The sequence below is a fragment of the Rhodococcus sp. T7 genome, from assembly GCF_009872365.1.
Lineage (GTDB): Bacteria > Actinomycetota > Actinomycetes > Mycobacteriales > Mycobacteriaceae > Rhodococcus_F.
Genome location: NZ_WXYH01000389.1, coordinates 895,639 through 944,719, shown reverse-complemented (window position 1 = coordinate 944,719; position 49,081 = coordinate 895,639). Strand labels below are relative to the sequence as shown.

The window sequence follows — 49,081 nt, the reverse complement described above, 5'->3', positions numbered from 1 at the left end:
CAGTAGTGATTTTGGTGAGCCGCAGCGTGGAAATCCAGGGAATGTGATCCATGCCATCGCACAATTTTTCGGACTCCTCCGCCGTGTGCTGGGTGGCCTGACTCTTCGTTGCGAGGCCTACGCCCGGATGTGGATCGTTGTGGCTCGGTCGGTGGGGGCGAAAGCGGTGCGCGTGCAGGGTGTTCCGATGCTGGGGGCCGACCTGCTGTGGCCGAGTTGGCTCGGCGCCGAGGTCGTCTGGGCCTCGACAGTCGGGGCAGGACCGTTGTGGGAATGGTGAACTCGGTTCCTCCGCCGAGAGGTATCAGGTAGTGCGGGCTGGTGAGCAGCTGCCGCGGCACGGGGATTCCCCTACCCTCGGTGTCGAGGCGGATGCCGTCATCCCGGCTCGGGGTCGACAGGAAAGGGCACTTCCATCGCTCGTAGAGGTGGGTGCGGCCACCGATTTCCCTGGCCGATCAGTTGGCCCTCGCGCAAAGAACGCGCGCCTGAATGGTCGCGCGGACGGTACGCGCCACCCGTCGGCGTCATGTGTCGGAGGGTGTTGATGCTGGTGCGGTTCAGGTGGGGGAGAGGATGGCGCTGTGGTCGGCGATGATCCGGGCGACGAGGTCGCGGCCGGGGCCGTGGTCGAGGGGCAGCGGGGTCGTGGTGGGGTCGGCGGCCAGGGCGGGGTGGGGCGTGATCGCCGGATCGGACGTCAGGACCCAGGCGAGGGTGTCCTCGTTGTGCCGGGCCCGGTAGGCGAGCCCGTCGATGTCGGGGTCGGCGGCGCGGATGGCGTGCGCCCACCGGCGGGTGGTGACATAGTGCCGGGCTTCGCACTTGGTGAGCCAGAGGTCTTGTCCGACCGCCGAGAGGTGCGGTCCGTGGAGTGCGGCGACGGTGAGGGTGCGGGTGACGGTGAGAGCGGTGAGGGTGCGGCCGGCCACCGCGCTGGCGGGCACGATCCGGGCGATCGAAGGGTCCAACGGGAGGTCCCGGCAGATGCTTTCGGCGACCGCACCGTCGGGGCTGTCGGCGATGTAGAGGTAGGCGTAGCTGCCGTCGAGAGAGTCGAACCGGCCACCGGCGAGCTCGTCGGGCTGCGCGGTTGGGTTCGGGGCATGCGGGGCGCGGCGGCTGCTGTGCACCCGCCACACCACTGTTCCCGCAGCCAGCACGGTCCGGTGCGCCGGCCGGAGTAACCCTCCGGCCGGTGGTTCGATATTCGGCATCAGCCGGGCAGCACCTCGGAGGCGAGCCGCTCGAGCTTCCGGTCGGCTGCGGGGTTCGGGTCGACCGCGAGATCGGCCGGGGTCTGCCCCTCGGGCAGGCGGGTGGAGGGGCTCAGCCACCACGACGCCACCCCCCACGGGTCGGTGGCCGCACCGAGGGCCGTGTTGATCGCGGCGACGGCGCCGCGGACCGAGGCGGTGGGCTCGTCGAACTGGAACGCCGGGTAACGGTAGCCGTTGCCGACGGGGAGGGCGACGACCTTGCCGGTGGTGCGGAGCCTCGAGGCGACGGTGCGATCGGCGGCGGGCCGGTGCAGGACGGCGGCGACCTGGCCGGCGGTGAGCATCGGGTGGTCGAGGATGTGCCGGCGGGCGGCCTGCTCGAGGTCGGCCTGGGTGATGGCGTCGTCGACGAGGTCGGCCCCGATGCGGGCGGCCTGGGTGCGGTCGGTCAGGGTCGGTGCCATCGCCAGCAGCGCGGTGACCTGATTGCGGACCAGGTGCATCTCGGGGCGGGCGGCGAGTTCGGAGGCGACGACGTCGATCAGTTCGGGGGTCGACAGATCCGACAAACGCCGTTCGTCCGGCGACGGTGCGGCGTGCGGGCGGTCGCCGGTGCGGGTGTAGCGGCCGGTGGCGGTGTCTCGGCGCAGCCGGTAGCCGGCGAGCTTGTGGTGCCGCCGCGGAGAGATCGATCGGTGGGTCGACATGAGCACTCCTTGCTACGTTTGCACCGATATCTTACACTGTTGCTTTCGTTGCGGCGAGAAGGCGCGTTGACTCATCCAAAATGCCCGCGTAAACCCCTTCGTTGCCTCACGTGAGAATGCCCGCGTCGCGGCGTGTCGACCAACGTCGGTGTGTGGTCGAGGGTAGGGCCGGAGGATGGGACTGACCATGGCCGAACGCAGAGCCGTCACCACGGCGATCGCGACCCGCTACAAGCGCGCCGATAAGCCGGGCAAGGCGAGGATCCTCGACGAGCTGTGCGCCACGACCGGCTGGCATCGCGACCACGCCCGCAAGGCCTCGCGGGCAGCGTTGACCCCGAAGGTGGTACGTCCCCGGACAGCACGCCCACCGATATACGGACCGAACGTTGTTGCGGCGTTGATCTTCTGCTGGGCGGTGCTGGGAATGCCGGGCCGGCAAGCGGCTGGCACCGGCGCTGCCCGACCTGGTGCCCATCCTGCGGACGTTCGGTGAACTCGACATCGACGACGCCACCGCAGTGTTGCTGGTGGGCATGTCCGCGGCCACCATCGACCGACGGCTGGCGCCCGAACGCAAGAAGCACGTCCTGCGGGGCCGTTCGCACACCAAACCCGGCACCTTGCTCAAGTCGCATATCCCGATCCGCACCTGGGCGCAATGGGACGATGTCGTGCCCGGCAACGCCCGAGATCGACCTGGTCGGACACGAGGGTGGCAACGCGATCGGCGAACACTGGTACACACTGACGGTCACCGACATAGCCACCGGCGCGGCCGTGAACCGTTCGGTGCCCAACAATGCCCGCAAATGGGTGGTCACCGCGCTGGAGGAGATCGCGAGCATCCTGCCGTTCCCACTGCTCGGGGTCGACTCGGACAACGGCAGCGAGTTCATCAATCATCATCTGCTCGACTGGTGCGAGAAACGGCAGATCACCTTCACCCGGTCGCGGCCGGGGAACTCCAACGACGGCGCTCATGTCGAGCAGAAGAACTGGGCGGTCGTGCGCACCATCGTCGGCTACCTCCGGTACGACTCACCCGCAGAATTGGTGTTACTCAACACGATCTGGGTGTTGCAATCGCAGTTGACGAACTACTTAGGCCCGCAGCAGAAATTGATCTCCAAGGTGCGGAACGGCGCGAGGTGATCAAGAAAGACGACATCTCCGTACCACTGAAAACCGGAATCGCCTCCGACCCACCAGGATTGCTTCCCCAGATCGACTACCTCACCCACCAGGACACCGTCGACGACCTGCTCGCCTTCTTCCCCGGCGCCACCCGAGCAGACCTACCCGACGGCGAGGGATGGGCGATCGAACGCGTCTCGATGACCACCCACAGCGGCACCCACCTCGACGCGCCGTACCACTACGCCTCGACGATGAACCGCGGTGAGCGCGCGATCACCATCGACGAAGTTCCCCTGGACTGGTGCCTGCAGCCCGCCGTGAAACTCGACTTCCGCCACCTCGACGACGGCTACGTCGTCACCCCCGACGACATCGACACCGAGCTCGACCGCATCGGTCACACCCTCAGCCCACTCGAGATCGTCGTGGTCAACACCTCCGCCGGCACCCGGTACGGGCACGACGACTACGTGTCGAAAGGCTGCGGCATCGGGCACGACGCCACCGTGCACCTGCTCGAACAAGGCGTACGGCTGACCGGGACCGACGCCTGGAGCTGGGATGCACCCTTCACCTACACCGCCGACCGCTACGCCCGCGAGCATGACAGCTCCGTGATCTGGGAGGGCCACAAGGCCGGACGGCAGATCGGATACTGCCACATCGAAAAACTCCACAATCTCGAAGACTTACCCTCCACCGGGTTCCAGGTGTCCTGCTTCCCCGTGAAAGTCCACGCCGGATCCGCCGGCTGGACCCGGGCCGTCGCCATCATCGACGCCCAAAATCAACCCAACGCCGCCCGTCATGGTGCGCAACTACGCCGCAACTGATGCGCACCGGTGCGCATCGACGTCGCAACTGTGCGCAACACCGCGCAACAGCTCGAATGTCTTGATGTTCATCACCTTTGAAATTCTATGGGACCAATCGTGTGGCTGCCGAATACTTTCACCTGCCTACGTGGCCGATCGTCCACCCATAGCCGGGGAGTCGTGGTACTCGCGTAGCGCACACGGAACATCGGACCACCGCGCCACAACTCGATCCGTTGCCTGCCGACGGCCTCGGCTCGGCGCGAGGTCGCCGTCCGAGTATCAATGGCAACGACCCGTGTCGGGCCCGCACCAACCGAGCATTAACCGGCGAGGGTATCCATCAGCTCGGTGGCCAGCAGCGCGGCATTGATCGACACCTGGGCAGGGTTACCGATGCCCTCTTCGGCCCTGCCGGCCATCTCGGCCCCGGTCGCGGAAGCGTTGCCGAACAGCTCGGGTAACCACGCGAGGGCGTGTTCGGTGGTGGTGGCGCTGATCGGGTCGGCGAGGAGTCGCCGGAACGCGCCGGCCAACTCGTCGGGCTCGGAGGCGACGAGCATCCGGTAGATGTCGTGGGCGTCCTTGTTCTGCAGGCGTCCCGGGGTGCCGAGGCGTTCGTGGATCTTGTGGATTTTGGCGACCAGGAGCGCGGCGGTGCCGGCGACCCGGACGTCGTAGACGCGGTAATCGGCGTTGTCGAGGGCGGTGATGGCCATGACGGTGTTGTCGACGACGCAGCCTTCGAGGCCGGTGGCGATCCGCATCGCGTTCTTGGCGTGCGGGGGCAGCCGCGGTGAGCGACCGGCGGTGCTGGTCCGGTTGGACAGGGCGGAGGGGACCATCAGGTCGACGGGGATGCCCTGCCTGTTGAGCCATGCGCCGGGCTGCCCGTTGGTGTTCAGGTAGAACCCGGCACCGGTCAGGGCGTCCTCGAGGTGCGGGTCGTCTCTCAGGTCGCGGGGGTTGACGGCGAGGTCGCTGTCCTTCGTCGACTCGGCCAACGCGACGACGGCGGCTCCGCTGCGCAGGTACACCGCCTGCGCGCCGATCACGATCAGCGCGTCGCGGTGATCATCGAGGGCGTGCAGGGCGTCGAGGAGTGCGCTGCGGGCTTCGACGAGGAGGTTATCGCCGCCAGGCTGATTCATGGGCCTGCATCCATTCTATGAGTTCTTCGCCTTCGGCCGGGTTGCGTCCGGGACCGGACAGCAGGTCGACGGCGACCTGCTCGATCGCCGCGATCGTGTACCCGTCCCTGGCCTGGGAGGTGTTGTCGAAGACGACCGAGTATTCCGGTTCTCCGAGAATCACGTTCGCCGCTTCCGCGGTGTCGGGGTCGACCGGGTGCAGGCGCCACTTCCTGGCCGCTTCGTCCAGATTCTCGGTGTAGATGAACGCGGCCCGCGCCGGCGCGTACGGTGCCCACTCGGCCGCGGCGACGGATCCGGTGACCGCGTACCGGAAGCTCGGGTTCTGTTCTTTCGCAAGCTTTTTCAGCAGTGATGGGACACCGCGGGGGTCGATGAACTGATACGTCTGGGTGTTGTCGACGAAACTGTAGTCCCGGCTCCACCGGCGGAGCAGCTGCGGCCAGTCGGTGACCTCGAACCTCTTGTCGGCGGTCCTGGTGACCAGCTCCTCTTCCTGCAGGAGTTCCAGGACGCGGTAGGTCGCACCGGTGGAGACCCCCGCCTGTGCGACGAGTTCGCGCGCCGACCACGGCCCGTTTTCTCGGACCAGGGTGCGGACGAGCCTGGCGGCGGGCTCACCCTTGAGCGTCGCCCTAGGCCGGCCCGGACCCCGGAACGGGTCCTGGGCCGCGCCCCGGTCGCGAAGGACCAGCGCCGGCCGCCGTGCGGTGACCATCACGTTGCCCGTCGTATCGATGTACGACAAATTCAGCTCACGCAGGAGTTCTTGCAGGGGAGGGGAGATGTAGCGGGCCATCACCAGTCCCTGGGCGGGGGTGTCGTCGGTGACGGTGCCGAGGCGGCGGGCCACGACGCCGATATCGCGCCGATTCAGTACCTGCTTCACCTCGACCAGGAAGCTGGCGGTATCGCCGTCCGGTGTGGTGATCCAGAGTTGCCCGTCAGCGCTCGGCTCGTTCCGGTTGTGGGCGGTGTTTGCCTCGGACCGGGCATTCCAGTCTTCCGGTGCGAGGCCTTGGAGTAACTGGGTGCATTGGCGGAGGATGGCTCGCTCGTTCGTTGTCGCGGACATCGCAGCACCCCTCTCCTGTGTTCGCTTTAATATAGCATTCCGTTGCAATGCGGACTGCCGTAGTTTTCCGAACAATCGACGCCGAGGACCTCTGACCGCAGTCCCGACGTTCGGGTTATGATCATGTTCCGGTGTTCACCGGAATCTAAGAATTGCGTGATTTCGGAGGCGGTCGATGTCGGACGGATCAGTGCCGGTCAAGAAGTCTGCAAGTCCGTATTCGACTGGCGGTGGCGGTGTCCGGTTGGAACACCGCTTGGGGGCTCACTACCTGACTCGGTTGCTGACCGGTGGCGTCGAAACGGAGTTGGGGGACCGTGCGCCGGTACGGGTGGACTTTCAACAGTCACCTGCGACGACGGTCGACGACCTGGTGTTGACCGCGCCGGCGGCTGATGGTGGCTCGAGTGTCCGACTCGAGATCGCGGTCCGCCGAACACCGAACGGTTGCGTCCATGAAGATGGTGTACGAGCTGGGGATCGAAAGTACCGGCGTGTCGTAACCAGAAGAGCGTCCTGGTGCGGCGGCCGGACCGTGCCGGGAAACCGTGGAAGCGGCAGCCGGGTCTGCATTCCGATAGATCGCCTGAGGTTTACCCGGCGGCCACCCGGAAACCCATGCGATCCACAGCCTCCGACACACGGCGCGGCGACCACTCGACCCGGAAACCACCCACCGAAAATCGAGGTTAACCGGCTAATCGGGACATATGCGCACGTCAGAAGCGACTCGCACACAGGTGTGGTACTTGTACTGCGAGGAGAGTAGGACTACGACTGGTCATATGACGGACCAACTCAAGCTGCGTCCAGATCCGGGCGCAGCGACCGTCGATGTCGGGTAATCGTCTCGGGCACGCCGGCCATGTAAGCAGGCTGGCGAGCAGGTCGACGACTGCTCGTGGGCCCAATACCGCTGATGGGCAGTCTGGTCCGTGTGGGCGTGACGGACCATAGTCGCTTTGGGAACCAGGCGTCCCGGGCAATCCGTTGGGTTCCTCGGCGTTGACCCCGACATGCCTCACCCGAGGACGGTGTGTTGCCAGCCTTTCCGTTCACACATCGCGCGACAACGGACGTCTGGATGGATGCTGTTGTCGGGCATCTTATCTAGACAGTTACTCAGTTTCGGGATGTCGTGATGTTGACGCCCGCGCGTGGCCGGCTGGAGGTGGTTCACTGCAACGGCGATGAACCATTCCGACCTCGAGCGCTGAGAACTGTGCTGCGATTAGCCGGTCAAAGTTACGACAATGCTCTCGCCGAGACGTTCTTCCAAGGCCTCAAGAGGGAATGGCTGCACGGACGCAGCTAGACGTCGAAGTCGCAGGCACGGCTGGAGCTGTTCGACTGGCTCTCGTACTTCAATCGGCGTCGCCGTTCACTCCGCCCTCGGCTACCTCACACCAGCCGAGTTCGAACAACGGCTGATCGCGTCGTCTACGCTGTCAATCGCCGCATGAAATCCGGTGTCCACTCCCGAGGGGCAACCTCAGTCGCGGGATTTACCCGACACCGTGGCCACATGGGGATCGCTGTCATGGACGGAACAACCCGGGTGGCGCTACCACCTCCGGGGGCCACCATTTTGGCCGCGATCCCTGGAGTTTATCGGTATGAATCGCGGGCAGCGATACCCTGAGGACACGTTTTTGAAAGGTCTGGCATGATGTGGTTCCGCTGGTCGTGTCGTCGGGGTTCGCTGCATCGTGGGACGACGGATCCGAGCACTCGATACGATGGCTGAGAATGATCCCTTCGGCACCCAGCGCGACGCGGCTACCGCGGTCGTTGCGGACTTGTGTGCGGCTGGTTTCGAAGATGCCCAGGAGATCGGGCACGGTGGATTCGGGGTGGTCTACCGGTGCACCCAGATTGCGCTGGATCGGATCGTGGCGGTAAAGGTGCTCACCGTTGCACTCGACGAGGAGAACCGGGTCCGGTTCTTCCGGGAACAGAAGACGATGGGCCGGCTGACCGGTCATCCGAACATCGTGAACGTCTTGCATGTCGGCGAAACCGCGGGCGGGCTGCCCTTCATCGTGATGCCGTATCACCCGCAGGACTCCCTCGACACACGGATCCGGCGAGTGGGTCCGCTGTTGTTGGATGAGGCACTGCGGCTGGGGGTGCGGGTGTCCGGTGCGGTCGAGACGGTGCACCGGCTCGGCATCCTGCACCGCGACGTCAAGCCCGGCAACATCCTGCTCACCGACTATGGCGAACCTGCACTGACCGATTTCGGTATCGCGCACATCGCCGGGGGCTTCGAGACCGCCACCGGCACCGTCATCGGGTCACCGGCGTACACCGCCCCGGAGGTGCTCGAGGGCGATCCGCCGACCCCGGCCTCGGATATCTACAGCCTCGGCGCCACGTTGTTCAGTGCCCTGACCGGGCATGCCGCGTTCGAACGGCGCAGTGGTGAGCAGGTGGTGGCGCAGTTCCTGCGGATCACCACCCAGCCGGTGCCCGATCTGCGCGGGCACGGCCTCGACGGCGACGTGTCGGCCGCGATCGCCCGCGCGATGTCCCGCGACCCCGGGGAGCGGCCGGCCACCGCCGCGGACTTCGGTGAGCAGTTGCGCCGGATCCAACGCGAGCGCGGGCTTCCGGTCTCCGAGATGGCCCTGCAAACAGTCCATGGTGCGTCGGAAAGCATGGGGCAGCATTCGTCTGGCGGTCAGCGCCGATCCACAGAACCGTCCCCTCAAGGCGGCGGGGGTGCGAAGGGGAACCTTCCGCTGGAATTGACCAGTTTCGTCGGCCGTCGCCATGAGCTGACCGAGGCGAAGAACATGCTGGCCGGGTCCCGGCTGGGGACGTTGGCCGGGATCGGGGGTGTGGGTAAGACCCGGCTGGCGCTGCGGGTCGCGGAGACTGTGCGTCGCGACTACCCGGACGGGGTGTGGCTGGTCGCGCTGGGTGAGCTGCACGAGGGGTCGTTGCTGGTGGATGCGGTGGCCGGAGCCCTGGGGTTGCGGGACCACGCCGCGACGTCGCTGCGCGCGGTGCTGGTGGAATTCCTGACCGAACGGAAGTTGCTGCTGGTGCTCGACAACTGTGAACAGGTGGTGGACGCGGTCGCGGAGCTGACCGAGACCCTGCTGCGGGCCTGCCCCGGGTTGCGGGTCCTGGCCACCAGCCGCGAACCCCTCGGCATCGGCGGGGAGGCAGTGCTGCGGGTGCCACCGCTGGCCGTCCCCGACCCGGACCGCCGGCCGTCGCTGCGGGGGCTGCCCAGCTACGACGCGGTGACGTTGTTCACCGAACGCGGCGCCGCCGCGGTTCCCGGTTTCGCGCTCACCGAGGACACCAAGGACGCGGTGACGCGGATCTGCCAGCGGCTGGACGGGCTGCCGTTGCCGATCGAGCTCGCAGCAGCCCGATTGCGGGCGATGTCGCCCCAGCAGATCCTTGGGCGGCTCACCGACCGCTACGCCCTGCTCACCCGCGGCAGCCGGGACGCGCCGTCGCGGCAGCAGACCCTCCGGCTGTCGATCGACTGGAGTTTCGAGCTGTGTACCGTCCGGGAACAACTCGTGTGGGGGCGATTGTCGGTGTTCGCGGGCAGCTTCGAACTCGATGCCGCCGAGCAGGTGTGTGGCGCGGATCTGACCGCGGTCGAGCTGGACGACGCGGTGACCTCCCTGGTGGACAAGTCGATCCTGATCCGGGAGGAGTCCGGGGCGGTGGTGCGATTCCGGATGCTCGAGACGGTGCGCGAGTACGGCCGTGAGAAACTCGAGCAGACCGGCGAGTACCTGCCCCTGCGACGCCGGCACCAGGACTGGTACCAGGGGTTGGCGGTCGACGCGGAGGCCGACTGGATCAGCGCCCACCAGCTCGAGTTGATCTCCCGCCTGCGCCGGGAGCAGCCGAACATCCGGGAGGCGCTGGAGTTCTGTGTGTCCGACGACCCTGCAGCGGGGCTGCGCACCGCCGCCGCGCTGTTCCTGTTCTGGCTTTCCCAAGGCCTCTTCAGCGAGGGACGGCGCTGGCTCGGCCGGTTCCTGGTCACCGAGGGCGGCACACCGACCCTCGACAGAGTCAAGGCGTTGTACGCGGCCAGTGTGCTAGCCGAAGTTCAGGGGGATCTTCCGGCGGGTGCCGCGCTGATCGAAGAAGGGCGGATGCTCGCCACGCAGACCGGCGACCCCATGATGGCCGCATTCGTCGACTACGCCGACGCGATCCTGGCTCTCTACGACCGGGATCTCGCGAGAGCGTGCGCGCACTTCGAAGGCGCCCTCCCAGTAGTCGACGCGGGCGATAACCGCGTACTCCAGACCGGTGCTCGCAGCATGCTGGGCGTGGCCTACGAACTGCGCGGCCAGACGCAGCGCGCGATCGAATACCACGAGCAGGTGCTCGCGATCACTGAAGCATGCGGCGAAGCGATGCACCGGTCGTACTCGCTGTGGGCCATGGGCGTTGCCGTGTGGCAGCAGGGTGACACTGCTCGTGCGGTGCGGTTACTCGAACAGGCGCTGCAGCTGACCAGGCAAGCCAACTTCCCGCGCATCGCCGGGTCCTGTCTCGAGGCGCTGGCCTGGGTCGCCTGCGAACTGCGCGACGCGCCCCGGACGGCGGTCCTGCTCGGGTCCGCGGAGGAACTGGGGCGGTCGGTGGGCACCGTCGCGGTCGTGTACCCCACCCTGCTCGACCACCACAACGAATGCGAGCAGAAGGCGCGTCAGGCACTCGGCGAAAAGGCATTCGAGGCGGCCCACCGCCGGGGCCTGCAATTGGATTTTGACGCGGCCATCGCCTACGCCCTCGGTGAGCAACCCCCGCCGGCACCGGCTCCGGCGACCGGTACGGAGGTGAGCCTGACCAAGCGGGAGCGCGAGGTTGCCGGGTTGATCGCCGAGGGCATGACCAACAGGGCGATCGCCGCCAAGCTGGTGATCGCCGAACGGACCGCCCAGGGACACGTGGAGCACATCCTGACCAAGCTCGGGTTCACCTCCCGGGCGCAGGTCGCGGCCTGGGTCGTCGAGCAGACACATGACGCGCCTCACCGGCACAGCTGATCAATATGACACCTCCCCTCTGGCGTGGTGGTGCGGGCGAAGACGCTGGACTTTGCTGTCCCGCAGCATGTTCGGCCGATACTGCCACGGGCACGAGGCCTTCGGCTCCGTACGGCTCGCCGGTGACCGCGACCAAACGGGACCGGCGCGGTCGACGGAACGAACTACGTCGCCCCCTTCCAGGTCTCGGTCCCCGTCCTTTTCGCCAACACCACCCTGGCAACGAAGGCAGGGGTCACCACACCGCCGACGACGACCTCCGAACTCCTGGAAGCGGCCCGACGGGTCAAGGCCTCCACCGGCATGGCATCGGTCAACATGCCCCGTGACGCCGGTTCCGCGGATTGGTACGCCCAAGCGCTGATCCAGAGCAGCGGCGGCACCTTCGTGTACCCGGACGGAACGCCCGGATTCGACACCCCGGAAGGACGGCGCGCCTTGTCGATATGGGAGAACCTCGGCGCCGAAGGACTTCAGGACCCCATCAGCGCCGCAGACGCCTTCACCGCATTCACCTCGGGACGACTCGCCTACTACACCGGCAGCCCGGCCCAGTCGGCCTCGGCGCAGAAGGCTGTGGGTGACGCGTTCGAGTGGACAGTCACCGACCTGCCCATCCCCGACGGCGGGAAGTCATCGCTGTCCGTGGGCGGAAACGACTTCATCGTCCTCTCGGACGACGCCTGCCGCGCCGCATTCGCCAACGAAATGATCTCCGACCTTCTCGACCCGGAGATCATCGCGGCCAGCTCAAAGACCTACAGCTACATCCCCGTCGATACCGAGGCGGCCACACAGCTCGCGACGGACCCGGCCGCAACCACCCAGCTCGGCTACTCGTGGACCTACACCGGAACCCCGACACCCTGGGGCGGCTGGCACGGTGCCGCCACGCCTCGGGTGAACGCCCTGCTGAAAGCGATGGCCGAGCGACTGACCACAGGCGAGGACACCAACACCGTCGTTCCCGAGACCGTCCGACGCATCACCTCGGCGGTGAAATGACATGAGCGCCATCAGCATGCGGGGAGTGTCAAAAAGGTTCGGCGACACCATCGCGGTGCACGACCTCGACCTCGACCTCGCAAGCGGAGAAAGTCTGGTCATCCTCGGACCGTCCGGCTCCAGAAAATCAACCCTGCTCCGAATTCTGGCCGGACTCGAGACCCCGGACACCGGTGAGATCCGGATCGCCGACGTCCTGCAGACGGCCTACCACCGCACCGCCGGGACGTCGCGATCGTGTTTCAGCACTTCGCGCTGTACCCCCATCTGTCCGCCCTGAACAACATCACCCTCGGGCTGCGGCACGGCCTCGGATTGTCCAAAGCGCGGAAGCACACGCGCGCGCCCACGACATCGCCAAGCGGCTCGCAATCCGAGACCTGTTGCCGCGGTTGCCCCGGCAGATGTCAGGCGGTCAACGTCAGCGGGTCGCGCTAGGACGGGCACTGACCCGCCAGGCCGGCGTCGTACTGCTCGACGAGCCGCTGTCCGGATTGGACGCCCAGTTGCGGCTGGCGCTGCGCGCGGAAATTGGAACGATGCTCAGGGCAACCGGGGCGACAACCGTGCACGTCACACACGACCAGGCTGATGCCATGGCCATGGCCGATCGAATCGCACTGGTACACAACGGTATCGTCGAGCAGATCGGCACCCCCGAGGAGCTGTACCGGCGCCCAGCCTCGATCTTCGTCGCCACATTCATAGGTACACCACCGATGACGATGTTCAACCCGAATGACGATGGCGACACACCGTTCGGCCCGCTCGCGCCGACCGCTCGCCTGGTCACCCTCGGCATACGACCCGAGCAGGTCTGCATCGGACGAAATTCCCACCCATGGACGGCCAGGGCCAGGGTTCGCTTGATCGAGCACGAGGGCGCCTCGTCAGTGCTGCACCTGGACTGCTCGGGAGCACCACTGCGTGCGCGCATCGCCGCGGATACCCGCGTAGAAATCGGAGGGGAGATCGTCGTCGGCTGTGACCCAGTACATGTTCACGTGTTCGACCGCGATAACGGGATGCGGTTGGGCTCGGCGGCTGCGTTCCTCGAACCCTCCCGCGGCTGATCGCGGATCGATGCCACACCGCGCGATCGACGACAAGAAATTCACAGCTGCGAAGCGCAATTCCGACCAGGGTGCGCCCCGATCAGCGGCGTGTTCATAGCGGCTCGAGACCAACTGTCAGGTCCCGGTCATCTCCAGCAACTCTCTCCGCGGCGTTCTCCGCCGGATCGCCGACGAGATGCTGCGCGATGTCCTCGACTACGAAGGCAAGTTACCGTTGGCGGTCGCCCACACCCTGCGCACTGGCGGCGCGATCGTGAAATCCAGGTGGAACCGATCACCGGCCAGCGCCTCCACCACGTCCGTGAAATGGTGCCCCGGTGAGTGTTCGGCTTCTTACGTGTCGGGCACGTGGTCCCCGATCGTGACCGAAGCGATTCCGATCCAGCGCCGCACCCTACGGGGGTGCGATCCCGTCGCGTTTCAACATCGATTGCTAGGACCGGGCACATCGAACGACGGACCGGCATCATCGCGCCAGATGATCGATCTCACCGCGTGGGGCCGAGCGGATAGCCGCGATCACCGGTTGCCGCGCTGTCGATCTCTTCCGTCGACATGCCGAGCAGACTCGTGCTGATGTCGCGGCTCTGCTCGCTGGCGAGCGGTGCCTGTCGCATCGGCAAGTGGGGAATGGTGGCGAGTGTCCGACCCGTGCGGTGATCGGCAACGCACTCGGCGAAAAGTCGTGTTCTACGAGGGCAAGCTAGCGCAGCACGTCCCGGGCTTGAAGACGCCGTTGCCGGTAGCAGGCCCAGTTCCCCTTCATGGGCCGCTGCACCGCGTCACCGTCAATTGCCTGCCGGGCACCGCAGAATCGTCGAGCGAGTATTCGTCGGTCGGGCCCCTCACTTGATCACTAAGCCTGCGTCGATCGGCAGCTGAACACCGGTGACGTACCGGGCGGCGTCGCTGACCAGCCACAGGATCGCGTTGCTAATGTCCGTCGGCTCGACCCAGGCGATGGGAAGGGCGTTGAGGGTGGCGAACGAGTCGGCGACCTCTTCCCGCGTCACCTCCGACGGATTCCGGTCCGGGAGGAACACCTTGTAGGTTTCTTCATTCTGGATCATGTCGGTGTCCACCGACGTCGGGTGCACGGAGTTGACCCTGATCATGTGCGGGGCAAGTTCATTGGCCATCGTCTTGACCAGCCCAACCACACCGTGCTTGGCGGCGACATAATGCGAAAGGTTCGCCAGCCCCTTGATTCCCGCTGTGGAGCTGGTCAGCACGATTGCGCCACCGTTGTCGTTGGCCTTCAGATGCGGGACGGTGGCCCGCACGGTCTTGAACACCCCCGACAGATTGATGTCGATCATGTCGTCCCACAACTCATCGGTGAGATCCTCGATCGTTCCGAAGCTGGCGATTCCGGCGTTGGCCAGCACAATGTCGAGCCTGCCCAGCTGCGCCACCCCGTCGTCGACGGCTGCCTTCAGCCCCGCACTGTCGCGAACATCGGCCTCGGTGGCGATGATTTGTCGGTCGAGTGCCTCCACCTGCCGGACGGTCTCTTTTAGATCCTCGGGGGCGGCCAGTGGGTACCCGACCGATCCGACCTGGGCACAGATGTCCGTTGCGATGATGTCGGCGCCCTCCTGCGCCAGTCGGAGCGCGTGGCTGCGCCCCTGACCGCGGGCGGCGCCGGTGATGAAGGCAACCTTGCCGTCGAGCAGACCCATTCGTTCTCCTTCGAAGACGTCGGCGACCGGTGAGGCCGTCGGAACTCATTGACGTGTGACCCAGATGTCAGCAAATGTCTTGTCGCACGAAACACTAGTAGGTGCAGGCAGCGAATGGCTGTCCCAATTTGGGATTTGAACGTCTGTCGCAAATTGTGACACAAGACGATCCGGGCTTCAGCCTGGCGTCAGTGTCGGTGCACTGCCATGTGATTCGCCGCAAAGCAGTGTCAGTCGGAGTTGCCATCGGTGTCGTTCACATTCGTTGACCCCAATGTTTGCGGCGGATGCGACAGACTCAGGGGACGCGGGGCGCATTTCGGCGGAAACTCTGGTGGGCACAAAATCATCGCCACTGAATGCTTCCGCGAGTGTCACTGCAGAGGAACCGCGCCAGCTGGGACTTCGGGTATCGGATCAGCGGGTGACCATGTCCGTCCGATCCCAGATCGCACGCATGCTGGTTATCTTGGCGTCGTCGTCGAACGTCATCACGTCGATGATGGAGAGGTCGATCTTCCTCTCACCCCTGTGTGTGGTGAGCGTGAAATTGAAGGCCGCAGTGTCGGCGGCGATCCGGACGATGCCGAGCTCGACGGTCTGCTCGAGCGGTTCGACGATGCCGTAGAGCGCGCGGATCGACTCCTCAGTGGTCCGGAGGTCGGTGCCGACCGGGTCCTCGACCGTCGCGCCCGGCGCGTACAGCGCCAGCACGTCGTCGACGGTGCCCGAGGCCACCGACTTCACGTACGACTCGATAGTGTTCTGAATGCTTTCGCGTGACGGCGCCATGCCGGTTCCCTTCGGATGGTCGAATGTGATCTGGACGAGGCCGTACCGGCGTGCGAGAGAGTCTGTCGGCGGGAGTCGAGCAACTTGAATCCCGAGTATCGACGGTGAAGTCACGGTCGCCCGATATCGTCCAGGCCGCGACCGCCGGATCAGCCTTCTGCCGAGTGTAATCCACAATCGGCGACTCTGACGCGCGGGCGCCCACCATCTGCGTCCTCGGCATGCCGGATCGGGGTGTCGGACTTACCTATATCCGAGGGCTCACTCCGCGGGTCGATACGCAGCGAGGTGCGGGAAGCGGTATGGCCATCGCAATTTGGTGTGGTCTGTTGCCCGTCCCAAAGTGACACATCAAGTATCGGACCGACTCGATACGGTTGACGATGGCTTCGGTCTTCGTCGTCGAGCGCAGCGACGGGCGCGTCAGGAGATGGCTTCACCAGAGCGAATCCAGTTGTCAATACGAGAGAGGGCTCGGCAGTAGATGTATCCTAATGAGTCGGTCATGGCGAAGCCCGAACGACCAGCGGTGATCGTCGGAGGCTCCGGCGATACGCTGAGATACGGTGAGTTCAATTCCGCAGCAAATAGATTGGCCCACCTATTTCGATCGCACGGTCTCGAACGACGTGACCATGTCGCGTTCTTCCTCGAAAACGGTTCAACGCGACTTGTAGCGGACTCCGCTGCAGAGAGGACGGGTCTGTACTTCACCGGAATCGACGCGAAGTTCTCCGCCGATGAGGTGGCGTGGATTATCAATGACTCGACGGCCCGTGTCGTGGTGACCAGCGCCCGACTCGGGGAGGTCGCCCGCCTGCTGCCGGCGCGCTGTCCCAAGGTCGAACTCTGGCTGATGGATGGCATCGATCAGCCAGACGGTGAGTTCGAACCCTACGCGAAGACTGTGGGCATGTTTCCCGATACGCGTGTGACGAACGAGCGTCTAGGTGTCGCGATGCCATATACCTCCGGCACCACCGGTCGACCTAAAGGCATTTTCCGGCCGATACCCGATGTCGCCCCAGGAGAACCGCTACCGGTATTCAAGCGGGCCGGCGAGACTTATCAGTTGCGGCCGGGTAACGTCCTTCTCGTTCCCGGTCCGCTCCATCACTCCGCAGCTCAGATCCCAGCAGCGCTGACTATCAGGCTGGGCGGCACCGTGGTGATCATGGAAAGATTCGACGCTGAGACCTTTCTGGAGTATGTCGATCGATATCGTGTGACGCACTCACTCGTGGTGCCCACCATGATGTCGAGAATGCTCGCGCTGCCGCAGTCGGTGCGTGACCTGTTTTCCTTGGACTCTTTGGAAGCGCTCGTCCACGGCGCGGCGCCGTGCCCGACGTCGGTCAAAGCCGAAATGATCGACTGGCTTGGCCCCATTGTGTTCGAGTATTACGGCGCGTCCGAAGCGAACGGAAGTACTCTCTGCACCTCGAAGGAATGGTTGGAGCGACCCGGCACGGTCGGTAAGGCCTCCTTGGGCGAAGTGGTAATTCTCGACAAAGACGGCGACGAGTGCCCACCCAGGGTACCCGGCGACGTGTGGTTTCGTGGCGCAACCAACTTCGTCTACTTCAACGACGAGGACAAGACCGCGAAGAGCACCGATCCGTCGGGCACCATGAGCACGACCGGCGACATCGGCTATCTCGACGAGGACGGGTACCTCTTCCTCACCGACCGGTCAGCCAACGTCATCATCTCCGGCGGGGTCAATATCTACCCGCAAGAGATCGAGAACGTTCTCGCCAATCATCCCGACGTTGCTGACGTCGCGGTCGTGGGTGTGCCGCACCCAGACCGCGGTGAGGACGTCAAGGCAGTGGTTCAGCTTCGCTCTGGGGTCGAAGTTCTCCCCAGCACGCCGCAGCACCTTATCGACAGCTGCGAAGGCCGCCTCGCAAAGTTCAAATGGCCTCGTTCGATCGATTTCGTGGACGAGGTTCCCCGGACCGGGCCAGGAAAGCTCGACAAGAAGACGATCCGTACCTGGTACTGGAAGGGCACGGGCTCGATCATCCGCTGAGCTCACCGCGGATCCCATTTGAAGGAACGAGCGGGCATCACAATTCGCACGAAGCTCGAATAGCACATAGACCGCCGGGGCGACGTCGCCCGAGATGAAAGGCAGGCCATGGGCCGGACGAACATATGGGCGCTCGGTGGACATCAGACCGACTTCGCCCGCAACATCACCCGCGAAGGCGGAGACTTCGCAACACTCATCAAGGAGCTGATCGACCACACCCTCGAAACGTCCCAGGTCGAAGTCGGGGACATCGACGTCATACATGTAGGCAATGCATTTGGTGAGCTATTTGCGCACCAGGGACATCTCGGTGCCCTCCCCGCTGCGGTGGAGCCACACCTGGTTGGGATTCCGGCCTCACGCCATGAGGCCGCATGCGCGTCCGGAAGCATGGCGTTGCTCGCCGCAGTCGCTGACCTCGGCGCCGGCCACTACGACTGCGCGCTCGTGTTGGGGGTGGAACTCGAAAAATCTGTGCCCGGCGATCAGGCCGGCGCGATCATGGGTAGCGCCGCATGGGCAGGACACGAGGGCCGGGACGCGACTCACATGTGGCCGTACATGTTCGACCTCGTCCGCGCCGAATATGTGCGCCGGCAAGACTTGGACTATGAGTACTTGCGGGCAATCGCCGAACTCAACCTTCGCAATGCGAGGTCCAACCCGTTGGCCCAAACGAGAGGTTGGAAGCCCCTCGACGTGCTAGGGCCCGACGGTGTCGACGACACGCTCAATCCGTTCGTCGAAGGGGGCCTTCGACGAACGGACTGCAGCCAGATGACTGACGGCGGCGCCGGCATCGTGTTGGTATCCGACGCCTATCTAGAGCGGCAACGAGGCAGCGCTCGAAGGAGAGCGACACGGGTGAAGGGTTGGGGACACCGCACCTCGACGATCGACCTGCAACAGAAGCTGGCACTCTCCGAGGGCGGGCCCTTTGTTATGCCAGCATTACGTCAAACCGTCGAGCAGGCGCTCGCAGCGGCTTGTTTGACGGTCGACGACATCGACACATTCGAAGTCCATGACTGCTTCTCGATCTCGGAATACGCCATCATCGAGCACCTCGGCCTCACTCCCCCGGGGGAATCCTGGAAGGCAGTCGAGTCCGGGCAGCTCGAACGGGACGGCAAGACACCGATCAACCCTGGCGGCGGCTTGATCGGCGGTGGGCATCCGGTCGGCGCGACCGGGATTCGCATGTTCCTCGACGCCCACAACCACGTTCAGGGCGTGGCTGGCGCCATCCAGATCGAGGGCGCACGCAACGCGATGACCGTGAACTTCGGAGGAAGTATGTCCACCATCGCCTCTTTCGTCCTCGGCGTCGACGAACCCTGACCAGGTCGCGATGCGCGGGGGCGGTGTCTCCTATTGCCGCCCCCATCGCGATGCCTATCTGGCCACTGGTCTGGCAGAGCTGAATTTCTCGACGGCCTCGGTGAAGGTCATCCGACTTGTGGATCGGACGTTCCGGCGGAGACTCGCTACGCACGATCTTCGCCGCAGTAGTCTCGTGAGGCAAGCTGTCGCTACGCAATCGTGACACCCAAATAGGCCGCAACCTTGCTGACTTCCCTCCCCGGTGATGGCCATCTCGACACGTTTGACGCGGTCGGCTCGGCGAGCACGTGTTCGCCGGGATTTGCCGTGACCTCCGCTCGAGATCTCACCGCGGTTGATTTTTGTTCCAGGGTTTGTGACACCGATTCTGGTTCGGTTGTCCACGTCACGGCGTGGGGGTTGGGGTGTTCGCCGAGCCTTTCGGTCCTTGCGGGCCGGCGGCGGGGGCGGGGCGGGTAGATCCGCGAACCGGGGCGCACCCGAGCCTGGGACAACCGCCGGGCGGGGGCTGCTCCCACAGTCGGCGCGGGTCTTCGGCGACGGGGCGGTCGAGCCGCAACCTGGTGGGCGGCCCGACGATCACCATCAGGTTCACACGGTCCGCGGCCGCGGGCCGCGGATCTTCGGTATGGTTCCCTCGGTTGTCCGGAGACTTCTCTATCCGGCTCCCGTGAGCTTTGGTTGTACGACGTCGTCGACACCGGTGGAAGCAAACTCCTCGATCATGCAGGTATGGGATGGGACGGCCACCAGGATGGCGGCGGTGTGTCGGGCCGGTGGGATCACAATGGTTCCGCCACTCACTGATGAGTTACCACCAAATCGAGTTGACCCCGGTCTCGGGCTACCTGTCGTTCACCGAGCGCGAGGAGATCGCTCTGTTGCGACCGCAGGGCGTGAGTATGCGGGAAATGGCAACCGGATCGGAGGGCATAACCACGCCGCGCCGCACGATCACTCCGAAGAGCACTTGATGCTGACCGAAAGGTATTACCGTCAAACAGGTTCAGCAGAATCCACGACCCGTGTGACCACTCACGAGATCGTCTGTTGTTCACCCCGGCTGCATCGGCCTTAGAAATGGCCAAAAAGCTCGGCCTATTTCGCAAGGACACGGGGACCGTCGCGCATCAGTTCGCGACATTCTGAGACAACGACAACGACAACGGCGTGCGCGAAAGCCGGACGCTTCCGGCGTGGTGCTGCGAGCGCGGATCTGATGCTCCTGTAACGCGGACTACCTCAATGAGTGCGGAGACCTGGACTCGGATTTCACGTTCGTCCTGTGGTCGCGGCCACTCGGGCGCCCGTGGGCCTATCCGGCGGTCTGCGACCTGGTGCGGAGGTTACGCGAGCACGCCGGCCGGTCCGATCGTGGACGGATGGGCTGGCATCTCTGAGGGCACCCGAACGGGGACATGTGGTTTGGCCCTGCTCCTGATGCCGGACTGCAATTGAGAACCAGTCAGCGAAGCTGGCTCCGCCGCAATTGTCGGGTGGTCCGAGCCGTGCAGCATTCGGCGGCGAGCTGCCAGGAGGACAGGTGCACGAATCCGACGGCGGCCTCCGGGGACACGTGACGGACACACCCGACCGGCGCCGGAGGGCTCCCGGTGTCGGCGGAACAACATTGCAGTCCGCCTCGGACACCAGCGCGCCCGCGGTAGGGCCGCGCAGCACCACGACACACTCCGGTGTGACCAACCCGGCGGCCGCGTAGATTGGCCGGCTGTGTCGGTGGACACCGCATCGACCGTCGCCACAGGACTCCTTCGAGTCCTTGCCGAGCACCCGCAGCCGACGGCGACCGCAATCCACATCTGGCAACGGAGCGACCGCGCTGCGCAGACCTCCGAGTATGATCGCCTACACCATCGCCCGATCCCGGTGTGTGCGCAGCGACGAGATGAACACGTCCACCGCGTCGGCGTCGAGGGACTCGGATAGCAACCGCGGCTGGCACACCAGTCGGCCTCCGGCCTGGGGTCGGCCAGGCCGGGATGTCGGAGCAGTCCGCGAAGCCGACGCCGTCGTACTACACGGGCCGGGGTGAGGGCACCAATGATCGGCGCGCACCCCCGGTCATCACCAGGTACTCGAAGGCGGCACCGATCACCCGCACCGGAACGCTCATACGCACGACCGTCGCCATCGAGCTCGCCGTGCGGGTACCGCACCGTGGCCCTCTGGATCGACCTGGGCAGCATCCACGTCCGTTCTCGTCGACGTCACAAACGTCAGTATTGCTCTCGCACGACTGCCACCGACCGCGAATTCCGCACCGAGACCGGCGACCGAGATCTGAAAGAACGACGAAGACGATGATGATGGCCCGACCGGCGCCACGCGGACCTATCTTCGGGCGTGTCCGTCGCGAGAGGTCAAGCCCAATTTCACTCCCAGTTGTCGGCGGTGCCAGATTTCGGTACCGAGGGCGGTGGCGTTGGCTCGGGCTCGCTTGAGATACAAATGTGCCGGATGCTCCCAGGTGAAACCGATACCGCCGTGAACCTGGATCATCTCCTGCGTGGCGCGTAGTGCCGCACGAGAACAGACGACGTGGGCGAGGGAGGACGCAATCGCCAGGTCGGGGGAGTTCTCGGCGGCACAGTTGGCCGCGTAACGGGCTACGGCTTTCGCTTCGACGATGCTGACCCATACGTCCGCGAGTCGGTGTTTGACAGCTTGATAGGAACCAATGAGCCGACCGAACTGTGTTCGTCGAAGAGCGTGTTGGACGGTGAGTTCGAGACACCGTTCGGCTATGCCGAGTTGTTCGCTGGCGATCATCGCCACCCCAATCGTGGCGGCGTGATTCAATGCGACCGCTACTTGTGGCCCCGCTGCCAGAACTCGACCTTCCACATTCTCGAAGTGGAGGTCTGCGAGCGGTCTCGTCTGGTCGAATGCGATCGCGCTGTGGATCTGAACGGTGGCCGGGTCAACAGCGATCAGGGCGTCACCGGCTGGGACGAGGAGTACATCGGCCCCGATCGCCCCTGCAACCAAAGACACGTCACCCTGGATGTTCCCACCTGACCACGCTGGCTTTGTGGTGCTCGGCTCTTGTAGGCGGGGCCAAGGGGCGGCGACCGCGGCGACCAGCGAGCCGTCGGCGATTTGGCCGAGCATGTCGCTGTCACCGAGTCCCTGGAGCACTGCTAGTGCGATGACGGCACTGGTCAGAAAGGGCACGTCAGCAACAGCACGTCCGAGTTCTTCGACGACAACGGCCGTTTCGGACCAACTGGCACCGTGCCCGCCTCGGTCTTCGGGAATCGGGAGTCCCGCGCACCCCATTTCTCCAGTGAGTCTTTTCCAAACGTGGTCCGCAGTATCGGCCAGCTCGGTACGCGCGAGTACTTCGGTCCAGTCGCAGTGCTGGGACAACATCGCACGTAGTGCGGATCGCAGGTCCTCGGACTCCGGTGAGTAGAGCAGTGCTCCGGCATCGGTCATCGCTCGAGGTCCTTCCAGGCGATTTCGCGGTCGTGGTTTGTCTCGGCGGGGAGTCCGAGGATGCGTTCGGCGATGATGTTGCGCATGATCTCTGAAGTGCCTGCCTCGATCGAGCTCGCACGGGTGCGGAGGTAGGTATAGGCGGCGTCACGGACTACGTGCTCGTTGGTCCCGGGCCGTCGCATTGTCCAGTCGGTGTAGCGGAGCGAGTTGTCACCGAGCAGTTGCAACCACAAGGTCGAGGCCGTTTGCTTGAACACCGTGGACGCCAGCTTCAGGCCGGATCCCTCGGGGCCGGGGCGACCGGCCTCCTCCAGCTGTGCCAGACGTGCAGCCAACAACCGCAGGCTCTCCGCGCCGATCCACGCGTCGATGATGTCGCGTTCGACGTCTGGGTCTCGACCACCGGCATTCCATGCGGCGATGATGTCGGAAATCATCCCCACTCCCCGGGGCTGTGGGTCCCGGGCTGCTGCCATGCGTTCGTTGGACAGGCTGGTCTGGGTTACCGACCATCCAGCACCAACGGCACCGATGCGGTTTTCGTCTGGAATCACCACGTCGGTCAGGAAGACCTCGTTGAACTCGGCTTCCCCGGTGATCTGGCGTAGCGGACGTACGTCAACTCCGTCTGCTTGCATGTCGCACACAAAGTAGGTGATGCCCTGATGCTTCGGCACATTCGGGTCGGTGCGCGCGAGGAGGAGTCCCCACTTGGCGTCCTGAGCATGGGAAGTCCAGACTTTCTGTCCGTTCACCCGCCAGGCGTCATGTTCGCGTACTGCCCGGGTACCGAGGGCTGCGAGATCCGAGCCGGCGCCGGGTTCGCTGAACAACTGGCACCAAATCTCTTCCGCTGTCCACAGGGGCTTCAGCCATTTCTTCTGCTGCTCTTCTGTCCCGAACGTCAGGATCGTTTGCGCTGCAACATTTGTCCCTCCGGGATTGCGGTTTGGGTTGAGCCGCTCTGCGCCTGCGCGCTCCAAGGACTCCTCCACAGCACCCTGGAACGCCGCATCGCAGCCAAGGCCGCCGAGGCCGAGGGGCTTGTCGACCCATGCGAGACCGGCATCGAATCTGGCTCTCAGATACGCGACAGGATCTGTCCGCTCCGGTGGATACCGATCTATGAAGTCGCGTACGGAGGCCATTACCTCGTCGAAGGTACGAGCCTGCGAGTCGTCCGGGCGCAGCGTACTGGGCATGTCAGGAGTTCGCCTTTCCGATGATGCGTGCCGGTCGGCCGTGCTCACAGTCCGATTGCTTCCGCGACTCGTTCCAGGTGTACGGATGATGTCCCGTAAGACGCCTGGAATGCCTTGATCAACCGGGTAAACACGTGCAGTGGATACTCGGTGGAATACCCGATGGCCCCGTGTACTTGGTGGGCGTTGCGTTCGACCAGATCACCGACCTGATTGAGATAATGTTTCGCCACAGAAACCAATTCGGATGCGTCGGGCCTGTCGCGTCCCAATGCCCAGGCCGCCTCCCAGGTCAGCAGGCGGGCCGCATCGATACCGGATCTCATATCCGCACACCTATTGCTCACCGACTGGAAGGAACCAATGGGCCGCCCGAACTGCGATCGGTCTTTCGCCCAGGTGACCGACAACTCCAGTGCTGCCTCACATGCGCCGACCGTGTGCGCACACTGCAGCACGATTGCTGTATCGATGGCCCGATCGACCGAGCGGGCAACATCGGAGGGTTCGACTGCAAGGACGCGGGACTCACTGATCCGCGCGCCGTCGAGGTGGACCGCTGCTCGTGGCTCGCCGCCGATCACTCGCTGCCGGCGTGTGCTGACCCCCTCGTCAGGCAATCTGAGAATCACCAACGACCGTCCCCGGCCTTCCAATTCGGCATCGACCATGAGCACGTCTGCCTCATGCCCGTACGGCACCAAATTGAAGGCGCCGGACAACAGCCATTCAGTTCCCTCACGCGTGCCGGACGTGCCACGAATCGACCATTCGTTGCGGACGCCGGGCGGAAGCAGGCCCATCGTGCCGATCGAGCTACCATTCGCGAGTGAGGAAATCAGCTCGGATCGGTTCGTGGCTTCCCCGGCGGCGATGAGCGGAAGGGCGACCAGCGACGTCGAGGCGATGACGGGACTTGTCACACCCCCACGCCCGAGTTCCTCGACGGCGAGCGCAAGGTCGATGAGGGATCCACCATCGCCCCCGGCTTCTTCGGGAACCGCCAAGCTGGTCAGTCCCAGCGCAGCGAGCTGCGTGAGGGTCTCATGGCTGGACCGGTTGCCGTTGGTTACCTCGCCCTGCAGGGTCCGGTCGAACTTGCGGTCTACGTATTGCCGAACAGTTGCGACGAGCTGGCGTTGTTCATCACTGAGGATCAAATCCATGGTCTGATCACCGAGCCCTAGGTAGGCCGAGGCCGCGCTGCGACACGATTGCGCGCTGTATGTCCGATGTACCACCCGCGATTGTCATAGCGAGCATCTCGACCCATTCCCGCTCTATCGCTCCGTTCATCGGCGCTTCTTCCTCTTCTTCCAGGAGTTGGCCGGCCGCCGCCAGCACGTCCAGGCCGGCCGCTGCCGCATCCTGGGTCAGTTGTGCGCCATGTATCCAGGCCATCGAGGCCTCGGCCACCGGATCTTCACCAGCCTCGACCATCGACGTGATGCGATAGCTGATCAGGCGTGCTGCACGGTAGCGGCAATAGACGTCGGCGAGTCGTGCGCGTACGGCAGGGTCGTCACTGAGTGGACGGCCGTCGAGGACCGTGCTGCGGGCGTGTTGGATCACCCGGTCGATTGTCCGTGCGGCGCGGCTATGCATAGCGATGCCGGTGCGTTCGAAGGACAGTCCGTAGTTGATCAATGGCCAGCCATCGTCCTGACTGCCCAGCAGGCTGTCTCTGGGTACGATCACGTCTTCGAAGAAGATCTCGTTGATTTCTCCCATGCCCGCCATCGACCGTATCGGCCTGACAACGACACCGGGAGTGGTCATGTCGACCAAGAGCACCGAAATACCGGCCTGTTTCGGTCCTGAGCTGTCGGTGCGGGCGAGGAGCATGCACCAATCGGCAGGGGAACTTGCGTAGCTGTTCCAAATCTTCTGCCCGTTGACGACGAAATGGTCACCGCGGTCCTCGGCCCGCGTCGTTAGCGACGCCAGGTCGGAGCCTGCACCCGGCTCCGAAAAGCCCTGAGTCCAGATCACTTCGCCCCGTGCCATCGGTGGCAGAAACCGCTGTTTCTGCTCTTCGGTTCCGAACTTCATGATCATGGGGCCGATGTAGTTCAGGTTCATGTATTGCGGGCCCCGAGGCTCACCCGCCGCCCACATCTCTTCCCGCAACACCATCTGTGACCACAGATCGCCGTCGCTGCCCCCGTATTCGGCGGGCCACGACAAGGTCAGCCAGCCACGCTTGGCAAGTGCTTGGCAGATCTCGCGCGTGAACGGGATGATCTCCTCGGAATTCGACCCGAAAAGTCCTCGCCATTCCGGGTTCTCGTGCTCGGCGAGGAAATCGCGCAGTTCCTGGCGGAACTGTTCCTGCTCGCCTGTGAATGTGAAGTCCATGATCCCACCTCCTAGGTGTTTGTGGTCGAACTATTCATGCATCGGTGAATCCGACGAACCTCGGCCTTTCCCGGGATCTGGCCGCTGTGATGGCCGCGTCGAAATCAGCAGTTTCGACCAATTCGGCAAGCTGTTCTGCCTCACGGTCCAGAAGCGTTGTAAGGGTGCCGAATACGCTGTCATTCAAGATCCGCTTGGTTGCGGCATATGACCGAGTCGGACCTGCAGCCAGAGCCAAGAGGCGGTCCTGCGCGGCGGCCTCGAATTCGTCGGCATAGACCACCTCGTCGATGAGGCCACGGGCCAGTGCCTCCTGCGCAACAATCGGTCGTCCAGTCAGGGACAGGCTCATCGCGGTTGAGAAACCGGCCCGTGCGACGAGGGTCGCGCTGGCTCCACCGTCCAAGCTCAGTCCGACCTTGCTGAAGGCGAGGACGAATCTGGCTGACTCGCTGGCGATGACAATGTCCGATGCCAGCGCAAACGAACATCCGACACCCACCGCGGGTCCGTTGACGGCGGCCACGACCGGTTTGGGCATCTGCCGAATCGCGAGAATCGTCGGTGTTGTCACCCGTCGGAGGTGGTCGGCGAGGCCAGAGCGCCTCTCGGCGCTGAAGGAATCCCCCAGGTCGGCGCCCGCCGAGAATGCTCGACCGCGGCCGGTAAGCATTACTGCACGTACTGTGCTGTCGGCACCTAGATCCTCCATGATCCGCTGAAACGCCCGCGTCATGTCCAAATCGAAGGCATTCAGAACTTCGGGCCGGTCGAAGACAACTTTCACGGCCGCTCCATGCTCGAGCACGGTGAATCCGGGCTCGACCAGCCGGGTCGTCCAGTCTACCGTCCGACGAGGATCGCTCAGCGTTGCGCCCGTGTCTTGGTTCGGCTGGGCGGCGACAGCAGGTGCTTGTGCTTGTCCGGTGCGTCCGGCTGTCCGTGGTGCGCGCCTTACATCGGTCTGGGTAGACGCGATATCGCACGCGTCTTTTGCCCTCTCGCTGATTTCACTCGCGAGTTCGGTGACCGTTCGGTCGATCCGATCGTCGGGAACCACCATATCGACCAGGCCGATACGCTCGGCCTCGGCACCACGCACGGTCCGACCACTGAGGTAGAGGAGGTTGGTCTTACCGGTGCCCAGGCGAGCTTTGAGTCTTGCGTAGTCGACAGACCCGAACGGCACGGGAGGCGGGTTCAAGCCTCCGATGGTTGCTGACGTGCTCGCAACAATGACCGAGCACGCCAACACCACTGCCACGCCGTCTGCGGTACATCGTCCTCGTATCGTCACGATCACGGGTTGACGGAGCCGAGTGAGGATGTCAGTGAGACGCTGGACGTCGTCCTGCCCGCAGCGCGAGATGAGGTCGAACACGTTGGGGTCCGCATCGAGAACTACACACACGATACGCTGATCGGCGTCAACGTTACTCAACTCTTCGCTGAGATTCGACCAGGACGTCTGGTTGTTCACATGGAGGCGGGCGACGCCACGCTCGACGTGTATGGCATCTGCGTCACGGTCGACGACCAGCGCCGGTTGGGGGTCAGGGTGGACGCCCAGAGGCGGTTGCTGGTCATCCGTCATAGTGTGCCCCGGCTTTCTACAAGTATTGTCGAACGAATCAGGCGCCCGAATTGCCGGTGCCCGGTTACGAAACGAGTGCGTCGGTGGCTGGCAAGTCCGCTGAGGCGGACAGACGGAACAGTATGACGGAAGACGCATTTCCGGAAAGGGCCTGTGCCAGATTGGTACATGCCAGTTGTACAGGGGTTCGGCGGATCGGTCGGCGCCAACACGGAGCGACCGAGCCGAGGGTCACCGGATACTACGACGGCACGCGAGGAATAGGACACGAGCGACCGCGGGAACGCGCCGCCGCGTGACAGTATCCGAAGGGTATCCGAGGTGAAGGTCGCCGCGGGTCCGGGAACGACGGAGATCAGACGAGAACGGACTCGATACCCTTGTAGTACGGGCGGATCGCATCGAGATCGCCGGATGCGACCTTCGCCACCCATTGCGGATCGGCGAGTACTGCCCGGCCTAGCGCGACGAGGTCGAACTCGTTGCGTTCGAACAGATCGAGCAGCGGTGCGAGGCTCAGGCTTGGCTGTTGCTCTGCCGGGTTGCTCCCGAACGGGGACGCCACACCAATGGAGCCGAGGGCGATCACGGGCAGCCCGGTCACCTGCTTGGTCCAGCCCGCGAGGGTGCGGGCGGAGCCGTCGAACGCAGGCTGCCAGTAGCGTCGGGTCGAGACGTGCAGCATCGAGACACCGGCCTCGACAAGCGGAGTAAGCATCTGCTCGATCTCATCCGGGGAATTCGCGATGCGGGCATCGTAGTGACCGGTCTTCCACTGCGAGAAGCGGTAGGAGATCGGGAAGTCGGCGCCGACCCGCTCGCGGATCGCGACGACGATCTCTGCGCTGATCCGCATCCTGTTCGCTATCGACCCACCATAAGTGTCGGTCCTCCGGTTGGTCTTCTCCCAGATGAACTGGTCGAGCAGATAGCCGTGGGCCCCGTGCAGTTCGATCCCGTCGAAGCCGACCTCCTTCGCGGTGACCGCAGCGCGAACGAACGCATCGACGATGCTCGCGATCGTTGCCGCACCGGCCGGTTCGCCGACCTGTTCTCCGCTGAGCCCGATACCGGACGGGCTAACAACCGGGGCGTCCGGTATCGGGCCGGCGCCGGGAATACGGGTGGCGCCGAGGTGCCACAGCTGCGGGATGATGCGCCCGCCGCGTGCGTGGACGGCGTCGACTACCGTGCGCCAACCGGACAGAGGTTCGTCGCCGTAAAAGACAGGAACCCGGCTGCTCGCACCAGCGGAGTACTCGTCAACGTAAGTTCCCTCGGTAACGATCAGGCCAAGCGACGGGGCACGTTTGGCATAGTAGTCGGCGACGTCGCCGCCGGGCACGTTGCCGGGGGAAAACTTCCGGGTCATCGGGGCCATCACGAATCTGTTCGACAAGCTCAGTCCCGGAATCGCATCGAACGGTTCGAGCAGTGGTGCAATGTCGGCGCCATCGAGCAGCGTGCTTGCCGGATTGAAGTCGGTGCTCCCGACACGCAGGTCGGTCATAATGTCTCCCACTCGTGTTGAACTACAGCCGTCCCGCATTCGCGTGCGGCCGTTTGTGCAGATACCCGTCAGTCGGTGGTGCGCTCGGCGCGCATCGCGTCGAGCAGTCGCGGAAAAGGTGTCGAGGTCCAATTGCCGCGACATGTGCGTCAATTGCGGCAGAGCGGCCCGAAGTTGCCCCGGCCCCGAGTTCATCGAGCGGACCTGGGCATGACAGAGTCGAGCAGTCCGCCGTGTCCAACGGCCTCGCCCGACATCGGCGCTCCGGGCCCAGTCGTCGGCCGGGGCACGCGAACAGCAGGGCGGGCCGTGAGCTCAATCTCTGCGCGATCCGGGGCGTTGTAGCCTCTAATCCTCGGTCAGGATCCAACCATATTCGAACCACGCACTTGGGAATGTAGCTGGTGCCAGTGGTTCCAACAAGTCTCGTTCCATCGAGTCGAACTGATTCGTCGAGCCACGGAAACCGCCCTCCCGGTGGCGGCGAGGCTGTCGCCCCTCTCGATGGCAGACAGTCAGGACGGCTGGTGCTGACGGTATTCTCTGCAAGGAGAGCTGGCGTCGTCCCACTCGACCCGCTGATCATGACGAATTCGGGTCCCATGCTCCCTGTGATCACTGCCCTGCCGGTCGCCACCGAGGCCCGCACTGCGTGGCTCCTGCTGATCTTCGGATGAATTGAACAGCGTCCAACGAGCGGGAACTCTCGCCGGGCGGATGGTGTGTCAATTTCGGACGCCGTGTTGTCGATCACACGGGTGGTGAATATGTTGAGTCCGCGTGAGGTCGCTGCGGCAGTTGACCACCCCGCCCCAGCCAAGTCGACTTCACGGCGCGACTGCCTCGCGGAGCGGTGCGAAAACTTCCCTGCCCTTGCAGTAGTCGGCGCCGATACGCCGATCCCGTCGGCTCGGGAACAGAAAGGATCGAGACGAAGTCACAGTCGTCGAAGGAACCCTCGATGATAACCCGGTTCGGCACCAGGCACAACGCAACAAGGTGGGAACCGACAGTCCTCGAACGCGGGAAGCCCAGTCAGATGCCAACTTTGACGTCTTCACTGCCTGCAGCACAGCAGCTCTGTTCTGAGTCGAGCCGCTGCTTCATCCCAACAGGTCGCCGGTTCCATGGCCTTACCCGAAGTCCCCGCGGCTGCTCGACGCCGAGGCGCGCTGAAATGAAGGAGAAATATCGATGCAGAGCAGTATTCGGAATGTCGATGCAGTAGTTGTGGGAGCGGGCTTCGCCGGTCTCGATGCAGTCCGCCGACTACGCGATCGCGGATTGACGGTGCAGGGATTCGAGGCCGCCGGCGGGGTTGGTGGCACATGGTATTGGAATCGCTATCCCGGCGCTCGTACCGACAGTAAGTCCTATATTTACTGCTATACATTCTCGGCGGAGATCCGAGACGAGTGGAAGTGGAGTGAGCTATTCCCGACCCAGCAGGAGGTCCTGGCTTACCTCAATTTCGTGGCCGACAGGCTCGACCTTCGCCCTCTCTTCAACTTTAACACCACGGTGGTCAGCGCTGATTGGGACGATGAGGGCACGCACTGGATCGTGCGCACACACGATGGTGACGTGGTAGCCGCCAAATACCTCATCACAGCCGTCGGCATCCTCTCCGCGCCGCACAGACCGCAGATCGAAGGTATTGATACATTTGCCGGCCAGATCGTCCACACTGGCCGTTGGCCTGCAGAGGGGGTCGACGTCGCAGGAAAGAGGGTCGCCGTCATCGGCTCGGGCTCGTCCGGAGTGCAACTTCTGCCAATCGTTGCCCAACAGGCCGAGCACCTGACCCTCCTCCAGCGCACACCGAATTACGTATCCCAGTTCAATAGTCCAAAGTTCGACGATAGTGATCGTCAGCGTATCCGCGACGAGCACGACACGATCCAGGAGCAGGTGCGCGCAAATCCCTATGCGCAGGCGTATACGCTCGCTGGGGTGTCTGCGAAGGAAGTGACTGAGGCGGAACGTAGAGCCGTGTACGAGGCGGCGTGGTCGGCGGGCGGGCTCGCAATGGCCATGGCGACCTTCGCCGATCTGGGTATTGACGAAGAATCCAACAACACCGCAGCTGAGTTCGTTCGCGCGAAAATTCATTCGGCAGTCAAGGATCCGGAGATGGCTGCGTTGCTGACCCCAGATTACCCCTACGGGGTCAAGCGTGTGCCCACGAGCGAAGGCTATTACGATACGTTCAACCGAGACAACATCAACGTCGTCGACCTGCGGCGGACTCCGATCCAGCGGTTCACAGCGAACGGAATCGTCGTGGGAGGCGAGGAAACCGCTTTCGATATCGTCATTCTCGCGACTGGGTTCGATGCGGTCACCGGCGCCCTTACACGCCTGGGGATTCGTGGCCGAGGGGGAAAGGCACTCGAGGAAGTCTGGGCGGATGGCCCGTGGAACTACCTCGGATACGCTGTTCCCGGCTTCCCGAACCTCTTCTCGATGGTCGGACCCACCATGCCGGCAGGCAACGTACCCACCACAGTCGAGATCAACGGGGATTGGATCGACCGTATCATCGCCACTGCCCAGCAGCGCGGTGCGACGACCATCGAAGCGACCATCGAGGCTGCCGATGCCTGGCGCAGCGAGGTACTCGAACTGAACGCCCCCCTTCTGCTCGCGAAGGAGGGCGCACGCGTCAACTCATGGTTCATCGGCGCGAACATCGAGGGGAAGCCGATCTCACCCCTATTCTACCTCGGTCACGCGAATGACTACACGGCTCGGAGTACCGAAGAACGCGACAAGGGGTTCCCGAACTTCACCTTCTCGGATCGCTGAAGGTGGACTCGGCACATTGACACAACCAAGTTGGAGATCGTCGATGACGACCGTGCGTCGAGTGTAGGGGACTGCCTAGTTTGGATCGCCGGCATCTCTACGGTGTCGAGCGGGCCATCCCGTCCCTCAGCGACGAGGGACCGACCAGCTCTCCTTCAGCGGACTATTTCGCAGGGAATAAGAGGGCGTGCGTATAGCGCCAGAGTTCGGCGATGGGGCTCGGTAGGAGATCCGCTATCGGACCATTGCGCCCACCTTAATCGTTCTGTTCGCAACTAGCTCCTTGCGAGATATTTCGTGTCAACGAGCACGCGGTGTCGTGGGGTGTCCGGGTCGGTCAATTGCGTCGGCTCTCTGAAACGCAATTGAAATCACGGATACCGTAGTCCACTCATCGCTCGAGCTTGTCTGCCGACCTTGGTGCGCACTCATTGATTCATTCAAGAAAGAAGGAGACTCATGACTTCGACATCAAATCGGATTTCGTCCATTCAAGAACTGTTAGGCTCCGACGCACCGAGCAACTGGGGCAAGTGGGGCCCAGACGACGAGGTGGGCAGCCTGAACTACTTGCAATCCCCCCAGGTTCTCAAGGGAATCAGTACCGTGCAATCCGGTGACGTGTTTACCTTGCAGGTGCCGTGGGGGCGCACCGAGGCGCCAGGTGACCCGCTGTGGCCGGGACGCCAACCGTTCACGCGGAAGAATGTGATGGACGAGTCCAGTTGGGACGGCCCTCCCGAAACCTGGCCGCAGTACCCGGGAGGCGCTCACTATTGCGACGACGTGGCCACGCTGGCCCTGCAAGGCTCAACACAGTACGACTCCCTCGGCCACGCATGGTATGACGGCAAACTGTGGAACGGGTACGACGCCCGCTCGACCATTGGTGCCATGAACCGAAATTCAATCCTTCCTATTGCCGAGAAGGGCGTGGTCGGACGCGGTGTGCTCATCGATATGGCGCGCCATCGAAACAAGAACTGTCTGTCAAACGGTGAGACCTTCGACCATCGCGATGTGGAGATTGCGGCCGCCGCGCAGGGAGTAACGCTCGACAAACGCGACATTCTCTGCATTCGGACAGGTATCACCGCATCCTGGTTCGAGCGAAACGACCCGGAGAACTTCTTCGAAGACTACAACGAACCTGGACTCACTTACTCGCGCGAACTGGTCGAATGGTTCCAGGGTCAGGAAATCCCAAACCTGGTAACCGACTCCTTCGCCAACGAGGTCACATCGGATCCGAACTCCGATGTCATGATCCCGTTGCACTCCGCGCTCATGCGTAATCTCGGGGTCGTGTTCACCGAAGTTGCGTGGCTGGAGGATCTCGCCGATGCGTGCGCGGCCGATGGGCGTTACGACTTCCTGTACACAGCGGCCCCCCTCAAGATCGTTGGTGGGGCCGGGGCTCCAGTCAACCCGATCGTCATACGCTGAGCTGCTCCCGAAGGCACGGTGTCGGAAAGTCGCGTAACCGATGACAGATAGCCCCTGTCCGAGGACGTACGCAACGGTGGTGAGCTGGTCGGCAGAGTATCGGCGTCGCAATGACGCCGATGCGGTCGACCGCCGTCAGGTCGTTGGGTGATGTTGAGACAGCGGGCATGGGTGCCGGGTGAATTGCTTGGAGCGCGGGGCGGAACCGTGGTGGACGCTTCCGCGCCGTGCTCGTCAATTCCGCTGCAACCAAACACATCGTCGACAGATCATCGTCTTCGCGGACCCTGTACCGACGGCTGTGCAAAGTCATCGCGCATTTGCCATATACTTGAGTCGACGAGTTTGGCGCCGACGATCCACCTGCCGCGGGCGGTCGAGCGGCCCGCACTCATCGGTTATAACTTCTCGAGCACAACCTTTTTTCGGTGATGTCGCGATAGCGGGTCGATCACGGCGCCCCCGGGAGGACGTAGGACGTGGCAGAGGACCCCGCTTCGACGCCACCCGGCCGCAGCAGCTGACGGTGCACTCGTCGGCCAGAAACACCGGATCTCCGGGGAGGGGACGGCAAATCTGAACGCGGACTCGGGGCGAATCGAGGCCATCAGCGTCTCGAAGAGCCCCGATCGGCCGTCAAGCGAGCTCGCCACGAGCCGGATCACCAACCGCACCTCGCGCCTGTGAACCAGCCCGCCTCGTCCAGGGTGCGACGGGGCGTCCTCGGCAGTCGAATGCCCGTAGGTGTTGATCGTTCTGTCGGGGCGTGTGCGAGCGGCTCCTCCACCGCATCCATCCCAGCGCCGCGGCACAGAAGCGGTCACGTAGGTGTGCCGGTAGTGCCGGAGACGAAGTCGTTGGCCATCACGAGCTCGCGAAAGATCGAGTCCAGATCACCGATCGAAGTTGGTTGGGTCTGAAGGTCACGATCCGCCCTCACGTTGAGATCAGTATATTGTCGCCGACAAATCGATTCCGAAGGTCCGAATCTTCCGGTAAATGCTGGATCGGGAAATACCGAGCTGCTCTGCGGCCAGTCTTTTGTTTCCGTTTGTTGCGATGAGCGCATCCACGATGGCGTGTGCTTCGAGTCTCTCGAGCCCATCGAGTTGTCGACGGGAGGCCATGGCTTGGATGCCCGCGGGTAGGTCACGGGTATTGATGTATGGACCGAGCCTGTTGTTCAGTACCAGTGACACGATCTTGGAGAGCGAAGCGACATTCGACGGCAACGGGACGCGTCCGACGGCTTGCACAGCTCCGGAACTCCAGTGTGGTCGGCTTCGCGATGCAGCCTGCTGTGCGGTCAGCGACTCCAGCAGGATGGGTATGTCACCGGGCCTCTCTCTGAGGGTGGGGATCGTCACCTGGGAACCTGGCCAACGGTCGAGGAACTGTTGAACGGCTGGGCCCGTGCCGGCGTCGATGGTCATAGTAGCTACTACTCGGGAGGACCCGCTGCGGCGGCGTTGCATGGCTAGTCGGAGCCTTGTGAGATGTTGTTCGTCCACATTGTGTAGGTCGTCGATCACGACCAACCCATCAGGTATCTCCAATGCCTCTTCGAGGCTTGCCGACCACGCTTCGTTGTCCGATGGCGGGTGGTGTAGTTCCACCACCCGCGATGCGGACGAGTGTCGCGCGAACTCGCGAAGAACTGCGGATTTGCCAGTGCCGATCGCTCCGAGCAGGATCGTGTCGGCTTGATCGTCGTCGACTTTCGCTAGGGTTTTGCAGAGTCCGCGCCAAACTTCGCTGTTCCCAGCGAGGGTCGGAAGAATTCTGGTATCCGGTGGTTGGGGGGGCGGAGTATCGGGACGGGATGGACCGGGTCCCGGTTTTCCGCGGGTGACTCGCACGAGGGAGCCCACCACAGCCACTCCGTCGGTGATGGGCTCGCATTCGACGGCGACTGGGGGGGATGCGTCCGGCACAGTAAGTTCGCAGCGTATCCGGATGTGCGAGTGCGTTGCCTCTGATGCGGCTTCCCAGAGCCGGGTCTGGTCGAGCCCGTTCAGAATGCGGGCGGCCGCACCGTTGCTGATCACAGTGCGGTCGTTCAGGCAGATTACTGGGTGCCGGATGTCGCGAGTGGCTGCAACATAGGCGTCGAACAGGGCCTGCTCGCCGGTGGATGCCTCGATCGCGATTCGCTTCTCGATCAACCTTGCTTGGTCCTGGATCCACCGCAAGGCGAACGGACTCGCGTCCTTCGTGCGGCAGCTAATGCCCAGGGCGCCTAAACGACGCTTGGTCAGCGGGTGGAGGACGGCGCAGCTGGCCGACATCAGGGAATCGGCGCCGTCGAAAATGTGCTCCGTGCCGAGAACCCATACACTCTCGCCGGTTTCGAGGGATATTCCGGTGGCCCACGTTCCAACGGCCCGTTCGGCCAGGTTGAAGCCCGGTTGCACATTGGTTTCCTCGAACTGTTTCTCGAGTCGACGATCGGCGACCCATGCGGCTAGCATGCAGCCGTCTACGTCCGTGAGCGTCAGAGCGCAACCCAGCTCGGTAAGGAGGTCTTGGTGCCGCTCGACCACTGGGCGGGCGGCCCGGAGCATCTGACTGTCGACATGCTGGTGTGTTGCTCGAATAGGCGCAGCGCTGTCCGGATCGAGACCAGACGTGAAGGCGCGTTTCCAGGACTCGAAGATGATTGGCCGGACCACCTCGGTTGGTGGAACCACGCCGGCGGTCCGGTACTTCTCACGAGCTACGGCGATGGGGCTCTGGAGGATGTTCATATTTCTTTCCTGAAGGAGAGCACTTCGACAACGCGAAAGCTTAACCGAATACATGGCGGCTCTCATGCGACCTTCCCCCGCCGGACAGCGCTACGTTCTGAGGTCGCGGGCTGTGGGAGATGCTGCCGCCGTGGTGATCAGCGGCATCTCTCGACCAGCTCACCGCGGTAGCGACCGGGCTGCTTCGTCGCGGTGGCCGACCGGGTTTGCCGCGATCGTGTCCCACATCCACGCCATGAACCGCAACCGGAGTGCGTTCGGCTGGCGCTTTCCGAATGGCCAAGCTTGTTCCACCGGGATGGTACTCGGCGACCCGAAGGTGGAAGCGAAGGCTGATAGCGTCCTTGCGTGCGGCCGTCCAGTCGATGCGATGCAACTTTGCACCCGGCTCGGGCATCGCGCCAACCTGTCTCACCCGGAGCTGCGATAGGTAGCCACGTCCGTTGCCGCGGAGAGAGTCCGGAGGAGCTCGGATTGGCGAAGTCGCCATGGACGCTGATTCCGGAACTGGGCGACCGGTGCGGGCGATCTCCTGTCTACTTTGCGCGTAGCCATCGCTGCTGTGTGTTTGAGGGTATATCGGATTCCGACGCTCGTCGTGGGGCGTCCCCTAGCGGCTGAGATTTCGGGTCGTCTCGGAGCCTCGTAGTCCGTTTCGTCAACTGCGTGGTGCATCAACTCTCGTCTCCTTGATGGCGTTGCCCCCCACTGCGGAGTGGTGCACCACGTCGTCGAGCTCTCCTTCCTTCGCCAAACGTTCCGCCATCAGCCCCAGGAATGCGCTCATGACCAACAGGCCGGCAATGAAGAAGAACCCGGCATTGGTGTTGCCGGTGACATCGATGAGGTAGCCCGTGAGGACGGGACTTACGAAGGACGCAGAGGCCCCGAGTGAGTTGACGATGGCGATTGCTGAATACCCTCCCGCGCCAGCGAAGATCCGCGACACCATGGGCATGTAGAAGGCGCCGCTCAAGCCGGCTATCCCGACGAAGGAAAGCGCGATGAGCAGAAGCACGGGCCCGTCTGCCACGATCGTCCACAGGGCCCCGATTGCACCGATCACGGCACCGGACGCCACGAGTTTCCCACTCCATCCACGTCGTCCGGCGAGCCGAGACATCACGAGGTTGTATGCGACGGCGATGAGCGTGGGCAGGCCGGCTAGGAGGGCAGATTGATACACGTTGAACGTCGTGCCGAACCGCTCAGCGAACTGTGAGACCATCGTTGGGGTCCAGATGTAGATGGTGAACATCGCGTAGGTGACCCCGAAATAGCCCATGCCGATGACCCAGGGCCGCCAGTCACGAATGGTGGCGATGACGGACTTGTGAGGGGTGTTCGCGACCTCGGCGTCCGCGGACAGGATCTTCGCGTACTGCTCCTTCTCTGGATCCGAGAGCCACCGAGCCTTGCTGGGGCTCTCGACGAGTCCGATCGAGGCGGGGATCGCCGCCACGATCGCCAGGAGCCCAAGGATCAAGAGCAGGATGCGCCAGCCGCTGAGAGAGTTCAGGAAGCCTGCGTTGCCCATGCTGATGATCCCGGCTCCCAGGATCGGGCCCACGATGCTCGCCAGCGAATAGAAGCCGCCGATGAGCATGAATCCGAATGGCCGATAGGATCGGACGAACCACATGGTGATGAAGTAGAAGATGGCCGGTGCGAACCCGCCTTCGGCTGCGCCCAGCAGGAATCGGAGCACGACCAGGATCTCGTAGTTCGGGGCGAAAGCGATAAGGCACTGGATGGCACCCCAAACCAGAAGGACGCGAATTATCCACCGGCGGGGCCCCATCTTGGTCGCCCAGCCGGCGGTGGGGACTTCGACGAGTACGTAGCCGATCGTGAACACGCCGACGACGAAGCCGAACATCGTTGCGGTCAGCGCCAGGTCCTCGTTCATCCCGTGAGGGCCGGCGAAAGCGAGCGAGATTCGGTCGAGCATTGAGACAAAGCACAGGAAGCCGAGCAAGGGCATGAGGTGCCAGAGCGCCTTTCGGCTCAGGTGCTTGATGAGGGCCGGGTCGGTTGTCCCTGTTTCGATCGCCACGATAGTTTCCTAACATCGTTGTTGAGGCAGGCGATGTGCATGCCGAACTCGTCGGTCATGTGATAGTCGTTCGCCCGCAGTGGCTTTGGTGACACTTAAGCCTCGCTTAAACCGATTCCATCGCGCCGGAGCTGACGGGTGTGTACTCCACGGGAAGGGTGGTGAACCCGGTAACACTCCGATCAGCGATCCACGTCGGTTCTCCACTGTCAACGGGATGGAGGTCCGGCAGGGCGGCCAGCGTCTTTCGGAAGAGGGTAGCCAATTCCAGTCGGGCGAGATTGCGTCCCAGGCACAGGTGGATACCCTCTCCCAGTGCCAAGTGGGGATTGGGGGTACGTCGGATGTCGAATTTGTGCGGGTCCTCGAACACCCGCTCGTCGTGGTTCGCCGACGCCAGGAACGCCACCACCCAGTCGCCAGCGCGGATCCGTTTCCCGTGGAAGTCGAAGTTCTCCGTCGCGACGCGTAGTCGGTTCTTCGCCGGCGATGCCCACCGCAGCACCTCCTCGACCGCGCCCTTGACGAGGCTGGGATCGTCGATGAGGAGTTGGCGCTGATCCGGGTGCTGCATGAAGAGCCACAGCCCGACCCCACCCGCATTGCGCGTGGTCTCCAGACCGCCTCCGATCATCGTCGTGAACCACACCTTCATTTCGTGGAGGCTGAGCTTGTCGCCGTCGATCTCCAAGTTCCCGATGACGGTGGCGAAGTCATCCTTCGGGTTGCGGCGCCGCTCGAGCGCGAGCTCGGTGCCGTACTCGAGGAGTTTCTTCTGTCCGTACAGTGACGTTGCAACCTCGTCGCCGTCGATCGTGAAACGCGGGTCCGCCGCCGCGAGCCATTGCCAGCACGCTTCCTGCAGGTAGTTCCAGTCCGATTCGGGGACACCCAGCATCCGGAAGACCACCTTCCCCGGTAATTGTGCCGCGATATCTTCGATGAGGTCGCAACTTCCGCGCTCGGAGACCTCGGCCAGTATCTCGTCGACGATGCGCTCGACGTCGTTAGCCAGCCGTGCGATGGCCGGCACACTGAAGTGTTTGTTGATGGGACGCCGGTACAGGTTGTGGAGGGGATCGTCGGTGGTCGCGATCTGGATGTCCCATCCCTGGGCGTGCTTCTCCTCGGGAGTCCTTCGCTTGGGCGAGCGGGGAACGCGGGTGTCTTCCCGAGAACTGAGCCGGGCCGGGTCGAGAAGATATTCCTTGACGTCGTCGTACCGGGTGATGGACCAATGGTGGCGGCCGTACGCGTCGTTCTCGGTCCAGTGGATGGGGTCCTCATCCCTCAACTGGCGGAACCCGGCGTGAAATTCTTCCGGCTTGGTGTACCACGTTGGGTCCAAGAGTTTGTTGTCGATTTCGGACCAGTCGGTCATTGTCACTCCTGTTCGGGTTGGCCGATGCGACGGCACCGGCGGTATGTGGTCACAAATAGGGGATTCGCGTCGCGGTCGATCGCGGGTTCCGGGGGAGTGCATCACACCCCGGTACGACACGTCATGGTCCTTCCGAAATTGGGTTCACTGTTAAATCTCCGGGGCGTGAACCCGAGACAATCGATGATCTTGCAGCGCCTTCTCAGCGGCCATCTGGAGCTGCATCAGGTCGGTGACGAGACTCCCGAAGTCAGCCAGGGGGTCGAAGCCGTAACCGAGCGGGGCTCCCGCCCGCACTCCGTGTCGGTGCGCCGTCTCCGCCACGTACTCCCACATCTCAACAATGGTGGGCAGGTCCGCGACCATGTCGAGGCCCAGGTCCTGGGACAGGTCGGCGAGTCCGAAGAAGATATAGTCCACGCCCTCGACGGACACGATCTCTTCGATGTTGTCCACACCGCTCTTGGTCTCGATGAGCGGCATCACGATGACGTTGTCGTTCGCGACCTGCCGACGTTTCTCCCATGCGGCACCGGAGAATTCCATGGCGGGCACGACGGGGCACATCCCGCGTCCTCCGGAGGCGTACCGTCCCGCGGCAACGGCGCGGCGTGCTTCTGCCGCCGAGCCCACCTTCGGAACGAGGATGCCTTGGGCACCGGCGTCGAGCGCCTGCTGGATCAATGTGGGATCGTTGCCGAGCACGCGCACGAACGGCACCAGCCCGTATGCCTCTGCGGTTCTGAGATGTGCAACCATCGCGGGGATGTCGATCATCCCGTGCTCGCGGTCGATCAGGACCCAGTCGTAGCCGAGGGCGCCGTAGATCAGGGTCGACGACGGGTCGACCGACGTCACGAAGGCCCCGACCGGCTGGCCACCGTCCGCGATGATGGACTCGAACTCCCTGGCACGCCTGACAGACATGCAACCTCCTCCATCGATTGGCACTGTTACTCAGTCCGTTCCGGGACCGTCAAGGACGGCACGGCGCCAGCGCGACCTTGACCGGTCGGACTTCCAGTTGGTACGAGGCGGCCTCGATTGCCGTGGCCGCCCGCTCGAGCGGATAGACATGGGTAATCCACGCGCCGAGATCGATCCCGTCGCGCAACAGTTCGAGCGCAAGGTCGAACGCCTTGCCCACGGTATGGGGATGCGAAATCGGGTTGACGATCGTGATTTCCTTCATCATCATCGCCATCCAGTCAATCGGCTGTGACTGGGGCGTCGCGACGGAGACGTTCACCCACGTGCCCATCGGTCGCACCAGGCGAGCAGCGAGCTGGCGGGCCGAACTGACGCCGGCCGCCTCGATCACCGCGTCGACCGGCCCGCCATCCTTCTCGATGCGCGCGGCGGTCTGCTCGATCGTCTCGCCCGGTGCGATGCCAAAGACTCTCGCGCCCAATGTCGCTGCCATCGCTAGGCGCTCCTCGTCGGACTCCAGCCCGATGACGCTCACATGGGCACCGACGCGAATGGCGGCAAGGGCACAGGACAACCCCTGTGTTCCTGGCCCGATGACCGTGACGTGGTCGGCGGCGGCGGCGCCGCTCGCCTCCACCCATCGGATGCCGTTGGCCAGCGGCGAGCACGCAATCAGCGCCGCCGCATCGGACAGCTCGACGGGCACCTTGTACACCAGGGCGCTCGCCGGGACGAAAGTGTGGGTGGAGTAGCCGCCCCATAGGTGCGGCGGCTCCGCGCTCGACACCGTGCCATAGCCGACGGTGAGGCCGCCGCGCGTCTCGCACAGATAGTACTGGCCCCTATCGCACGCACGGCACCCGTCACAGGGCCACCGCGACTCCACTACGACGCGGTCGCCGATCTCGAGCTGCCGGGTGACGCGAGCGTCGTCCCCGATCGCAACGACCCGGCCGAGGATCTCGTCACCGAAGATCACCGGGGCAAGCTGGTTCAACCACTCCATCTCGCCGCGGTACATGTGCAGTTCGGAGCCGTCGATGCCGCACAGCAGCACCTCGACGAGAAGGTCTCCCGGAGACAGCTCCGGCAGGGGGAAATCACGCAGGGCGAAGGTTTGAGGGCCTTCATAGACAATCGCCCGGGCGGTGGATGCCACAGTTTTCTCCTTATAGCGGTATGTCGAGATAGGGGGTGTCGATTTTCCTGCGCCGTTCACGGCTGTGCTGCCGCGGCAGACTGCCGGATGTGGATGGGGTCGAGTTCGGTGCCGATGCCGTAGACGTCCCCGAGCGCCCTGGTCCCGTCGTACGTCAGGCGAGGCACGGCTATCGTCCAGCCGCGCCCACTCGCAACATCAGGGTGCTCGGGCAGGCTGAAGGTGGCGATCTCGATCCGTTCGGAGGTTCGGTCCGCGAAATCCGGATGCATCATCGTCAGCGAGCCGACGGCGCCGGCGAGCATGACCCAGGGGTCTCGAAGTCGCACGAGGAGCATCCCGTGGTAGGCGCTGAAAACCACGGTTCCGCGGAACCGCAGGCACCGACTCGAGTCGAGATGGGTCGGGTGAGCGGTGGGGAACATGAATTCGCCGGCTGGGGTCTGGTCCGCCCCGTCTCCGCACACGATCTCACCGTCGATGGCGGAGAGGTAGTCGCGCAGGGACGCCTTGACGCCCCAACACAGTTCGTGCCCGGTCCTCCGCTCAGCTGACATGGGCCGGTTTCCTCTCGGCGAACTCCTTGAGCGGCATGTCGGGAGACCGCACCAGGTCCGCGTCGACGCGTGTGCCGCATTCGATCAGGACCTTGGCTTGGGCGTAGTCGCGGAGGTTGTTGACGGTGTCGACGGCAACGACTTGATCGTCGCGCAGGTACACCACGCTGAACGCGCCGGACTGAGGGGTGCCACGGACGACCGCGGCGTCGTACGCGATGGGCACTCCCATGGTCTTGAACTTGACGTCGTACTGGTTGGACCAGAACCAGGGGACCGGCTTCAGCGGGTTGGGCGAGCCCAGGATAGACGCTGCGACCACCCGTCCTTGCTCCACTGCATTCTGGACAGATTCCAGTCGCATCCTGGTGTGGCCGGTGAAGGAGTTGGAGATGCTCGCGCAGTCACCTGCCGCGTAGACATCTGGCAAACTGGTGCTCCCGGCGTCGTCGACATCGGCGCCGTTGACTCCCTCCGCCCCGGCGTCACGGAGCGCCTCGACGTTGGGGAGGAGCCCCACGCCGATCAGGACTAGTTCCGCGGCGATCCACCGACCGTTGTCCAGCTGAACCCCGGTGACTTCCCCGTTTCGTCCCGTGATCTCCGAGACGGAAGAGCGCTCGAGGATGTCGACCCCGTGACGTCGGTGGAGAGCACGGAAGTGCGCGGAGACTGCCGGTGAGGTCACCCGCTGGAGAACGCGGTCAGCGCTCTCGATGACCGTCACGGCGAGCCCCGCTTTGGTGAAGGCAGCCGCGGCCTCGAGCCCGATGAAGCCCCCGCCGATCACCACGGCACGTGCCGCGGTGATCAGGTGGCTCTGGAGCCGCTCGGCGTCGCGAAGCGTACGAAGGTAGTGCACGCCTGCGAGCTCGGCTCCCGGTACGGTGAGCCTGCGGGGCCGCCCACCAGTCGCCCACACAAGCTTGCCGTAGCCGATCTCGGCGCCGGTCGATGTACGCACGACGTGTCGGCTGGGGTCGACGGCGACGACATCCGTTCCGAGCATGAGTTCCATGTCGTCGTCTCGCCAGAATTCGGGCGGCCGGAGAAAGAGGCTTTCGGTCGCGGTCTGGCCCGTGAGCACGCCTTTGGACAGTGGGGGTCGCTCGTAGGGCGGGACGAGCTCGCTGCCGAGGATCCCGATAGAACCCTCATAACCGGCCGCATCCAGGGCTGTCGCGACTTGAGCACCTGCCTGCCCCGCTCCGACGATCAGGGTGTCATGGTGTCGTATCACGGACGTGATCACTCGGCAACGACTTCGGCGACGAGTCCGTCGAGGAATCCCGAGGCGTGGATCTGGCACGCCAGCCGGCTTTCCGGCCGGTAGTTCTCGGAGATCTCCAGCAGGTCGTGCTCGTCCGCCGAGGCCGGGGTGACCTGGTCCGCCCACGGGGCGGAAATATAGATGTGGCATGTGGCGCAAGACATCTCGCCTCCGCATTCACCGACGATGCCAGGAATTTCGTTACGAACGGCCACCCGCATCAGGGATTCGCCGTCGCCGGCTTCGGCGATGTGTACGTCGCCATCGACCGACTGGAACTTGATGATCGGCATTGTGCCTGCTCCTTCCGCCCGGGCGTATGTGCCGGGCCTCGCCGTGAAAGCAAGTGTCACGGATCACAGACATAACTGTCCAATGCATTTTTAGACTTCAAATTATGACAAAATTCGATGTTTCCCGGGTGGCGTGTCCTGCCTCGTGCTAGCGTCCGGCATGCTCGATCTCCAAAAGTTGCATCACTTTTATGTGCTGGTGAAGACAGGCAGTTACGCACGGGCCGCAACGGAGTTGCACATGTCCCAGTCGGCGCTGACGCGGAACATCCAGGTGCTCGAGAATCGGTACGGCGTCACCCTGCTCAAACGCGACAGGGGCAGGAAGGGCATCCTCCTCACCGACTCCGGGCGCGCCGTCCTCGAGCATGTGCAGGAGTTGCTCACTCGCGCCGAGGCAATCGAACGCACTCTCGCGGCTGACGACACCGAGGCACCGAAGAAGCTCACGATCGGTATCGGACCGACCCTGGCAATGCTGCTCCCGGATGTGATCAAGCCGATCGTTACCGACAGTCGCAATCTGACGATCGAAGTCTCCATCCAGGCCCCCGACGTGATGATGGAGCGCGTTCTCGCCGGTGAACTCGACTTCTACCTAGGTCAGGAACCACACTCCGGGAAAACCCGTCGCGTGCGCCAAGAGCTGTGTGGTGCGGCGGCGATGCGTCTGTGGGTCCGCCCGCACCATCCGCTGACAGGACGAGGAGTCGTGGACGTAGAGGAAATCGCCAGGCACGCTAAAGCGTCCGTTACGGCGTGGAACTCATCCATCGTGCCGATGCTCGAATCCGGGCTCCAGGGTCCACTGACCGCAAACGTGCAGATCGACGACTATGCGCTGCTCGTCGAGCTCGCCCACAACTCCGACACGATCCTCATCTCCGGCTTCGCGGACAGGCTTCACCGTCTCGCGGAACTCGAGACCGACACGGTTATCCCCATGCCGCCTCTTCCGGTGTATTTCTTCTTCCTGGAGGGGATCCCGTTGTCGCCGTTTGCCATGGGGATCAAGGAGGCCCTGAAGCGCGGATTCATCACCGCCACGACGCAGAATGCGACCGGGGACACTCCATCGAGACCGTAGGGAAGGTACTTGACTGTTCCCGCTTGTCCGATGCGTCGGATCGGTAAGTGATGCCTCGAACCGACGACCGGGAGCCGCGTTCGTGTTGACCGACTTCGAGCGCGAGCAGCTGGTTCGGTGGTCAAGTGAGCCGAATAGCGTGAAGTTCGGACACGAATTCTATTGGAACGCAAGACCTGTTAAAGATGTTTCCGCAATTGAGTGAGTGGTGATCATGGGGGAGGCCCGGTGTGATTGAGGAAGTCGTGGCACAGGTCGTAGTTGGTGCCGACTCGGGTGAGTCCGGTCTCGGTCGCTGTGCGGACCTCGTCGAGCATGGGGGCAAAGGTTGCCTAGTTGTAATTCCTGGGGACGTTGTGAACGCCGACGCGTTCGATGGGTGACTTACCGCCGATCCCGGTGTGGGGTAGATGATGATTGTAGTCATGCAGCCAGGCTTGGTAGGTCGATGAGCGGGCCTCGTCGCTGAGGTAGGTGTCTGCGTCCGCCCACTCCGCGGCGAGCGTCCGGTTGAACCGTTCGACTTTTCCGTTAGTCTGGGGTCGGTCGGCCTGGTTCGCTTGTGCGCAATGTCCGGGCCGAGAGAATCAGCGAAAGCTTTTTAACGGTAACAGGATCCATTGTCGATTAACACCCGTGTGACGGTGATGTGGTGGGCCGCGAAGAAGTCGTTCGCTCGGGACCAGAACCCGGAAGCGGTCTCCTTCTTCTCATCGCACAGGATTTCCGAGTACGCGAGCCGCGAATGATCGTCGACGGCGTGATGCAGGTACGAGTAACCCACCCCGGAGCGGTTGCGACGTCCGGCGGCGCGGCGGAGTTTGCGGTGGCCACCGCCGTCCGGGATGCGGCCGAGCTTCTTGATGTCGACGTGGACCAGATCTCCCGGTGCGTCGTGCTCGTAGCGGCGGCCGGCGGCCGGCGGACCGGCAGACCGGTGGCCTGGTCGAGGTGAGCCAGCTTCGGCATCCGGTAACGCCGCAGGACCGCCTCGACGGTCGAGCGCGCCACGTGCAGGTGGTGGGCGATGCGGTGTGGTCCCCAGCGGCGGGTGAACCGCACGTTGATGATCCGTCGTTCGGTGTGGGTCGGCGTCTGGTGAGGGCAGTGATGTGGTCGACTCGAGTGATCCTCCATTGCGGCCTCGCCACCGTCGCAGTAGCGGTCGACCCACTTCTTGACCGTCGCCGGCGAGCACTGGAACCGCTCCGCTACCCGGCGTAGCAACCAGCCGTCTTCGAGGACCAGCAACGCGAGTGTGGAACGTCCCCGTGGAGTCAGGAAGGCATTACGGTGTGTCATGAGAGCCTCTCGGTAGCGGCGTGTGTGTGGTAACCGCACCGATACCGGAGGTCCTCACCTATCTCTATTCGCCACGCCGTACGCAACCTGCCTGGGTGCCTCTCTGTTTGTCAAGCAGCTCTGTCGGATTGATTTGTATGTGGTCGAAGATACCGATTTTCGTCGGCCAGCATGATGCGCCAGACGTGATCGGACAGGTGACGTTTGAGGGCGGGCCTGGCCGCTGCCGGCTTCTTGCCCTCGGCGATCTTCTTGTCGTAATAGTTGCGCCCGGCGCTGGCGGGCATCCGAATCTGAACCACCGCGACGGTGTAGAGCGCGCTGTTGAGCTGCCGGTCCCCGTAGCGGGGACAGGCGGTGACGGTCGGTGTCGGCGCTGGCGATCTGCACCGGTGCCGAGCCGTTGTAGTTCGAAAAGGCCGCCGCGGTCGGGAACCGGTCGGGCCGGCCGGTGCGGCCGATCAGCCGGGCCGCGGTCACCGCACCGATCCCGTCGACCTCGCGCAGGCGGGTGCCGTGCTCGTCGAGCGTGTGGGCCATCTGCTTCTCGTTCGCCGCGAGCTGGTCGTCGAGACGGCGGACGTCCGCGATCAACTCCCGACACAGCCCGACCCGCATCCGATCGACAGCGCTCTTAGCGCGGAAGCCCCGCAACAAGGCTGCCGCCGCAGCAGCGGTCAGCGAGGTCGGAGCACCACCGGCAAGCAGCTGCCGAAGTAGCGCGTGAAGCTGATTCATGATCCGAGTTCTACTGCTCGACATATTATTTCGTTGCTCATCGAGCAGTCCGAGGATTTCGGCCGAGCCCTCCGAGTCGACCGGGCGGGCGTCGCCCTGCATCGCGGCGACACAGGCCGCCGCGGCCGCGTCGATGCGGTCGTTCTTGCGTCGGCCGCCACGGGAGAGTTCCCACACGCGGGCGGTGGCGGTGGTGGGGACGTCGAGCACGACCTCCCCGAGTGCCAGCAGCCACTGCGCGAGGTGATGTCCGAGACCGTAGGCGTTCTCGACGGCCCAGGTGCGCTGCGGCCAGGTCTTGGCCCAGGCGATCAGCGTCTTGTAGCCGGTGAGGGTGGCGTCGATGCGGATCGAGCCGAGGTCGGTGTTGGTGGCCGGGTCGACCGCGGTGGCGGTGTGGCTGGACTTGTGGGGATCGATGCCGATGACGATCATGGAAGACGGTTCCCTTCTCTGCTCGGATTGGGGAATCCGCGGAGGACATCCGACTTCAAGTACCTCTCACAGCAGCTTGGGGTCACGCCTCTCTTCAGTCACTCCGCGAACGCAGACCGGGAGGGGGGACACACCCCACCAGGGTCAACCCAACGGACGGGTGACAGGAATTATGCGAGTCAACTCCTCCGGTCTGCTACGGGACGTTACGGGTAGCCGACCCGATCACGACCGCCGACACTCATAAAAGTCGGAACTACCCCTAGTTCGATGGATTCACATTGCCTACTTGTTCGATCGGGTTAAGGTCGGGCCCATAGGGCCACCGCGGTCGGGAAACTGACCTCGATCATCGCCGAGATGTGCACTGGACGGACGTCACCGACGCAATGAACCTGCTCCGAGCCGGCGGGATGCCCGCGGCCGGTGATGCGGGCCCGGAGGGCATGCAGCGGCTGCTGAACTTCTACTCCTGGGACTGCGAGGGGCTCCGCGACGACGTGCGTGAGGTCGTGGTCGAGACGATCGGTGACTCCGACAAGGGCGTGTTGATCGTCGACGAGACAGGGTTTTGAAGAAGGACACGCGCTCGGCCGGGGTGGCCAGGCAGTATTCCGGCACGGCCGGACGGATCGAGAACAGCCAGATCGGGGTATTTCTCGCCTACGCCTCCGACCGGAGTCGGGCGCTGATCGATCGCGAGTTGTACCTGCCGAGGGCCTGGACCGAGGACCGCGAGCGATGCCGGGCCGCCGGGATCGGCGACGAGGTGGCTTTCGCGACGAAACCCGAACTGGCGCAGACGATGATCGAACGGGCTCTCGATGCCGGTGTGCCGTTCGGGTGGCTGACCGGTGACGAGGCTTACGGGCAGGTCGGCAAGCTTCGACTGTGGCTCGAATCCCGTGGTGTGGCCCATGTTCTCGCCGTTCCGAAGTCGCAGATGGTGATCTCGATGGAGCCACAGCAGCGCCGAGCCCACGCCTGATCGCCGACCTGCCGGCGACCGCGTGGCAGCGGATCAACTGCGGCGACGGTGCCCACGGATCCAGGCTCTATGACTGGGCGGTCGTCGACATCCGGCCCCTGCGAGAACGCGGTCGCGGTCACTGGCTGCTGGCCCGCCGGTCGATCACCGACCTCGGCGAGATTGCCTACTACATCTGCTTCGGCCCCGCCGACACTGAACCCGCCGAGTTGGTCCGGGTGACCGGCAGTCGCTGGGCGATCGAGGAGTGCTTTCAGACCACCAAGAACGAGACCGGACTCGACCACTTCCAGGTGCGTGGGTACCCGGCCTGGTACCGACACATCACCTTGTCGATGGCCGCGGCCGCCTTCCTGACGATCCTGCGCCGCGGCGCTCAAAAAAGGGGATCTGAAACCGGTGTCCGAGAACTAATTCCTCTGACAATCAACGAGATCCGGCGATTGTTCAACCGCGTCGCTCGTCCGGTGCATCACGCTCTCGTCCATGTCTGGCACTGGTCGAACTGGCGCCGCGCCAGCCAGGCCAGAGCGCGCGCCAGCCCACTATAAGCGTCGACATCACAAACTGTCGTTGCAGTACTAATCTAAGCGCTCCCATCCTCCCACCCGGTGTTCGATTCGGTCATCCACCGCGCCAGTTGGACAGTGTCTTCGATGACGGCGAAGCCCTCGGTG

At 63.9% G+C, this 49,081-nt stretch carries 32 protein-coding genes and 8 pseudogenes; 16 read left to right on the top strand and 24 right to left on the bottom strand.

Annotation, left to right across the window (positions count from 1 at the left end; genetic code table 11):
- Nucleotides 1-280 (top strand): hypothetical protein (locus MLGJGCBP_RS52850; RefSeq protein WP_236581510.1); only part of this gene is annotated, 280 nt, incomplete at its 5' end.
- A 280-nt stretch (nucleotides 281-560) separates the two neighbouring features.
- Here MLGJGCBP_RS52850 and MLGJGCBP_RS48455 read toward each other — a convergent pair.
- Together MLGJGCBP_RS48455 and MLGJGCBP_RS48450 are read right to left on the bottom strand one after the other, a co-directional pair.
- Nucleotides 561-1,217: an RES family NAD+ phosphorylase gene (locus tag MLGJGCBP_RS48455; protein WP_160101073.1), complete on the bottom strand. Its 657-nt coding sequence runs from the start codon at nucleotides 1,215-1,217 to the stop codon at nucleotides 561-563.
- Nucleotides 1,217-1,927, bottom strand: a complete 711-nt coding sequence (locus tag MLGJGCBP_RS48450) for a hypothetical protein (RefSeq protein WP_160101071.1) — start codon at nucleotides 1,925-1,927, stop codon at nucleotides 1,217-1,219. The genes MLGJGCBP_RS48455 and MLGJGCBP_RS48450 overlap by 1 nt, the downstream gene beginning before the upstream one ends.
- A gap of 175 nt (nucleotides 1,928-2,102) precedes the next feature.
- Between MLGJGCBP_RS48450 and MLGJGCBP_RS54600 the strand changes: the two are divergent.
- Both MLGJGCBP_RS54600 and MLGJGCBP_RS48440 read left to right on the top strand, forming a co-directional pair.
- Nucleotides 2,103-3,079: pseudogene (locus tag MLGJGCBP_RS54600) on the top strand (integrase catalytic domain-containing protein); the annotation flags it as partial.
- The gene (locus MLGJGCBP_RS48440; RefSeq protein WP_160101069.1) at nucleotides 3,079-3,900 is read left to right on the top strand and encodes a cyclase family protein; all 822 of its coding nucleotides are present in this window, start codon (nucleotides 3,079-3,081) and stop codon (nucleotides 3,898-3,900) included. The pseudogene MLGJGCBP_RS54600 and the gene MLGJGCBP_RS48440, both read left to right, overlap by 1 nt.
- 305 nt (nucleotides 3,901-4,205) lie before the next feature.
- Here the strand turns inward: MLGJGCBP_RS48440 and MLGJGCBP_RS48435 are convergent, their stop codons facing one another.
- The gene (locus MLGJGCBP_RS48435; protein ID WP_160101067.1) at nucleotides 4,206-5,033 is read right to left on the bottom strand and encodes a hypothetical protein; all 828 of its coding nucleotides are present in this window, start codon (nucleotides 5,031-5,033) and stop codon (nucleotides 4,206-4,208) included.
- Nucleotides 5,011-6,108, bottom strand: a complete 1,098-nt coding sequence (locus tag MLGJGCBP_RS48430) for a hypothetical protein (RefSeq protein ID WP_160101065.1) — start codon at nucleotides 6,106-6,108, stop codon at nucleotides 5,011-5,013. Before MLGJGCBP_RS48430 ends, MLGJGCBP_RS48435 begins: the two co-directional genes overlap by 23 nt.
- Before the next feature lie 1,237 nt (nucleotides 6,109-7,345).
- Here MLGJGCBP_RS48430 and MLGJGCBP_RS48425 point away from each other — a divergent pair.
- The 6 genes and pseudogenes from MLGJGCBP_RS48425 to MLGJGCBP_RS52840 all read left to right on the top strand — a co-directional run.
- Nucleotides 7,346-7,571 (top strand): annotated as a pseudogene (locus tag MLGJGCBP_RS48425) (integrase core domain-containing protein); the annotation flags it as partial.
- 276 nt (nucleotides 7,572-7,847) lie between these two features.
- A complete protein-coding gene (locus MLGJGCBP_RS48420; RefSeq protein WP_160101063.1) occupies nucleotides 7,848-11,144 on the top strand; it encodes a protein kinase domain-containing protein in 3,297 nt (1,098 codons plus the stop codon).
- 162 nt (nucleotides 11,145-11,306) lie between these two features.
- A pseudogene (locus tag MLGJGCBP_RS48415) lies at nucleotides 11,307-12,149 on the top strand (extracellular solute-binding protein); the annotation flags it as partial.
- 1 nt (nucleotide 12,150) lies between these two features.
- Nucleotides 12,151-12,429, top strand: coding sequence for an ATP-binding cassette domain-containing protein (locus tag MLGJGCBP_RS53465; RefSeq protein WP_160101061.1), 279 nt, complete (start codon nucleotides 12,151-12,153; stop codon nucleotides 12,427-12,429).
- Nucleotides 12,323-12,625, top strand: a pseudogene (locus MLGJGCBP_RS54595) (ATP-binding cassette domain-containing protein); the annotation flags it as partial. The gene MLGJGCBP_RS53465 and the pseudogene MLGJGCBP_RS54595, both read left to right, overlap by 107 nt.
- A 30-nt stretch (nucleotides 12,626-12,655) precedes the next feature.
- Nucleotides 12,656-13,222 carry a TOBE domain-containing protein gene (locus MLGJGCBP_RS52840; RefSeq protein WP_236581512.1) on the top strand — a complete coding sequence of 189 codons (567 nt, stop codon included), beginning with the start codon at nucleotides 12,656-12,658 and terminating at the stop codon, nucleotides 13,220-13,222.
- A 491-nt stretch (nucleotides 13,223-13,713) separates the two neighbouring features.
- Here MLGJGCBP_RS52840 and MLGJGCBP_RS53460 read toward each other — a convergent pair whose 3' ends face one another.
- From MLGJGCBP_RS53460 to MLGJGCBP_RS48395, 3 genes are all read right to left on the bottom strand, one after another.
- Entirely contained in the window at nucleotides 13,714-13,842 is a 129-nt protein-coding gene (locus tag MLGJGCBP_RS53460) for a hypothetical protein (RefSeq protein WP_268960791.1), read from the bottom strand.
- A 228-nt stretch (nucleotides 13,843-14,070) separates the two neighbouring features.
- Nucleotides 14,071-14,907, bottom strand: a complete 837-nt coding sequence (locus MLGJGCBP_RS48400; protein ID WP_160101057.1) for a mycofactocin-coupled SDR family oxidoreductase — start codon at nucleotides 14,905-14,907, stop codon at nucleotides 14,071-14,073.
- Between the two features lie 417 nt (nucleotides 14,908-15,324).
- On the bottom strand, nucleotides 15,325-15,699 hold the full coding sequence (locus MLGJGCBP_RS48395) for a nuclear transport factor 2 family protein (RefSeq protein WP_160101055.1): 375 nt from the start codon (nucleotides 15,697-15,699) through the stop codon (nucleotides 15,325-15,327).
- A gap of 505 nt (nucleotides 15,700-16,204) precedes the next feature.
- Between MLGJGCBP_RS48395 and MLGJGCBP_RS48390 the strand changes: the two genes are divergently transcribed.
- The 3 genes from MLGJGCBP_RS48390 to MLGJGCBP_RS48380 all read left to right on the top strand — a co-directional run bounded on the left by MLGJGCBP_RS48390 (nucleotide 16,205) and on the right by MLGJGCBP_RS48380 (nucleotide 20,055).
- Nucleotides 16,205-17,734 (top strand): AMP-binding protein, encoded by a 1,530-nt coding sequence (locus tag MLGJGCBP_RS48390; protein ID WP_236581508.1) that lies wholly within the window; start codon nucleotides 16,205-16,207, stop codon nucleotides 17,732-17,734.
- A gap of 108 nt (nucleotides 17,735-17,842) precedes the next feature.
- Complete coding sequence (locus MLGJGCBP_RS48385) at nucleotides 17,843-19,078, top strand: acetyl-CoA acetyltransferase (RefSeq protein WP_160101030.1); 1,236 nt, start codon at nucleotides 17,843-17,845, stop codon at nucleotides 19,076-19,078.
- 809 nt (nucleotides 19,079-19,887) lie between these two features.
- Nucleotides 19,888-20,055, top strand: a complete 168-nt coding sequence (locus MLGJGCBP_RS48380; protein ID WP_160101028.1) for a helix-turn-helix domain-containing protein — start codon at nucleotides 19,888-19,890, stop codon at nucleotides 20,053-20,055.
- A gap of 1,378 nt (nucleotides 20,056-21,433) precedes the next feature.
- On the opposite strand, the gene MLGJGCBP_RS48375 is transcribed toward MLGJGCBP_RS48380, so the two are convergent.
- From MLGJGCBP_RS48375 to MLGJGCBP_RS48350, 7 genes and pseudogenes are all read right to left on the bottom strand, one after another.
- The gene (locus tag MLGJGCBP_RS48375) at nucleotides 21,434-22,540 is read right to left on the bottom strand and encodes an acyl-CoA dehydrogenase family protein (RefSeq protein WP_160101026.1); all 1,107 of its coding nucleotides are present in this window, start codon (nucleotides 22,538-22,540) and stop codon (nucleotides 21,434-21,436) included.
- Nucleotides 22,537-23,745 carry an acyl-CoA dehydrogenase family protein gene (locus tag MLGJGCBP_RS48370; RefSeq protein WP_236581507.1) on the bottom strand — a complete coding sequence of 403 codons (1,209 nt, stop codon included), beginning with the start codon at nucleotides 23,743-23,745 and terminating at the stop codon, nucleotides 22,537-22,539. The genes MLGJGCBP_RS48375 and MLGJGCBP_RS48370 overlap by 4 nt, the downstream gene beginning before the upstream one ends.
- Before the next feature lie 44 nt (nucleotides 23,746-23,789).
- Complete coding sequence (locus tag MLGJGCBP_RS48365) at nucleotides 23,790-24,548, bottom strand: acyl-CoA dehydrogenase family protein (protein WP_236581506.1); 759 nt, start codon at nucleotides 24,546-24,548, stop codon at nucleotides 23,790-23,792.
- A 27-nt stretch (nucleotides 24,549-24,575) separates the two neighbouring features.
- Nucleotides 24,576-24,911 (bottom strand): annotated as a pseudogene (locus tag MLGJGCBP_RS54590) (acyl-CoA dehydrogenase family protein); the annotation flags it as partial.
- Between the two features lie 7 nt (nucleotides 24,912-24,918).
- Nucleotides 24,919-26,103: an acyl-CoA dehydrogenase family protein gene (locus MLGJGCBP_RS48360; protein WP_160101022.1), complete on the bottom strand. Its 1,185-nt coding sequence runs from the start codon at nucleotides 26,101-26,103 to the stop codon at nucleotides 24,919-24,921.
- Between the two features lie 34 nt (nucleotides 26,104-26,137).
- Nucleotides 26,138-27,697 carry an enoyl-CoA hydratase/isomerase family protein gene (locus tag MLGJGCBP_RS48355; protein WP_160101020.1) on the bottom strand — a complete coding sequence of 520 codons (1,560 nt, stop codon included), beginning with the start codon at nucleotides 27,695-27,697 and terminating at the stop codon, nucleotides 26,138-26,140.
- Nucleotides 27,698-28,052: 355 nt separating this feature from the next.
- Entirely contained in the window at nucleotides 28,053-29,207 is a 1,155-nt protein-coding gene (locus MLGJGCBP_RS48350) for an NADH:flavin oxidoreductase (protein WP_160101018.1), read from the bottom strand.
- Nucleotides 29,208-30,401: 1,194 nt separating this feature from the next.
- Here MLGJGCBP_RS48350 and MLGJGCBP_RS48345 point away from each other — a divergent pair.
- Both MLGJGCBP_RS48345 and MLGJGCBP_RS48340 read left to right on the top strand, forming a co-directional pair.
- Nucleotides 30,402-32,015 (top strand): flavin-containing monooxygenase, encoded by a 1,614-nt coding sequence (locus MLGJGCBP_RS48345; protein ID WP_160101016.1) that lies wholly within the window; start codon nucleotides 30,402-30,404, stop codon nucleotides 32,013-32,015.
- A gap of 459 nt (nucleotides 32,016-32,474) precedes the next feature.
- Nucleotides 32,475-33,461: a cyclase family protein gene (locus MLGJGCBP_RS48340; RefSeq protein ID WP_160101014.1), complete on the top strand. Its 987-nt coding sequence runs from the start codon at nucleotides 32,475-32,477 to the stop codon at nucleotides 33,459-33,461.
- A gap of 947 nt (nucleotides 33,462-34,408) precedes the next feature.
- Here MLGJGCBP_RS48340 and MLGJGCBP_RS48335 read toward each other — a convergent pair.
- The 8 genes from MLGJGCBP_RS48335 to MLGJGCBP_RS48300 all read right to left on the bottom strand — a co-directional run bounded on the left by MLGJGCBP_RS48335 (nucleotide 34,409) and on the right by MLGJGCBP_RS48300 (nucleotide 43,854).
- Nucleotides 34,409-36,208, bottom strand: coding sequence for a helix-turn-helix domain-containing protein (locus tag MLGJGCBP_RS48335; RefSeq protein ID WP_160101012.1), 1,800 nt, complete (start codon nucleotides 36,206-36,208; stop codon nucleotides 34,409-34,411).
- A 658-nt stretch (nucleotides 36,209-36,866) separates the two neighbouring features.
- Nucleotides 36,867-38,264 carry an MFS transporter gene (locus tag MLGJGCBP_RS48330; protein ID WP_160101010.1) on the bottom strand — a complete coding sequence of 466 codons (1,398 nt, stop codon included), beginning with the start codon at nucleotides 38,262-38,264 and terminating at the stop codon, nucleotides 36,867-36,869.
- Nucleotides 38,265-38,370: 106 nt separating this feature from the next.
- Complete coding sequence (locus MLGJGCBP_RS48325) at nucleotides 38,371-39,645, bottom strand: cytochrome P450 (protein ID WP_160101008.1); 1,275 nt, start codon at nucleotides 39,643-39,645, stop codon at nucleotides 38,371-38,373.
- A gap of 150 nt (nucleotides 39,646-39,795) precedes the next feature.
- Entirely contained in the window at nucleotides 39,796-40,572 is a 777-nt protein-coding gene (locus tag MLGJGCBP_RS48320; protein ID WP_160101006.1) for an HpcH/HpaI aldolase family protein, read from the bottom strand.
- A gap of 49 nt (nucleotides 40,573-40,621) precedes the next feature.
- Entirely contained in the window at nucleotides 40,622-41,734 is a 1,113-nt protein-coding gene (locus MLGJGCBP_RS48315) for a zinc-dependent alcohol dehydrogenase (protein ID WP_160101004.1), read from the bottom strand.
- A 56-nt stretch (nucleotides 41,735-41,790) separates the two neighbouring features.
- Nucleotides 41,791-42,291, bottom strand: coding sequence for an HtaA domain-containing protein (locus MLGJGCBP_RS48310; protein WP_160101002.1), 501 nt, complete (start codon nucleotides 42,289-42,291; stop codon nucleotides 41,791-41,793).
- The gene (locus MLGJGCBP_RS48305) at nucleotides 42,281-43,543 is read right to left on the bottom strand and encodes an NAD(P)/FAD-dependent oxidoreductase (RefSeq protein ID WP_201453269.1); all 1,263 of its coding nucleotides are present in this window, start codon (nucleotides 43,541-43,543) and stop codon (nucleotides 42,281-42,283) included. Before MLGJGCBP_RS48305 ends, MLGJGCBP_RS48310 begins: the two co-directional genes overlap by 11 nt.
- Nucleotides 43,540-43,854, bottom strand: a complete 315-nt coding sequence (locus MLGJGCBP_RS48300; RefSeq protein WP_160101000.1) for a 2Fe-2S iron-sulfur cluster-binding protein — start codon at nucleotides 43,852-43,854, stop codon at nucleotides 43,540-43,542. Before MLGJGCBP_RS48300 ends, MLGJGCBP_RS48305 begins: the two co-directional genes overlap by 4 nt.
- A 160-nt stretch (nucleotides 43,855-44,014) precedes the next feature.
- Here MLGJGCBP_RS48300 and MLGJGCBP_RS48295 point away from each other — a divergent pair, with 160 nt between their 5' ends.
- Nucleotides 44,015-44,941: a LysR family transcriptional regulator gene (locus MLGJGCBP_RS48295; RefSeq protein WP_160100997.1), complete on the top strand. Its 927-nt coding sequence runs from the start codon at nucleotides 44,015-44,017 to the stop codon at nucleotides 44,939-44,941.
- Nucleotides 44,942-45,273: 332 nt separating this feature from the next.
- Here MLGJGCBP_RS48295 and MLGJGCBP_RS48290 read toward each other — a convergent pair.
- Both MLGJGCBP_RS48290 and MLGJGCBP_RS48285 read right to left on the bottom strand, forming a co-directional pair.
- Nucleotides 45,274-46,243, bottom strand: a pseudogene (locus tag MLGJGCBP_RS48290) (IS481 family transposase).
- 110 nt (nucleotides 46,244-46,353) lie between these two features.
- A pseudogene (locus tag MLGJGCBP_RS48285) lies at nucleotides 46,354-47,416 on the bottom strand (IS110 family transposase).
- 419 nt (nucleotides 47,417-47,835) lie between these two features.
- Between MLGJGCBP_RS48285 and MLGJGCBP_RS48280 the strand changes: the two are divergent.
- Nucleotides 47,836-48,818, top strand: a pseudogene (locus MLGJGCBP_RS48280) (IS701 family transposase); the annotation flags it as partial.
- Between the last annotated feature and the right edge of the window lie 263 nt (nucleotides 48,819-49,081).

Coding starts and splice junctions, on each gene's coding strand:
- MLGJGCBP_RS48455 (WP_160101073.1), bottom strand. CDS start 1,217: ATGCCGAATATCGAACCACCGGCCGGAGGGTTACTCCGGCCGGCGCAC.
- MLGJGCBP_RS48450 (WP_160101071.1), bottom strand. CDS start 1,927: ATGTCGACCCACCGATCGATCTCTCCGCGGCGGCACCACAAGCTCGCC.
- MLGJGCBP_RS48435 (WP_160101067.1), bottom strand. CDS start 5,033: ATGAATCAGCCTGGCGGCGATAACCTCCTCGTCGAAGCCCGCAGCGCA.
- MLGJGCBP_RS48430 (WP_160101065.1), bottom strand. CDS start 6,108: ATGTCCGCGACAACGAACGAGCGAGCCATCCTCCGCCAATGCACCCAG.
- MLGJGCBP_RS48420 (WP_160101063.1), top strand. CDS start 7,848: ATGGCTGAGAATGATCCCTTCGGCACCCAGCGCGACGCGGCTACCGCG.
- MLGJGCBP_RS53465 (WP_160101061.1), top strand. CDS start 12,151: ATGAGCGCCATCAGCATGCGGGGAGTGTCAAAAAGGTTCGGCGACACC.
- MLGJGCBP_RS53460 (WP_268960791.1), bottom strand. CDS start 13,842: ATGCGACAGGCACCGCTCGCCAGCGAGCAGAGCCGCGACATCAGCACG.
- MLGJGCBP_RS48400 (WP_160101057.1), bottom strand. CDS start 14,907: ATGGGTCTGCTCGACGGCAAGGTTGCCTTCATCACCGGCGCCGCCCGC.
- MLGJGCBP_RS48395 (WP_160101055.1), bottom strand. CDS start 15,699: ATGGCGCCGTCACGCGAAAGCATTCAGAACACTATCGAGTCGTACGTG.
- MLGJGCBP_RS48390 (WP_236581508.1), top strand. CDS start 16,205: ATGGCGAAGCCCGAACGACCAGCGGTGATCGTCGGAGGCTCCGGCGAT.
- MLGJGCBP_RS48385 (WP_160101030.1), top strand. CDS start 17,843: ATGGGCCGGACGAACATATGGGCGCTCGGTGGACATCAGACCGACTTC.
- MLGJGCBP_RS48380 (WP_160101028.1), top strand. CDS start 19,888: ATGAGTTACCACCAAATCGAGTTGACCCCGGTCTCGGGCTACCTGTCG.
- MLGJGCBP_RS48375 (WP_160101026.1), bottom strand. CDS start 22,540: ATGACCGATGCCGGAGCACTGCTCTACTCACCGGAGTCCGAGGACCTG.
- MLGJGCBP_RS48370 (WP_236581507.1), bottom strand. CDS start 23,745: ATGCCCAGTACGCTGCGCCCGGACGACTCGCAGGCTCGTACCTTCGAC.
- MLGJGCBP_RS48365 (WP_236581506.1), bottom strand. CDS start 24,548: ATGGGCCTGCTTCCGCCCGGCGTCCGCAACGAATGGTCGATTCGTGGC.
- MLGJGCBP_RS48360 (WP_160101022.1), bottom strand. CDS start 26,103: ATGGACTTCACATTCACAGGCGAGCAGGAACAGTTCCGCCAGGAACTG.
- MLGJGCBP_RS48355 (WP_160101020.1), bottom strand. CDS start 27,697: ATGACGGATGACCAGCAACCGCCTCTGGGCGTCCACCCTGACCCCCAA.
- MLGJGCBP_RS48350 (WP_160101018.1), bottom strand. CDS start 29,207: ATGACCGACCTGCGTGTCGGGAGCACCGACTTCAATCCGGCAAGCACG.
- MLGJGCBP_RS48345 (WP_160101016.1), top strand. CDS start 30,402: ATGCAGAGCAGTATTCGGAATGTCGATGCAGTAGTTGTGGGAGCGGGC.
- MLGJGCBP_RS48340 (WP_160101014.1), top strand. CDS start 32,475: ATGACTTCGACATCAAATCGGATTTCGTCCATTCAAGAACTGTTAGGC.
- MLGJGCBP_RS48335 (WP_160101012.1), bottom strand. CDS start 36,208: ATGAACATCCTCCAGAGCCCCATCGCCGTAGCTCGTGAGAAGTACCGG.
- MLGJGCBP_RS48325 (WP_160101008.1), bottom strand. CDS start 39,645: ATGACCGACTGGTCCGAAATCGACAACAAACTCTTGGACCCAACGTGG.
- MLGJGCBP_RS48320 (WP_160101006.1), bottom strand. CDS start 40,572: ATGTCTGTCAGGCGTGCCAGGGAGTTCGAGTCCATCATCGCGGACGGT.
- MLGJGCBP_RS48310 (WP_160101002.1), bottom strand. CDS start 42,291: ATGTCAGCTGAGCGGAGGACCGGGCACGAACTGTGTTGGGGCGTCAAG.
- MLGJGCBP_RS48300 (WP_160101000.1), bottom strand. CDS start 43,854: ATGCCGATCATCAAGTTCCAGTCGGTCGATGGCGACGTACACATCGCC.
- MLGJGCBP_RS48295 (WP_160100997.1), top strand. CDS start 44,015: ATGCTCGATCTCCAAAAGTTGCATCACTTTTATGTGCTGGTGAAGACA.